This is a genomic window from Legionella gresilensis (assembly GCF_900639865.1).
Lineage (GTDB): Bacteria > Pseudomonadota > Gammaproteobacteria > Legionellales > Legionellaceae > Legionella_C > Legionella_C gresilensis.
Genome location: NZ_CAAAHX010000006.1, coordinates 57,672 through 115,342 on the forward strand (window position 1 = coordinate 57,672; position 57,671 = coordinate 115,342).

A 57,671-nucleotide genomic window follows, 5' to 3' on the forward strand; every position below is an offset into this window, starting at 1 on the left:
AATTCAAATATTTCTTTGTTGTTTTTATTTGTACCATTGATCCAATCATTTGCATCCTCTTTATCTTTATCCTCTTTTTTAGGGGGCACGGTTGGATTTGTTGGTTTAGGTTCAGGCTTTGGCGTAGAAATCTTTTTTGCTTCAGGGCCATTTGCTGCGTTATCATCATTTTTAGCACTTTGCGCAGAAGGAAGACTACCCGAATTGCCCATAGGAGTCATGGCTGGAGCCGTAGTAGTATCATTTGCCGTAGTAGTATCATTTGCCGTAGTAGTATCATTTTTAGAACCATTAGTAGGCATAACATTAATTCCTAAAATAAAGTCATTAAATCTTTACTAAATCATAGCATAATTCGTCTTTTTAAGCTTTTTAGTATGCAATCTTTACAATTTCTAAACATTTCGAGTTAAGATTTAAATTTTATGAAGATGAGTTAATTAGGATAATGGATAATATTATGAAAAATTACTGATTCTTGATTAAGATTACGATAACCGTGAGCAATATCAGCGTTAAAGCGTATACTGTCACCCGCTTTTAAAGTTTGCCAATTTTCCCGAATAAGTACATCCATTTCGCCACTAACCACAATGACATGCTCAATTACACCTTTAGCATGAGCAGATGATAATTGCCTACAATCTGGTAATAATTCAATTTCAAATACTTCAAAACTTAGCTGTTCATCAAATGGAATAAGTGGCGTTAAAGAAAGTTTTTCTTCATGATGATTAATTAAACGGGGCTTGTTGTGTATATAGCTAAGATTTTTGGTATCTAAATTTTCTTTTAGAAAGGAAGAGAATGATACCCGAAAACCACTAGCGATCTTCCATAAAGTAGCTACTGTTGGTGATGATTCAAAACGTTCTATTTGCCCTAGCATGGCTTTGCTGACAGTTGTTACTTGAGCAGTTTTATCTAAGCTCCAGCCCTTTTGTTGTCTTAAAAAGCGCAAGCGTGAACCAATAAAGCGCGTTAAATGATCCATTTATTCTCCTATTAACCATTGTGCGTTATAGCGCACAATGGTATGCTTAACACTAATGTGCGTTATAACGCATAGAGAGCATATAGTAGTAGCACTAAGTTAAGAAAGAAAGCTTTAAAGGCCTTATTAATTCTAAATTGTTATTCTTGCTGGCCAGATAAAAGAGAAAGCAGGTAGCAACTGTCTTGAATCAAAAACTCAAAACAGTTACCACACTTGCTCTATAACTACCTTCCGCGACTTGTTCGCGGAATCTAGGAATCAGCCACATCACTGGATCCTGCGGACAAGCCGCAGGACGTAGGCTGGGTAAAGGGGGCTGCATACATAGAAGTGTCATAGGTTGAGCTAAACAAAATGCAGCCCAACAATTGTGAATAGTCAAATGCCTTAAATTGTTGTGCTGCGCTATGCTTAGCCCAACCTACCTGTACTTTAATCGGACGGTAGTGCGCTTTTCGTAGGAAGGACAGGACTTATATAAGAATAAATTCTTGCCTTTGCGAGAAAGTGACAAGATCTTTTAACTCAGCGCGTTTCAGCATACAGGAATTCCACCATGGCAAGCAATTGTTCTTTAAGTCAAATGATGGCTGGATTTATGTCAGTCATGATTGGCTTTAGTAGTACGGCTGTTATTATTTTACAAGCTGCCGCTGCTGCTGGTACATCTACAGCAGAATTAAACTCGTGGATTTTTAGTCTTTGTGTAGGCGTTGCCTGCACTTGTATTGGTTTATCTCTTTACTACCGCATTCCTATCTTAACTGCCTGGTCAACACCAGGCGCGGCTTTTCTAATTGCAAGTTTGCCAGGTATTCCACTTAATCAAGCCATTGGAGCATTCATTTTTTCAGCATTGCTAACTATATTAGCTGGTGTAAGTGGCTCGGTGACAAAAATCATGCGCTTCATTCCTACGTCGCTAGCAAGTGCTATGTTAGCGGGTATATTGTTGCATTTTGGTATTGGCTTATTTATGGCTGTACAAGGGCAAGCATTATTAGTGTTAGGTATGATTTTTATTTATTTGCTTGGAAAACAATTCTTTCCACGTGTAGTAATCCTAATAGTTATGGCCGCAGGTATGATTATCGCTGCCGGCGAAGGGCTAATTAACACGGCTGCTCTTCATTTAGAATTTGCTTATCCGATTTTCATTAAGCCAGAGTTTTCTTGGGCCGTCCTAGCGAGTATTGGTTTTCCTCTTGCTATTGTCACCATGACTTCACAAAATCTACCAGGCTTTTCAGTCTTGAAAGTAGCAGGGTATCAACCACCTATTTCAGCGATAATAAGTTGGGTCGGTGTTGCTAATTTATTAGTGGCCCCCTTTGGCGGCTTTTCTGTAAATTTAGCTGCATTAACAGCCGCTATGTGTGCTAATGAAGAAGCGCATAAAGATCCAGCTCTTCGCTATTACTCTACAATTTGGGCCGGCTTTTTTTATTTATTAATTGCGCTTTGTGGCGCCACTTTATTAGCTCTACTTGCAGCGCTTCCTAAAGAATTAATGGCAGCCCTTGCAGGCCTTGCTTTACTTAGTACCTTAGGCTCTAATCTTAAAGCGGCTGTTGAAGATGATAAGCACCGAGATTCTGCTTTAATTACTTTTCTTGTTGCGGCCTCAGGCATTAGTTTATTGGGAATTAATGCTGCTTTTTGGAGCTTATTAGCCGGTTTGATAGCATCTCACTTGCCTGGCTCATTTGCAAAATTGCTAAATAAGTTACAACATAATTAATAGAAGCTCTAAAAATTACTAGGTAAGGTGTGGGTTTAAAACGTAATACTTTTTATTTAAAGGAAAATTGCTCACCAACTTATTTTAATTTAAGCCTTTATTTAAAAGAATTAGGATGGAAAAAAAGTAGTTGGCGCAGTCTCGCTAAATTTAGTAGTGATAATTTAGCGTTTAACGAGGCTGCTGCTCAATGCCTTGAATATAAACACTTATTAGCCGATTTAGTTAATCAAAACTGTCCAAGGGTCATGCCAGTAACTTATGGTATTAATGATCATAATTGGCCGATAATATTAAATCAAATTGCCCAAAAATTTTATTTAAGAAATAATCAATTACTCAATGAAGTAGACAATTTAATTTGGATTTTAAAACCAGCTTTATTAAATAATGGGCAATCTATTAAATTATTTAATAAGTTAAGTGATTTAGAGCAACACTTCTTAAGTACAAATCGTTTAGGTGGTGAACATGTGTTGCAGTATTACATCCCTAATCCGCAGTTACTTAGAGATCAACGTAAATACAGTATCCGGCAATTTATGGTACTTACTAACTATGCTGGGGCTTATCTTTATCCACATGGCTATTTTAATGTGGCTATGCAACCTTACACTCCAAACGATATTGTTAATCTTAACGCTCATCTAACAAATGAACATTTGCATGGTAATGATCCCAATGTTATTCAGATTCCAACCGATCAGTTTACTTTTTTTCCCGACTTATATTCTCAAATAAAGGTCATTTTGGAAGAGGTAATTTTGGGACTACAAAGAAACTATCCGAACGCTTTTAAGCTTCATAAAAAACCTACATTTGCTTTGTTTGGTGTTGATTTTATGGTTGATGATCAAAATAAAGTTTGGTTACTTGAGGCCAATCATGGTCCATGTTTTCCTTCCACTGATGATCATCCTCTGCAGCAGCATTTATATCAGCCTTTTTGGCGTGCTATAGTCAGAAATTTCGTCTTACCTATAAGTAATCAAGAGTTATTACACGCAATAGAAGCTAGAGATTTCACTAAGCTTATAAACAGATAGTTAATCTTTATAAATGTCCTGGATTAAAGGCACAAAGATTTCTCTTTATCGGTTATTATGAAAACAATAATTAGCAAATTAAATTGTATATATTTTAATCTAACTTAATAATAACTTAACAATCGGATGATATAATGTCCTGAATTACTAATGTTTAGGAGTAACTCATGCTATTTCATCAAGAGAAGATTGCTGACTTAATTAAAAGTGCAATTAATACCTCAGTGCCGGGCCTTAATCACAATCCTGAACAAGGCTGGCAACATAGCAATACACCAATTTTTGGGTCAAACAGTAGTACTAAAGTCTTAAATAAATTTTTACAGGATATAAGCTCAAAGAGGCCTGATGCTTTATTTGATTGTATTGAAAAGTTAAATAAAAAAAGGGAGAGGTTAGTAGAAGATTACATACAATTTATTACTGCATTAGGACGATATAGGGACCATTATGAAAATATGGGTAGTCCAGTTTCTTGGCCCAAGCCAGACGATTTAGGTGAGAAGTATCGACAAGCCATTTCCCATTTAGAGAAAACTATTAAACAATTAAAAGTAATGGCATTACAGCCAGCCATGACATTTGCAGCTGTAACCCATCCAGAATACGTAGCTGATCCAGAAAATTCACATCCAGCTCAAAATATTTTCCAATCGTACGCTCAAGAAGATAATTTGCGACATATCATGGGATATGCTGGATTCTACACCTATAAGTTTCCCAAACTTCAAGAGAGCCAAGAAGCAGATAGTCAACAAGAAGCTGCTGACTCTGCTCCCTCATCTTCTGTACCTCGTTAATTTTAGGACAAAAATTAATTTTAATTACTGACCCGCTTTCTAAAAAGCGGGTTGCCTTTTAAACGCGAATCTTATCCTATCAATTTAATTAACTAAAGGAATTTTATCCAAATTAGCTCATATTGGTATGTTATTTGCTAAACTGTGTATAAGAAGTAAGAAAAGGAGTTAGTCATGGATAAGTTGATTCTACATCCTACTGAGACTAGTCAATGGTATGCCTTAGTTAATGAAGCTCAAGCATCTACTCGCTTAATTCTTAATGAAAATACTGAAAGTTATTTAGTTTTCTTGCTCATGCGCTTTTCACAAGGTCCTAGATTGATAGAATCAGTTATTGCGTTAGACTTTTTAGAATCAATGCAAACAACAGGCCGCAGGCAAGCCGATTTATTAAGGGACGTAGGGGATAAAAGCTTACTTTTTTGTGGCTTATTTCCTGGCATCGCTGAACGCCGTAAGCTTAATTTAAATTATTTTTCTAATATAGGGCAAATTGCTTATCTTAGTGTTGGGGAGCTACATACGCCTGAGACGGCAGAACTATTTTTCCAACTTAGCGCCCAATTTGCTACATTACAACAAGTATTACAGGCTATGCGTGGTGAATACTTAAAGTTTAGTGAAATAGATCCGGGAATTATTTCAGCAACTAAGCTGCCATTACAATAATGTAGTTAAAAAATTAATTGCCTTTATGAAATAGCATGGTAATGTCAATGGCGTCAAAGCTATAATGTTGATTACAAAAATCACAAGTAACATCAATTTTACCTTTCTCAGCCAATAACTCTTTAATATCCTTTTCACCTAAAACTGTTAATACTTGTCTCATCTTGTCAGGACTACAGCGGCACTTAAATGTGACCATTTTGTTGTCAAAAACTCGAATATCGGTTTCGTGATATAAACGATATAAAAGCGTTTCATTATCAAGATTAAGTAACTCTGGCTCACTTATCGTTTGGCCAATATGTACTGCATATTCCCAAAATTGTTCGCGCTGCTCGGAACTTTGTCCTGGCATTAATTGCAGTAAGAGACCGGCAACTTTTGTATCATCACTTGCCAGCCATACACGACTTGGTATTTGTTCAGATTGGGCATAATAATACATTAAATTTTCAGCCATAGAGGTACTTTGGATAGGTAGAATACTTTGATAAGACTGGGTCTGATTATAGGGATTGATGGTAAGCACCATTTTCCCCTCTAAAAAAGCAGCAGCATATTCTTCAGTTGTTAAATCAGGTTGAAACTTCGCAAATCCTCGTAAATGTAACTGATGATCGCATTGAATTAATAGAAGCGGTAAGCGTTTGTCGCCTTGGAATTGTAAGCTTAGTTCCCCTTCAAATTTGATGCTGCCTATCATTAACAAACAGGATACTAATGCTTCCCCTAAAACATTTTTCACCATGGGTGGATAAGTTCTTTGGTTAATAATAGTTGTGTAAGCATGATCTAAATGGGCAATTTCCCCACGAATACTAGCGTGTTCGAACATAAAGCGTTGTAGACTATCCATGGTTATTCCCCATTTAAGTAAAATCAAAATCAACTATTCTAACATATGCTTATTTAATGCTGAATGTGTATAATTTAGCAAATTTCTTTAATAACACGATGGCTTTAGACTGCAGTAAATTTACAAATTAGCCTTAAATTTTTCCTACTACTTATAGCGTTAGATCTTTTGTATTTCTATTAGAGTTTAGCTCGCTATAATAACTTGCAAAATATTTAGGCTTTTTAACTTAAAGTATTTAGTAAATAAAATTAAGTTTATCTAGGATGTATTAATGCTTAATCCTCACCAAATGGCAGCTGTGAAATATATTGATGGGCCCTTACTCGTTATAGCGGGTGCTGGGAGTGGTAAAACACGAGTTATTACTCAAAAGATTGCTTATTTAATAGAACAATGTGGTTACAGTGCGTCATCCATTTATGCCATTACTTTTACCAATAAAGCAGCTGAAGAAATGCGTAGTCGAATTGCGGCAACTATTAATGCGCCTAAGCGTCGTGGCTTAAATATAGCAACTTTTCATACTCTTGGTTTAAAAATCATCAAAAAGCACTTGGAACGGTGTAATTTACGTACCGGTTTTTCTATCTTTGATAGTGAAGACAGTCAACAGTTATTAAAAAATTACTTACCTATTGGGCGCGCTCAAGATCGAGATTATCTAGCTCAAGTGCAACACCAAATTTCTAGATGGAAAAATGACTTATTAACGCCTAAAGATTGCTATAAGCAACCAAAGACGAGTCCAATTTTTGACGATGCCCTATTAGTCTATGAGCAATATCAAGAAGCACTTAAGGCCTATAATGCGGTTGATTTTGATGATTTAATCAAAATTCCTGTTCATCTTCTTAATCAAGATGCCAAAATTCGTGAATTTTGGCAAAATAAAGTCCGTCACTTATTAGTTGATGAATACCAGGACTCAAATACCAGTCAGTATTTATTTATTAAATTATTAACAGGCATTCGCGCTCGCTTTACTGTGGTGGGTGATGATGATCAATCAATCTATGCTTGGCGCGGAGCAAGACCTGAAAATTTGGCACAGTTGAAAAAAGACTATCCGCAATTAAAAGTTATTATGTTAGAGCAAAATTATCGTTCAACAAGTCAGATCCTGCATGTCGCGAATACTTTAATTGCCAATAATACTCATTTATTTGAAAAAAAATTATGGAGCCAACTAGGTCAAGGCGAATTATTGCGTGTTCTATGCTGCAAAGATGAACAAGATGAGGCTGAACAAGTGGTTATGGATATGATTAGCCATAAATTGCGTTTAGGAAAAAAATATGGAGAGTATGCGATCTTATATCGCGGCAATCACCAATCTCGTATTTTTGAAAAAGTTTTGCGCCATCATAGTATTGCTTATCGGATTAGTGGTGGCCAATCTTGGTTTGCCCGTGCAGAAGTGAAGGATGTTTTCGCTTATTTAAGGCTAATATGCAATGAAGCAGATGATGCTGGATTTTTAAGAGCTGTTAATACGCCTAAGCGAGGTATTGGTGATGCGAGTCTAACGGCTTTGGGCCAATATGCACAATTAAGGCAACTTAGTTTATTTCAATGTGCTGATCACATGGCTTTGGCTGAGCGGATTGCTGAGAAGCCACGTTTAGCATTAGAAAGCTTTAAGCGATGGGTATTAGGAATTAAAGAGCGTCTAGCTAATCATGCTAATCCTGTCGAGATATTACGCGAAATGGTCGAGGAAAGCGGTTATGAAGCTTACCTTTACGAACAGTGCAATTCACCAGCCAGAGCGCAACGTGGTATGGAAAATATCTGGGAATTGCTCGATTGGGTAGGACGCTTATTAGAAAAGGATGCTACGCAAACTTTAAGTGATGTAATTAATAAACTTATCTTAATTGATATTTTAGAACAATCCGGCGAAGCTAATGAAGACAGTGTACAGCTTATGACGTTACATGCAGCAAAAGGACTAGAATTTCCTTTCGTTTATTTAGTCGGTATGGAAGAGGATTTATTACCGCATCGGGTGAGTATTGATGAAGATCAAATTGAAGAAGAAAGACGTTTAGCTTATGTAGGTATTACACGTGCGCAGAAGGGGCTTTGTTTAACGTTGGCTAAGCAGCGACGTCGCGGCGGTGAAATACAAGATTGCCTACCGAGTCGCTTTCTAGATGAATTACCAAAGGATAGTTTAGAATGGTTTGGTAAAGGTGAACGCAACGAAGAGCGGTCTAAAGCCTTGGCTAAATCCCATTTAACTAGCTTAAAAAGTTTACTTAATTAACGTTTGTTTGACATAAAAGAGACAAAGGCTCTTTTGTGTCGCTAAACAAACGTTAATTAGTGTGGATTTCATTAAGCTAACTAAAGCAATCAATCTATCTGATTGACTGCTCTAACTATTAGGAATAAAGCCTTTTATGCTGCTGGTGAGACACGGTTAGAAAGATCTTCTAAAAATTCAGTGGTTGTAGTTTTCTTAGTAAAGAAACGAGGTTTTTGGTAAGTAGCATCGTGAGCTGCTTCTTTAACTTGGGCAGCAGGATTGAGCTGAGCGCCAGTTTTTCTAATTTCATCTTGTAATGCACTAAGTTTAGCTTCTTTTTCTTCTGCAACCTTAGAATTAACCAATACACCTTTTAAATGTTTGTTTTTAAAACTTTCAATTCGATAATCAGCTTGTTCAACACGCCAGTCTGAAGATACTTTTTGTTCTTCCGATGTAACTTGCACATTTTCAACAGGTTGTTGTCCTGTTTGTTTATTCCAAGCTTCCTTGAAACTTAAAGCATGCTTTGAGCTATCTTTATTACGTTGGCTTGTCGCATAATCCCAAAGCGCTGCTAATAAATATAAGGGTGAAAAAACAACTTTTAAAAATCTAGTTGGCAAATCAACTTCATGAGTATGTCCTTCATCTGCCTGTAATTGTTCTTTTAGTAAATCCTTTGTTTGATGATAATGATCTGTGTGTTTATGATTATGCACATGCTCTTGTTCAAAAAAGTAATGTGCATCTTCAAAACCTTCACTGATGATCCCTAAAAGGGCTGAAACAATTTCGGGGACACCTGGCACTCTGTCGGAAGTAACTCCAATGCTAACTAAATGTCCTAAGAAGAGAAGTATTCTTAATGGCGTAAGGGTTAATTTAAGAAGGATTCGGGCAGGGTTAAATAGCTGCAGCCAATTTTCATGCTCTTTAAGTTTTTGAAAAGCATTTTGGATTGATGTAGAGGCCTTAGTAAAAATATTTCCCTTCGTACGTGTCAAACCATCAATCATTTCTAATGATTCACTCGTATTTTGCAAATTGAAAATAAGGGTTGAAGTACCGGTAATAATAGGATTAATGATTCCCATAATGAATGCTGGCATTTTACCCATCCAAGTAAATAGAGGTTGGGCAGTTTTGGCAACGGTCCACCAGGTTCCAGCTGTACAAATGGTGAGTGCTACAGTAAGTGTTAATAAGCTAACTGCAGTAATTGCTAAAAAGACATTACGTATTTTGTGCTCGGAGGCGTTTTCTTTAGTGAAATTATTTTTAATTTTAAAAAACCATTTACGTAAAGTGTCATTATTAATCATGTCTGTTACGGCATTATAAGTAAGAAAGCCATAAGCAGCGCCGGCAATAATTGCCATAGGGACAATAGCAAGAGGTAAAATGGTAAAAGGAAGGCTTGCAAGTAGCGGAATAGTTGCAAATCCGCCCACTAAAAGATAGGTTGTCCCTAATCCCATAAATACACCTGCTAAAGCGCTAAAAACTCGCACTCCTTTAAACGTGGTTGTACGGTATACTAATTTTTCTATTGCTTCTTTTTGCCCATGGGTAGCAAGCCAAAATTGTAATTGAATTTTATACTTACTATAAGTATTAAGTTCATCTTCATTAGGCTTTTTATAAAGTTGGAGGGCAAACCATTTGCGCATATCAGACATGGTTTTTTCTATTTTCTTTTTACGCGCGAGACTCTCTTTATCTAAATTTTTATGACTAAATTTGTTTAATAATTTTAATTGAGCTTCATAATCTTTAAAAAATTGTGGGCAATCTTTATCGTCTGTATCTGGAAAATGATGCAATAAAAACTCATCTGCTAAATAGCGAGGTAAGTAATCGCCTTTAAAAAGTTTTTTGAAAGCACCTTTGATATTTTGTAAATAAATTTCACCTTCATAAGCCACTGATAGACCAAACGAAGCAAAGGCTAAGGGTAATAATGGCAATATGGCATACATACCACCAAAACTTAAAAAACCGATAATTAAACTTGCACCTAAGGTTAAGAGAGTTAGTAGTAAATAATAAGGGATCTTTTTTGTTTTCATTGTTCACCAAGTAAACATTTTACGAAGGCGTAACTTTATAACAAATGAAAATGATTATCAATACCATTTAGGTTAAAATAGAATCAACAGGTTTAGAAAACATAATTTCGATTTAAAAATTGTTATTTTTGCAGCAAACATTTCCATTCATAATTCAGTTAATAATCACTTTGTAGGCTAAGTAACTTAAAAATCAATTTCCATATTTACAGTGATGAGGTACCATCAAAATGATTTTAACAGTTAAAGGAGCAATAATGCGTTCTTACTCATGGATGACTCTGTTTTCAGCAAGTTTTTTGTTAGCTAACCCAGTAATAGCAAACACTAGCGCGAAAACAGAGCAACTAAAGGTTCCTCAGTGTTTAGCAGCACATTTACCCTCAGACTATACCGTCATTGCGGAGAATAATTCTTTTAGAATTATAGACATACCGGCCACTGATTTAGAAAAAATTGTTCATATTGCTGATAAAGTAAAATGTGGTCGTTTTACTAATATTACCCATCGTATGCAAAGTACGAATAGACAGGCTCGTCAAAAACAGGCACAGCAGTTATTAGTTAAATCGCCTAAAAAAACGTTATTAGCTCGTCAAAGTGCTTATCCTATTCAACATCAAGTTGAAGTCTCGGAAGCCATTGGCAAAGTTAATGTTGAAACTATTATGGCAACGTTAACTCATTTAACCTCCTACGAGAATCGTTCAGCAACTAAAGATACAGGTGTTCAAACAGCTAAATGGTTACAGGCTAGATTTGAAGAGTTGGCAAAAGGTGCAAAACGCAGTGATACTGAGACTTACTTTGTAAAAACAGGTAGCTATTATAAGCAGCCATCATTGGTAACTGTATTGGGCAAAGATATTAAAGCGCCTGCTATTGTAATCGGTGCTCATATGGATACGTTAGATGGTAGAATGCCAGGCGCTGGTGATGATGGTAGTGGTTCATCTAGTTTAATGGAAGTTGCCCGTGTTTTACTAGAATCATCTTATGAATTCAAAAGGCCTATTTATTTTATTTGGTATGCTGCAGAAGAGCGTGGTTTAGTTGGCTCTCAATATGTTGTAGAACATTTTTTAGATGAGTCCATTCCAGTTAAGGCTGTAATGCAACTTGATATGACAGGCTTCCGTAATGATCGTAATGACCCAACTATGTGGGTTTTTAAAGATTATACTGATCGTGCTCTAACAAATTTCGTTAGTGACTTAATTCAGACTTATCTTGGTGTTCCAGTTGCAGAATCCTATTGCGGTTATGGCTGTAGCGATCATGCTTCTTGGGATGATGAAGGAATTCCCGCAGCTTTCCCTTGTGAAACAAGCTTTGAAGATCATAACCCCTATATTCATTCATCTAAAGATACAATGGATCGTTTAACGCCTGAGCATATGGCTAATTTTAGTAAACTAGGATTAGCATTTGCGATTGAATTAGCAAGTGAGTAGTATCTTTTTAATTTTTTTGATAATCCTATAGATTTGGTGGTCATTCTGTTAAGAGTGACCACTTTTAAATTATTAGTTAATTTTAACCTTATTTTCTTCTAAAACTGATAAAACATGTGCTTTTACAGTATTCCAATCAGCCATACCATTTTCATCCGCATATAATACCGGATCAACACGATTTAATTGTATGAAAGCTGCGATTCGTTGCACAGATGAAGCAGATTTATAATCGGAAATCCCATCTGTATTTGGCTTATATGAGGTAATAGTTCTCTTATAAATTTCGTTAAAGTCTAAATTTAATTGCTTACAAGCGTCTTCTCCATCTTTTAAAATGCCATATTTATCACTATGTAAGTAGGGCATATAATTAATGACTTTGTGAGCATCCCAATTACCTGCTTGAAAAGCTTGATAATCGGCATTAACGAATTCAGGACGACAATCAGGATATACAGCATGGTCTTCTGAATGAATACCTAAGGCTACACAGATGGTGGTATTTTCCTCAATAGCTCGTGAGAGCGCTGCTGCTTGCAAGATGGAAATAAAAATCTTGTTACGATTTGGCACAACAGTAGCCGCCATATTTTCGCCATCATATAAACCTTCAGGAACAACATCCCCACCATCAACAAGGGCTGAAAATAATAGCTCACTTAGCCCATTTAAATGCACTAAATGATGATTAATTTTATATCCTTTTTCAGCTAAATATTGAACTAAATTTATTGCATAATCAATTTCAACTCTGTGTTTCTGGCCATATAAAAATGAAATTGCATTAACTTGATAATCTCTTGCTAATAAATGGAGTAATAATGTACTTGAATCCATTCCGCCGCTAAGTGCTAAATAGGCAGATTTCTTTAAATTTGGCATGTTATTTTCTCTTTAACAAAAATTATGATATATAAGTAAAAGATATCAGTGCGCAGTATAAAAGAAGTTGGCTTTTTTCTCTATATGGTGAATTAAAAAACATTGATGATTTTACGAATAAGATAATTTATAATTTAACAATTAACTTTTAAAATCAGATTAAAAAATTAATGACTTTCAAACTGATTTATAGTAAAAAATAGGTGCCCTCCCAGGGTGCTGTTCAAAATTTACAAATATGAATATATTTTAAATCATTTTAATAACTATTTATTGAAGAGGAATGTAATGGCTCTCATATCGAAAGCACGCTTTAATCAGAAGGAAAAAGTTAAAGTAGAATTAAGTAGTGAGGTTTTAAGGAAAATAGAAGCTTACTGCCAATGGTCACAAATTGATGATATTAGTTTTTTTATTGAAGAAGCAGCTTGTTATGTTTTCGCAAAGGATAAAGAGTGGAAAGCATACCAAAAACAAGCAAAAAAAGCTGAAAACAGCGAACGATAATTACTTTTTTAGTAAGATTTATTGATGTTTAAGGCTTTATTATTTGTTTAAGGCCTTAACATAAAAAGCATATACAATGCTGATAGCTAAAATTAATTGGCTATATTGAGCTCTATAAAATTGCCTCTTCTTTTAAACAAATCTAATTATTAAATTATTTAAAGATACTTCAAAGGTTAATATGAAAAAATTTATTATTTTAATGCTTTTATCTCCTCTGGCTTCATTTGCTACGTCTCCAACAGGAAATACAGCTTTGGCAACTTATCAAGAATTATGCGCTAAAGAACATGATCCAATAAAACGGCAAAATTATTGCGTATTATTTGAAAAGAGCGGCCAGGCCCATCCAGCTTTTAATGTCTTTAAAAAAGACACAGCAATCGTTTGATTGAGGCTATTATTAGTTAATAAAATAGGAATAATATATTTGTTATTTTATTAACTTGATAGGCTCATACTCCTTAGAATGGTGAGTGCTGAGTAAAGCTGAAAATCTGCATAGAGTAAATTTGCTACATCACTTGAAGATGAGACATTTTTTTCTAAATTATTTTTTTCATTTTTTAAATGCTTACTTAAGTTGAGTTCAGAAAAGTGTAATAACTTTTTTTGCGCTGCATTTTTAGGAATAGCAATCTCATCAATTTGAATATCAGGTATAATACCTTTTGCCTGAATTGAAATGCCAGACGGCGTATAGTAAAGAGCCGTTGTTAATTTAATAGCGTGTTTGTCATCTAATGGTAATACTGTTTGTACAGAGCCTTTGCCAAAACTTTTTGTGCCAACAATAACTGCTCTTTTATGATCTTTTAATGCGCCTGCCACAATTTCTGAAGCAGATGCCGAGCCATTATTTATCAACACAATTAGAGGAGCCCTTTGTAAAATATCACCAGGTGTAGCAATGGCGGTAAATTTACTTTCAGGTAATCTCCCTTTTGTATAAACAATAATCCCTTTATCTGCTTGTTGATTATCAATAAACGCATCAGCAACCTCTACCGCGCTATCTAACAATCCGCCCGGGTTATTACGTAAATCCAGCACTAAGCCTTTTAGTTTATTTTTCGTTTGTTCCTGTAATTTAGTAATGGCGTTACGCATATCTTTTCCTGTCAATTCTTGGAATTGTGATAAGCGAATATAACCAAATTGATTATCAATTAATTTACTTTGCACGCTTTGTATTTGAATTTTTTGACGGGTCATAGAAAAAGTTAATGGTTTATTAACTCCCTTACGAAGGATAACAAGATCGATAGGAGAGCCTTCTTCACCTCGCATGATATTGACTGCCTCAGTTAAACTTAAGCCCTGGGCAGTTTTTGCGCCTAATTTAACAATATAATCACCTGCTTTAATGCCAGCTTTATAGGCAGGCGTATCAATTAAGGGAGTTACAACCTTAAGTAATCCCTCTTCTTGGGTAATTTCTATACCAATACCGGCAAAGTTTCCACGCGTATTTAACTCTAATTCCTTAAAGTCATTTTCATCTAAAAAAGCTGAATGCGGATCAAGACCATTTAACATGCCGCGGATAGCATTATTAAATAAAGCATCATCATTAACTGACTTTACGTAATTTTGTTTTATTTGATAAAGTGCTTGTGAGAAGCGCTGAACTTCTTCGTCAGCAATCTGGGAAGTATCATTCTCAGCGGCAAATGATGGTAAAGAAAAAAGAATTTGAAACAGTAAAACCAGCTGAATACGGCTACAAAACCGTCCCTTCAACATAGCTTCTCCTTATTTAATCCGTTTTTCAACTAATCCTATCCATAGAGAATTAACTTAATGCAATATAGATGCCAGCAGGTAAAAGGGTAATTTTTTCTAAAGCATTATTGGGCTAACCATCTATATTATTAATAATTTGTTGATTAATTATAATTCAAAGAGTATAATATTTGTAAAATTAGTGTATTTGATTAATTTACAGATTTATATAGCTAAATTAAATAAGCTCCTAAGATAAATAATAGTTAATAAATTTAGTTAAATAGTAAGATATAGCTAATGTAATTATCAAAATTTTATCAATAAAATAGTAGGTTAGGATTAAAGTGTTTTACATTAGGTTAAAATATAAATTTTTAGAAAAAAATTTATTTATTTTTTGTAGTCATGGTCATGGCCAAAGTGAGGCTAATTTATCTAGTACTATTCTCTTTTTTAAAATTAAAAAAATACCTTTAGAAGAGATGAAAACAATGGAGATAGAAAATTATACTACCTGCGCATTAGATAAACTTCATAAAGAAACAGAAAAATGGTTAAGTGAACAACTTGAATCTTTAAAAAATAATCCTAATTTTAAAAATATCGATCATATAATTTTTATGGCTGATGTAAATTTAGGCCGGCCGGGTTATAACATATATCCCGATTTTTTATTAAGTAATTTTATTCAGATGCAATTTACTCCTTTTGACCCTAAGGCTGTTGAAATAATACTTTTTTCTTCTAGCTTAGGGATAATAGACAATGCGAGGTCAAAAATACCAGCAAGTACGAAGCTTTTGAATGCCTGTGATTTATTAACAGCAGTGAAGTCTAAGTTGCCGCCTGATTTTAAAGTGCAACATGCTGCTCCCATGCAAGAAGAAATTAAAACAAGCAGCCAGCCTGACGCAGTTGTAAAGGAAGATCTCGATAAAAATAAAGAGAGTAGTACAAAGGGACTTAAGCCTGATAATATCCCATTAGAAGTTAGCGCTAAGGTTAAGGTTGAGTTAGAGTTTCAAAATTGCTCTGCTCAGCAAGAAGAGCCTGAAGATAAATTAAGCTCTATTTTAGGGCCTAGATTATTTTCAGGGGAAATAAATACAGAGTCTAAAGAAGCTGTTATTCATCAACAAAAAAAGCAGGCCACTCGTACGAATCACATTAACTCAAAGTTTGGGTTGTTTTCAGATAAAGAAGAAGCAGACAAAACAGATCTAACTTCAGATATAAAATCCACTCGCTTGTAAAGTAAAATAAGTAACTAAATATTTATAAATATCTTAAATTTTATTAAATAATTATCTATCTAAATAACTAAGATAATGAAGTTATTAATTACAACTTTTAGTAAAAAAACTTTTTATCTAGTTAACAATTCCTTAATTAAATTACCTTATAATGATTATAAAATAGGTTTTAAATTTATTTAATCGATTGCAATTTAGGTGTCATTGAATATATATAATTTATTGATTTTTTTTAAATTAATCTATTTAAATAAATTTTAATTTTTAAAGTAAAAATCATCTAATAAATGAGTTCATAAAATGAAGATAGATATAGTTTATGCTATTGAAGATAATATATTAGTCGTTCTTTGCGCACATGGGTCCCTAGGCGCTAAGGTAGTAAGTCCCTCAATAGGATCAAAAGGTTGGGAAAGTATATGGGATCGTAAAGCATGGCCCGAATCGAGTGATGAGGCTTCAATTGAAGATATTCTGAAGAGTGCTTTTGATAAAATAAAGGCACACGGTAATTATCAATCAGTGCAGGCGGTTATCTTCGCTTCTGACGTTAATTTAGGCTACTCCGGACAAGAAAAGTTCCCTCCCAGCTTACATAAAGACTTTATTGAGAGTCAATTTCCTCACCCTATTAAAAGAGTTCTTTTTTCATCGACTCAAAGCATAGTGGAGGCAGCAGCTCTACAAATAGGAAGCGCAAATATTGCTTGCGTAAAATCGACTACCCGGAATCCGAATCAAGTGCAGGTGAGAATGGCGGGATTTAAACAAGAATTAGTGGCACAATTAAAATCCGCACAGAGTGTTTCTGCAGTGAGAGTTCCTATAGTGAGTGCTCCTATAGAGCCGGGTGATTTAGCGACTAAATTATCAGATTTAAGTATTGAACCTGCAGCTACTTCATTTCAGGGTGATAACTCGGCTAATATATCTGGTGATGAGACTGAGAGGGTCGAAACATCAAATTCAGATCCAAATGTAGCCGATCTCGCTGACGAATCAGATGATGTGCTTGATAATCCGGAAAAAAATTATGATTCTGTAGTTATGCCAGGTCAAAAATATGGTTTTTTTAATAACCATCAGAGTTTAGAAGCGGATGAAAGTTCTGTTAGTGTTAAACCTACTACATGTTTAATAAATCAATAACATAGTAATCAGTATTTATTAAGCGTTAAGCATTTGTTTAAAGCTTAATAAAATTTTAAGGTTATTTGTGCTACTAATGTTTATACTATTATTATTTATTTATTAAAGTGAATTATGAAACGTAATTGGGATATGATTCGCTCAATCCTACTAAAAGTGGAAGAACTTGAGCCTAATGCTCTTTTGAATTTAGATGTCTTTCCAGTAGAAATACATAATGAAATTTCTTACCATTTAGAGATACTCGAAGAAGCAGGTGTGTTGATAGGAAAAATTCATAAAACGCCAGGCGGTTCTCCTCATGGTTTTCATTTAATTCGGCTTACCTGGCTTGGCCATGATTTACTTGAATCTATTCGTTCAGAACTACGTTGGGTAGAAATAAAAAAGCAAATTCATGCTAAACATATTGAATTGAATTTAGAAAATATTATATCTATTGCTCAGGCGCTTACAAGAAAATCGTTAAATTAATAAAAATTCATTAGTTTTTGTCTAGATTAGTTGCTCTGTAGTAAGCTGCAAAGAAATTATAGTCAATTAAGGCTATCTTTAGTTTATGATTTCATAAACTGTGCATTTTAATAAAGCACAAATAAATGAATAAAAATTTTATCCATTTGCTACTGACTATAGTCTATGGCCTCATTATTTTTATGGCATTTACCCCTTATCGCATAGGGTTTTTAATTCCCCTTGCTCTAGGCGGATTTTATGTTATTTTGCTTAAAAGTAGCTTTAAGAAAGCTTTCTTCTTAGGGCTTATTTTAGGTACAATTATTGCCGGCAGCGCTAATTCTTGGTTATTTATTTCCCTTTATACGGCCCATAACTTTGGCTTTTGAATAACTTTCTTGATTATTGCTCTATTCAATACTTATTGTGCTCTGTATTTTGCCTTATGTTCGTGCCTTTTTGTTAAAACAAGAAAAGAAAAGCTAACTACGATTAACGCCCTAATCTTTTCGCTTTATTGGATAATATTTGAATGGTTAAAATCTAATTTTTTACAGGATTTCCGTGGGCGTTAATTGGTTATAGCCAAGTTGATCTGCCAATTGCTTACCTTGCTCCTATTGTAGGTGTTTATGAGGTTGGATTTGCAACAATTTTTATAGGTTGCTTGTTAGCAAACGGATTTCTTCAATACTGTCTAGGCAAGCAGAGAGCTCTAGCTGATTTTATACTAGCCTTCACACTTTACTTTGGCCCTTATTTATTATCTTACGTGCATTGGACTAAGCAAGATAAAGCACATGAATTGCAAGTTAGTATTTTGCAGGCAAATGCAGATGTTAGACAAAGAAGCAACGTTCTCTATTTTATTAAAATTTTAAATTTTTACATTCATAATACTTATCAGTCTAATAGCTCACTAATTATTTGGCCAGAATTCTCTATAGCTCAATTACAAGAGGGCGGAAAATTTTTTTTAAAAATGATTGATAGGTTAAAGTCAAAAAAACAAGGAGTGATTTTAGGTACAACAATAAAAGCGCCCGAAAAGAAAAGATATAATGTTATTCTAACGCTAGGTCTTGCCCAAGGCCGGTATTTAAAAAAACATCTTGTTCCTTTTGGAGAATATATTCCTTGGGAATCGGTAAATGGTTTGTTTTTTAAATTTCCCTTAGAGGAATATAATTTAATTTCAGGACCCATGCAGCAAAATTTCATTGAATTTAAGGGGATTAAAATTACCGCTTATGATTGTTATGAAGTGGCCTTTTTTAATTTAATTCATACCCAATTAAAGGGCACAAATTTAATATTAGGTATTAGTAATTATGGCTGGCTTGGGCGATCGTTTGCTATTCAGCAACACATAGAAATAGCTCGAATGCTGTCATTACAATCAGGAAAACATCAGATTGTTGCTAATAACAATGGTTACTCTGCGATTATAAATAATCAAGGCCGAGTTACAAACTTACTTCCTAATAATCACCAAGGTATTTTAAACGCTAAAATCATTCCAACTATAGGAGCTACGCCGTGGACTTTGCTTGGTGATGAGATGATCATCCTTATTTTTTAATCATTTTACTTTCGCTTAAAAAATAATTAACTATAAAATGTCATAAAAAGTATAAAATCATAGAATGACGGTTAAAGTTAGGTTGTATTTAGGGTTCGAGTTAAAGGGTAATAACAAGTTGGGTATTATAACCCCACTTGTTCCTTATTTATTATTGGCAAGGTTCTTGGAATACCATACCACTTACTTGTCCTGAATTGATGTAACCAGCAAAAGGACCATCTAAGAATTTCACACCAATTAATTTTGCATTAGCATCATAACAGATGCAGAGTTGTCCATCTGCTGCGCCATCATTTTGCTCACCTTGTACACGATAGGAGGATTTGAAGTGTCTAACAGATGCGCCATTTCCACAGGAAAGATCAGTGCCGCAAGAGGGTACAAGTTGAAAATCTTTCAAAATTGATTTTGCTTTTAAAACTTTAGTGTAAACATTATTAGGATCTTTCCAAGATCTATCATGATAAACAACATTACCATTGACATTGGTAACATCACAAGCATCTACTTCAAAGCCAACATTTGCTTTTTTTCCACCAGCATTAATAGGGCCTAGTGTTCCTCCAGCATGAGCTCTAGCTGATTGTAAAACAGGAATATCCTTAGCTAAAATCACTGTTCCTGGATCGGCAACACCATCTGCATTGGCGTCATTTCCAATTGTTACTTGTCCTGCCTCGTTATACGCTAATACAGGCGCTTGATAATTACCAGCAGCTTGCGCTAATTGTTCTGGAGTAGATGTTGTTTGCGTTTAAGTTACATCAGCTGCAGTTGTGGTTGTTGTTACAGAACCATCATTATTTAAGGTTGCGCTACTGGTAGAGTCTGGTTCACTACAAGCGATGATTAATGAAGAGCTGAGACCAAACAGGACGCCTTTACCTATTAAAGAGACTTTCAACATAATGACCTCCAAAACTAAAAAAACATTGTACTTCCTGAAAGTCATCCATTTCTTGTAGGAGCGCTATAAATTTAAGTGTAGTTTGAAAATAAAAGTTGATTAATTTGTAGGCAAGAATAAGCAATAAAATGCCGGCCACTAACATAGGCAGCGATAAAATCATCCCTATAGTAAGATAACCAAATAATAAAATATTATTATCAGGCACTCTAAATAATTCACAAAAGATCCTTAAAATTGCATAACTTATTAAAAATACGCTAGTTACACTGCCGCGTGGGCGAGGTTTACTGGCAAATAACCAAACAATAATAAAAAGCAATATACCTTCTAAAAAATTCATAAAGCTGGGATGGATGACGAGGCAAATCATCGACATGAGGATAGATCAAAGCCCAAGGAACGTTCGTAACTCGCCCCCAAAGTTCGCCATTAATGAAGTTACCTAGACGTCCCATTGCTAAGGCTGTGGGTATGAGTGTAACTGTTAAGTCTAAGGTTTCTAAAATACTTCGCTTAGTATATCTCACATAGATTATGCCTGTAATTAACCCGCCAATAAATCCACCATGGAAGGACAGACCACCTTGCCAAATTTTAAAAAACAATAAGGGATTTTTTAAAAAATTAATTGGATCAAAAAAAAGCATTTGACCCAGTCTAGCGCCTAAAATGACACCAATAGCTACATAAAATACATAATCACTTAACTCTTCATAGGTCCAATTAAGATGATATTTCTTAATCCAATAACAACCTAACAGCCATGCTAAGACAAAGCCTAACATATATAATAGGCCATACCAGCTTATGGAAAGAGCCTATCGAAATAGCAATTGGATTAATTTTAGGATAAATAAACATAATTATTAAAATAAATTAGAGTGTTTTCCTTTCTATATTGCATAAATTTAAAAAAGTTACTATAACTTCTCTCAACTGGGTAACTAGTAAAATTCTCAAACTAAATTAAATGAACGTTATTAAATAAGTGCTTTTAATTTAATCACTTACGCTTAGTTAACTAATTATAAAACAAAACAACATTAAGAAATTTTATTTTTTATTATGCTAGGTTTTTCTAATGTTTCATTAAGCATAATATTAACTATTTCCTTACTTAATAGCTCACGCAATTCCGGTAATAAATTAGCTGAAACAACTAGGTAAGGTGTATTGTTATAATCACTTAAAAAGCAAACATCTAAAAAGTAATCAATATTTAATAAATCATATTGTATAGTTTCAATGCTTTTATTTTTTAAGCTAAAAAGAGGTAGCTTCTTTTTGTATTTATGGCTATGAAAAAAATTATCTAACACATTTAGGTTAATAATAAATTTATTGCGTTTTTTCATAGCAGCAAGATTCGCTACTTGACTTAACACGTTGGGATTTAATTTAAGAGAAGGAAATAGCTTAGCATACAAAGACATAACTATTTTTGTTATAAAATGGATTACTCGACTATGAGAAACGGTTTTAAAATTAACACAAGCAAGTTTAAGTAAGGCTGGGGACTGTTGATAAGGCGCTGTCTTAATAATTGATTTTTGTACCTGGCGAGCTAAATTAAATAATGAAGAATTTTGATTTAAAGCTAGTTTAATTGGCTCAAGTTTTAAAAAGCAGCCAATCGTTTTATCATATAAAGGATTATCCCGCGCTGATTTGACAATATTAATAAAAATCGTTTCTTTCTTGGTTTGGCAAATTTTAATTAAGGCTTTTCCTAAGATAGCGCTCAGTGCTTCATTTAACCCAAAATGATAATGAGCGCAAAACTGAATTAAACGGTTAATAGCTTTTTGAGGTAACTCTAAATAAGTAGAATAAGGAATCTGAGCTTTAGCCATATTTTTTACTATATATTGCGGAGGAAAGTTAACAAAGCCAGCATTTTTTAAATAATTTAGCCAAAACTGATGATCTTTAGCTGAATACCCATCTAATATAAGTTCATTTTCTAAATAGTGTCGATAGGATTTATCATTACCTATATTATTAATAGATTCTAACTTATTAAAAGCAAGATAATATTTAGATAATTCAGACCAAAGTACATTTATGGAGGCGCCATCTGAGATTATATGAGGCAAACATGCTTGGAGTTCAATGGTATTATTTTTTAAATAGAATATTTTTACTCTAAGAAGAGGTTTACCTTTTGGCCATAGATGGTAATTAAGTAGTTCAAAAACTGAATTAGTTAAAGCCAGATTACTTTGTTTCTCCTCACATTTTTGCAGGTCAATTTCTTCAGGTATAAGGGCTAAATTATGCTGTAAATACTGGCCAGATTTAAATTTACAAATGTGATAAGAAAGTACTTCATGTCTTTTTAATAAAATAGTTAATGCATAATTGAATGCCTCTTTATTAAAAGCGCCTTGCAAACGTTTGCGTGAAATAATATTTAATTTTTTTGCTTTTGGTTCAAAAGTATTAGAAAGCCAAAGTAATAATTGAAAATGACTTAGAGGTATAATATTAGCTGTTGCAAGAGAATTCTTTATATGGCTTTTCTGACTAATAGATTTTATCTTACTAACTATTACTGCTAATTCAGCAATGGTTGGGGCTTGATATAACTCTTTGATTGTTAAATTTTTTCCTAGCATTTGATTTATCTTAGTCAGAATACGGGCACCAATAAGCGAATGTCCGCCTAGCTCAAAAAAATTATCATGAATTCCAATTGGCTTTAAATTAAATTCTTCAGCCCATATTTCAGTTAAAGCCGCTTCTAACTCATTTGTTGGTGCTAAGTAGCGGCGATTAGGATGAAATTCAGGTATAGGCAACGCTTCTCTATCTAATTTACCATTTGCATTTAGTGGAAACGCATCTATCATTATGAAAGCCACTGGAATCATGTAATCAGTTAAATATCTTTTAAGATATTGCTTAATCTGATAAGTTCCAGGATTTATCTGCTTATCTTTCAAAGTGAAATAAGCAATTAACTGCTTCTCATTTAAGTGATCAGGTCGCGCAATAACAACAGCTTCACAAATAGCAGGATGACTTGCTATGCACCGTTCTATTTCTCCCAGTTCAACTCTGAAGCCGCGGATTTTAATTTGGTGATCAATGCGACCTAAAAGTTCATAATTACCATCTGTTAAACGACGGCATAGATCACCTGTTTTATATAGACGAGAATTAGAGTCTTGTTTAAAAGGGCTATTAATAAATTTTTCATGCGTTATTTGTGGCTGATTAAAATAACCTCGTGCTAGACAAAGACCTCCAATATAAAGCTCACCTACTTCACCAGTCGGAACAGGATTTAAATCTTTATCTAGAAGATAAAAATCAATGTTGTTTCCAGGCTTGCCAATAGGAACATCCGGACGTAAAGAATGAAGGCCTGAGTTACTTACTCTAAATAAAGAAACGCCAACAGTTGCCTCGGTTGGGCCATACTCATTAATTAATTTATGATGTGGATAACGCGCAAGCCAAGAGGAGCATTCAAGCGTATGTAAAAGCTCGCCACCTAAGACGATAAGCTTTAAATCAGGTAATGCAATGAAATTACTTTGAACCTCAAACAATAATACCCGAAAAAAACTTGGTGTTAACTTAATGACACTAATACGATTAGCTTTAATAAATTCTAGATAGGAAGTTGGGCTTTTTTTAATATCATCATCACAAATAACAATTGTCATACCTAGCATAAGGGGCACAAGGGTATTAGCGATTGCCATGTCGAACGCATGACTAGATGAAAAATCAATACGCTGACTGGCTTGGCAATGACAAAAGTCACCGAACCAAAGGCAAAAATTAACCACACTTTGGTGCTCAATTAAAACCCCTTTAGGCTTACCGGTAGAGCCTGATGTATAAATAATATAAGCTAAATTTTCAATTTGACTGGTAGTATTTAAATTTGCTGAGGGATAAGTATTTAATTCACCGAAGTCAAGGGCAATAGTCTGACCTTGATAGGAGCGAAATTTTTCATTTAAATCTTTTGTAAGTAGTAAGAAGGGGACTTGGTTATCATTTAGCGTGCTACTTATACGTTCTTCAGGGTGGCTGGGATCAAGCGGAATGTAAGCGCCCCCCGCTTTTAGAATGGCAAACATGGCAATTAAAAGTTCTATTGAACGTTCCATGCATAAACCTACAGGCGTTTCTGCTTTTACACCTTGTTTTTGTAAAAAGTGTGCCAGTTGGTTACATTTTTCATTAAAATGTTTGTAATTTAATGATTCATTATTATAAATAACAGCTAAATTATCTGGATGTAGATTAACTTGCGATTCAAAAAGCTCATGAATAGTCATCTTGGAATTACGAATGTTCATATTCTATAATCCCCCTTGTTAATAAATTTCAGTCTAAAAATTAGACAATATTATTAATAATGTATTCATTAATCGTGCCATAATTAGCTGATAGAGTTATTTCGAACTAATTGCATTAATAATTATGTATAAAAGATTTAAATAAGATAAAAGATTAATTAAGTGATTATTTGATATTAATCCTAATAATATATTACTTTACAGATTATTAAATTTAATCTGTAAAGTAATATATAATCTGATTTGAGATTTGATAAATAGTATATGAGTAACAAATAATAAGAATATTAGGGTATAAAGGATTGACGCGTATTATCATCCTTATAAGAATTTATTTCTGGTTCTTGTGAGGTAAATAATGGCTTATATTGTTGTACTTCTAGAGAGGCATCATTTGACTTAGTGTTAACAAAATTATTTTCATCTTTTTGCAGAAGTTCATTAACATACTCTAAATCCTCATCTAAGTATAAATTATGATCAATTTCTTTTAATTCAAATTCCAATTTGTATCGATCGTCTGCTTGCTTCGCACGATGAAAATGCATATAGGCTCCGGCTGCTGCGAGTATTAAACTACTTAAGCTAGATACAGCTACTGGTATAATATAAGCCAATAAAGGAGCAACTATGAGCGCTGGCGGCAGAAATACACTCACGCTGCTTAGTACTATTAGGCTAACTAAGCCCACTAGGCCAATAATAGGTACCTTTGTAAAACCAAATAAATTGCGGTCTGAATTAGCATACCAGGCTGCATGTTCTTTAATCGTAGGGCTCATATAACTAAGCCCTTCTTCCTGATACTCATTAGAGCCGACAAATCTTACCTCGTCTGGATGTTCCAAGTAGTATCGTGTTTTTCTGCGAGCATAAAACTCTGCGCCAACAGCAATAAGTGGCATAGCGGCCATTAATATCGGCATAACAAACATGGCCATAGGTACAAAAAAAGCAGTGATGGTGGCTGCAATAGTAAATAATACTGTGGCAATCAATACTGGCCCAAAAGTAGCAGCAATTCCCCAAGCTATTCCTTGGGCAATTTTATTATTAGTACGAAGTAAGCTTGTTTGATCAGACTGATGGCCGAGGAGGAAATAAGGCAAATTTGCATGCGTGGCAAATATGTCATTGACTATGCCATATAGTAGGCCACTTAGATAGGTAGAAGCGCCTATAAATAACCCGCTAGCAATAGCTGCAAGCCAAAAGGGGGCAGCGAAATAGGCAGTTAATGCAAAGAAAACAATGCAAAGCGCGGCTATTCCTATTCCTATAAGTCCATTGTTTAGTAACCTGCGTAAAATATCGTTTTCTGGTAGATCTTTTCCTAATAACTTAGGTCTGTGATAAAGTATTCGATATAGACCTTGTTGTTTAATATAAGAAAGGATATCTTTAGCATCGAGTGCTTCTAATTTAATAAGACATTTATTGATGCATTTAATTGCATTAGGCAGCCCTTGTATTTTTGCCAGTTTAATCTGATATCGTTCAATTAATTGATAAGCAGTTGCATTTTGCTTAGATTTTTCTTTAGCATCTTTTAATATTAAAAGTAGTATCTTAATTTGTTTCTGTTGACTAAAGTGATTTTTACCATAATGAAGCATGACTTCTTGTAAATGATTTTCTGGTACTGCCATATGAGTTATGCCTCTGCAAAAAGCTTGTATTTTACACAAAAAAAGGCAATGATCAACTTTTATACACAGTAATTTTTTACAGTTAAAAGTGGTTAATTTAATACTAAAACTATTGATTTTTTAGGTTAAGGCAACTTAAAAAATCAATAGGGTAGAAAAAAAGATAGAATTACAGTTTATTGAAATTTTGGTGTTTCTATAAGAGCGTCATTATTGACTTTTTCTTTTGTAGTATACTTTATAAGGCAATCTACTAATACATTACTATTTTGAGACCAAAATTGCTTTATTTCTTTTTCTAAGTTGGCATCACTATTATTAGCAAGATCAGCAATATCTTGTTTAAGTTTATCTGCTAGGTTAGTTAACATAGTACGCCGCCTGCCCCAAGTTAAAGAAGCATTTGCACGACTTCCAGTACTAAAACTCATAGTCATGATAGTCTGAATATGTGCTGAAATTAAATCAATTAAACTATTATTTATGTCCTGATTTGGTGAATGAATTTTTAACTCCTGTAAAGAATCTAAAATTATTTTTTGCTTATCAGCACATTCTTGACTAAGTTGGTATCGCTTATAAATTAAAGGTGCAATCACAATTAGGTGGGAAACTACAAAGCCTACAAAACAGCCAGACATGCTGTATAAACCAGACATAAAGCTAGAGCTTTGGTTACTATAATTATAACCTGCATAACCACCAGCACCTATACTTACCAGAATGACACCTCGCTGTATTAATTCATGCCAACTATAGCGGTGAGTACCTTGACGTAATAATTCGCCAACACGAGACCAATCAATAAGATAGTTAGAACTTTCAGTCAGTGTTTGAGCCGACTTTACAGAAAAAAAACCAGGCATTTTAATCCTCTATTAAAAAGAATTGTATTTTACAGAAAAAACCATTCTGATCAATTTTTAGGTGGATTTGTTATAAGAAGAGACAGCGCCCAATAAATAATTATTCTTATTTATTATCTTTAGCCGGTTTAATTAAAGGCATAGGCGGGCAATGATACTCAGCGGTAACTTTACCATCGGAGTCAATAGATTGTAACTTAATAGGAAATTTCCATAGAGTATAGAGATGCTTTAATACTTCCTGAGCGGTTGCAGCAAGTGGAACATTATTACGTTGAACATGTTGTAAGGTTAAAGATCGATCACCTTCAGTGTCAACTGAATAAATTTGAATATCTGGCTCTAAATAACCTAAATTATATTGCCTAGATAAAGCCTCACGAACCGACTGATAACCCAACTCATCATGAATAGCATTAACAACAATATCGGTATTTTCATCATTATCAATGATATGGAAAAGCTTTAATTCTCGAATTAAATGAGGTGATAAGTACTGCGCAATAAAACTTTCATCTTTGAAATTACGCATAGCTGTATCTAGTCCTGTCAGCCAATCAGTATTGGCTAAATAAGGAAACCAACGCTTATCTTCTTCAGTTGGATTTTCACAGATGCGTTTAATGTCTTGCATCATATGATAGCCTAGCGTGTAAGGATTGATACCACTGTAGTAAGGGCTACTGAAAGAGGGTTGTCTAATAACATTAGTATGATTTTGTAAAATTTCTAACATAAATTCGTCAGCAATCAAGCCTTCATCATAAAGAGCATTAATTAACGTATAATGCCAGAAGGTAGCCCACCCTTCATTCATGACTTTAGTTTGCCCTTGTGGATAAAAATATTGGGCAATTTTACGTACAATGCGAATAATCTCACGCTGCCAAGATTGTAATAGTGGCGCATTTTTTTCTAAAAAATAAAGTATATTTTCCTGCGGCTCAGGCGGAAATCGCTTCTCTTGTTTAGAGGATTGGGTTTGTTTGCTTTGAGGAATGGTTCGCCATAATTCATTAACTTGTGATTGTAAGTAAATTTCTCTATTCTGTTGACGAATTTTTTCTTCTTGAATAGATAGTGCAGGGGGATGCTTGTAGCGATCGACACCATAGTTCATTAAAGCATGGCAAGCGTCTAATATACTTTCTACCTCATCAATACCATAGCGCTCTTCACATTCACTAATATAATTTCTAGCAAAAACTAAATAATCAATAATAGCATCTGCTGAAGTCCACATTTTAAATAAATAGTTATTTTTAAAAAAAGAATTATGACCATAACAAGCATGTGCAATAACTAAAGCCTGCATTGCCATCGTATTTTCTTCCATTAAATAAGCAATACAAGGATTAGAATTAATGACTAGTTCATAGGCTAAACCCATCTCGCCGCGCTGATAACTCTTTTCTACACCAACAAAATGTTTCCCAAATGACCAGTGGTGATACCCAATAGGCATGCCAACAGACGCATAAGCATCCATCATTTGTTCAGCCGTAATTATCTCAATTTGGTTTGGATAAGTTTCGAGTTTAAAATCACGAGCAAGCCGGCTAATTTCTCGATCGTAAGCTTGAATGAGTTCAAAAGTCCAATCAGCACCAATTGATAAAGGCTTCTTTTTCTTTCTCATACTGTTTTCCTCTTAAACAGCTCACGAAATACAGGATAAATATCAGCAACCGTATCAATATTCTCCATTGCAAAATTAGCATATTTTTCCTGAATCTGCTGATAAACTTCCCATAAGCTTTGATGATGCCTTGGCATAATTTCTATATAAGCAAAGTATTGTAAAAGTGGCATGATTTTTTCTTGTAATAACTCTTGGCAGTAAGGCGAATCTGCATTCCAATTATCACCGTCTGAGGCTTGAGCCACATAAATATTCCATGAAGCAGCAGGATAGCGAACTTCAATAAGCGTACTTAAAAGTTCCAATGCACTAGAAACAACTGTTCCACCTGTTTCACGTGAGTAAAAAAATTCCTCTTCACTGACTTCTTTCGCTGATGTGTGATGGCGAATAAAAACTAAGTCAATTTTTTCATAATTCTTTGTTAAAAAAAGATATAAAAGAATAAAGAAACGCTTAGCAATATCTTTTTTAGCTTCATCCATTGAGCCTGAAACATCCATAATACAAAACATCACAGCTTGTGTTGTGGGTGTGGGAATGCGAATTCGATTATTATAACGCAAATCTATTGTGTCTATAAAAGGGACGGCTTTTATTTTCTTTTTGTAAAATTCAATATCTCGTTGTAAACGCAAGACTTCTAAACGATCTGGATTTGCCTGCGCTTCCAAGCGATTTAATTCTTCTTGCGCTGCACGCAACTTCCTTTTATAAGGGGCTGCAAGCGCCATACGTCGACTAGTGGCTTGGCGCATTGAACGTACAATGTTTATATTAGTCGGTACACCACTGGTCGTAACCCCTGCTCGAACAACTTTAAAATTCCTAACTTTGGCTAAATCTTTCTTAATTAAGTCAGGTAGTTCCAAATCTTCAAAATATAATTCTAAAAATTCTTCTCGGGATAACTGAAATACAAATTCATCTTCGCCTTCGCCATCTTTACTGGCTTGACTTCCTCCGGATCCTTGTCCACCTTGATTCGGCCGTTTTATTCGGTCACCTGCAATAAATTGATCATTGCCTGGCAAAACTCGCTCGACCTGGCCGCCATGTCCGTTTCTGAAGGTTGGCTCGGAAATATCGCGGGCAGGAATACTAATTTGCTCACCTTGATCAATTTCAGTAATACTACGACGGCCTACAGCGTCTGACACAGCACGTTTGATCTGATTTTTATAACGCCTTAAAAAGCGCTGCCTATTTACAGTGCTTTTTTTACCAGCATTTTCTCGACGATCAATAAATTGTGACATGGCTTAGTATTTCTCCTCACCCGATTCTCTCGTTTAAGGCAAGTAATCTCAAGTAATCTTACGATTACTTAACTATTATTGCGATTTCCGTACACGCAAATACCATTCACAAAGTAGTCGTACTTGCTTGCGGGTGTAACCTTTTTCTACCATTCGAGCTATAAATTCCTCATGCTTCTTTTTATCGTCTTCAGATGCTTTAGCATTAAAAGAAATAACGGGTAATAAATCTTCTGTATTGGTAAACATTTTTTTCTCAATAACAGTTCGAAGTTTTTCATAACTGTTCCACATTGGATTCTTACCATGATAATTAGCACGAGCGCGAAGCACAAAATTCACAACTTCATTACGAAAATCTTTTGGATTAGAAATACCAGCTGGTTTTTCAATTTTTTCTAATTCAGCATTTAATGCGCTCCGATCAAAAATTTCGCCCGTATCGGGATCCCGATAATCTTGATCTTGAATCCAAAAATCAGCATATGTAATATATCTGTCAAAAATATTTTGGCCATACTCTGAATACGATTCTAAGTAAGCTGTTTGAATCTCTTTACCAATAAATTCAACGTATTTCGGTGATAAATACTCTTTGATAAAGGTTAAATACTTTTCATGTAATTCTTGTGAAAACTGTTCTTGTTCAATTTGCCTTTCAAGTACATAGAGTAAATGCACGGGGTTAGCTGCAACTTCACTATGATCAAAGTTAAAAACTTTCGATAAAATTTTGAAAGCAAAGCGGGTAGAAATACCACTCATGCCTTCATCTACCCCAGCAAAATCTCGGTATTCTTGATAAGATTTTGCTTTAGGGTCTGTATCTTTTAAACTTTCACCATTATAAACACGCATTTTTGAGTAAATACTTGAATTTTGTGGCTCTTTTAGACGAGTTAAAACCGAAAACTGTGCCAACATATCTAATGTTCCTGGGGAACAATGGGCATTTATCAATGAGCTGTTATCAATTAATTTCTCGTAGATCTTTATTTCTTCTGAAACGCGTAAACAATAAGGAACTTTAACAATATTGATTCGGTCAATAAACGCTTCATTATTTTTATTGTTACGAAATGCCTGCCATTCAGATTCATTAGAATGAGCAAGGATAATACCTTCAAAAGGAATAGCGGATAATCCTTCAGTAGCATTATAATTACCTTCTTGTGTAGCAGTTAGGAGTGGATGTAATACTTTAATGGGCGCTTTAAACATTTCCACAAATTCAAGTAAACCACGGTTAGCACGGCATAATCCCCCGGAGTAACTATAAGCATCCGGATCGTCTTGTGAGAACTCCTCAAGCTTGCGGATATCGACTTTACCTACCAAAGCTGAAATATCTTGATTGTTATCATCACCTGGCTCAGTTTTAGCGATCGCAATTTGTTTTAATCGTGAAGGTTTTAGTTTGATAACTTTAAATTGATTAATATCGCCATTATATTCATGTAAACGTTTTACCGCCCAAGGAGACATGACATAGCGTAAATAACGTCTTGGAATACCGAAGCGTTCTTCTAGAAGTTCAGCATCTTCCTCTGGATTAAATAATGATAAGGGAGTATCAAAAACAGGGGAACCTTTAATGGCATAAAATGGTACCTTCTGCATTAAATCTTTTAATTTTTCAGCTAAGGAAGATTTTCCTCCGCCAACAGGACCAAGTAGATAAAGCACTTGTTTAGTTTCTTCTAATCCTTGAGCCGCATGCTTAAGAAAGCCTACAATCTGCTCAATAGGCTCTTCCATGCCAAAAAATTCTCTGAAAACGGGATATCGATGAATCACTTTATTAGAAAAAATACGAGATAAAACGGGGTCATGGCGAGTATCAATCACCTCGGGCTCGCCAATAGCCATTAATAGTCGCTCTGCAGGATTAGCATAGGCAGAAGGATCTTGGCGGCATAGTTCTAAGTATTCGCCTAAGCTTAACTCTTCTTCCTTGTTGTCAACAAAGCGTTTGGTGTAGCTGGTTAGGAAATCATGCGTATTCATTTTGCTATCCTCTATGACGTTTCCTTGGAGGAGGAAAACGCTAATTCTTCTTTTATTAATTCAGTGGTAAATTTGTTAAACTGGTTATAATTTAGTATAGAACTAATTAGCTAAAAAGTTTAAAAAATTACGAAGAATCAATTCATTATTTATTAGCGTCCAATTTTATTTTTTGTCACCGGAGTATTCATCATGCCAGACACAACTATTTTTTTGAAGGACTATATGCCACCAAATTTTACAGTAGAAGATATCTATCTAAATTTTGATCTGTATGATGATTATGTGTTAGTCGAAAATAAAATGTCGCTTAAGCGTGTACATCCAGGATTACTACATTTATATGGTGATGAATTAGAATTAGTAAGTATTACTTTAAATAATGAGATTCTCACTGAAAAAGATTATAGTCATAAAAATGATGATTTGCTGCTTAATGATTGTCCCGAGCAGTTTACGCTGACCATTGTCACTCGTATTTATCCACAAAAAAATTCAAAGCTTTCAGGACTTTACCGCTCAAATCAATTATTTTGTACACAATGTGAAGCAGAAGGCTTTCGCCGTATAACGTTTTATCCGGATCGTCCTGATATCCTTTCCACATTTACTACTCGTATTACCGCTGATAAAGAAAGTTATCCAACTTTGCTTTCTAATGGCAATTTAATTGAAGCAGGTGAGGCAGAAGATGGGCGACATTGGGTCATTTGGCAAGATCCATTTAAAAAGCCTTCTTATTTATTTGCATTAGTTGCAGGAAATTTAGCTTGTGTATCTGATGAATTTACAACTTGCTCAGGTAAAAAAGTTGATTTAAGAATTTATGTTGAGCCTGGCAATGAAGATAAATGTGCCCATGCCATGGCTTCTTTACATAAATGTATGCGTTGGGATGAGGAAGTTTATGGTCGCGAATATGACTTATCAATCTTCATGATAGTGGCGGTTAGTGATTTTAATATGGGTGCTATGGAGAATAAAGGTCTAAATATTTTTAATTCTAAATATATTTTAGCTAGACCAGACACGGCAACAGATCAGGATTTTGCTGATGTGGAAGGGGTCGTTGCTCATGAATACTTTCATAATTGGACTGGAAATCGAGTAACGTGTCGAGATTGGTTCCAATTGAGCTTAAAAGAAGGTTTAACAGTATTTCGCGATCAAGAATTCTCACGTGACATGAATTCACGTGACGTTAATCGTATTTTAGATGTAAAAGTGTTAAAAACAACTCAATTTCCCGAAGATGCCGGTGCAATGGCACACCCCGTTAGGCCCGAATCTTATCAAGAAATAAATAATTTCTATACTTCGACTGTTTATAACAAAGGGTCTGAAGTTATTCGTATGCAGCATACCTTATTAGGTAAAGAAGGGTTTCGCCGTGGTATGGATTTGTACTTTAATCGCCACGACGGTCAAGCAGTGACTATTGATGATTTTGTAGCTGCAATGGAAGACGCTAACAATGTCGATTTTACACAATTTAAGCGTTGGTATAGCCAGGCTGGTACGCCTACTGTTGCAGTAATAAATGACTATACAGATGATACATTAACTCTAACTTTAACACAGAGTTGCCCTCCAACAGCAGAATGCCTTGAAAAACAACCTTTTCATATTCCTATTCGAGTAGCTTTATTTGATCAAAATGGCAAATCATTTTCGTTAGAGCAAGATTTATTAGAATTACGTGAGCGGCAACAAACTTTTACCTTTAAAAATATTACATCGAGGCCAGTGATTTCTCTATTACGAGAATTTTCAGCACCAATTAAAATACAAAGGGAGCTTAGCCAAGATGATTTATTAGCTTTATTGCGCTTTGAAACGGATGGATTTGCTAAGTGGGATGCGGCACAATGTTTGGCACTTTCGTGTCTTGCCAGTTTTTGTAAAACATCACGAAATGAGTGGCAAATTCCACCTAGGTTAACTGCTGCTTTTGCCCATGTTTTACAAGATGAATCCTTAGATTTAGCATTACGTGCTGAGTTAATAATGCCACCTGAGTTTGAAGAAGTAGCTACTTTTGTTGAAATTGCCGATGTGGATGTCATTGAGTCAGCGCGTGATTTTTATCGCACCGAATTAGGAAAAGCACTCTATAAGCAAGCACAAGCGATGTATGACTTATTATGGTCGCGTGAAGAGCATGCTATGAATGCTAATGCTTATGGGCAAAGAAAGCTCCGCAACGCTTGTCTTTGGCTTATGATGAAAGCAAATGAACAAGCTACATTAAATGTATGTCAAAACCAATTTAATGAATCTCGTACGATGTCTGATCAAATGGCAAGTTTTGCCCTATTAAATAACTGTTCGATTGATAAAGTACAAGAAAAGGTGGTTGCTGAGTTCTATGCGCAATGGGCCCAGGATGAATTAGTGTTAGATAAATGGTTTGCAGTTCAAGCAACAAGCGAATTACCTAATACGCTAATTAAAGTAAAAGAATTATTAGGTCATCCAGCTTTCTCTTTTACCAATCCAAATAAAGTAAGAGCAGTTATAGGTGCTTTTGTACAAGTTAACCCTCGACACTTTCATGCTTTAGACGGTAGTGGTTATGAATTTCTAGCAGATATGCTAATTAAGCTTGATGCAATCAATCCTCAAGTTACAGCGCGTTTAGCAACGCCTTTTACTCGCTGGCGGCGCTATGATGAAAAAAGACAATTACTGATGTTTGAGCAATTAAAACGCTTAGAAACCCATCCTTTATCGCGCGATTTAAGCGAGATTGTTTCAAAAAGCTTACAGGTATAGAGATTAAGAAGGCTATAGTTTAAAAAGCTTTGCCTTTTGAACTATAGCAAAATCTAAAATAGCTTATTTAAGCGTAAAAGAAGCCAATTCTTGTATGATTTGTCCTTGTTCATCTGCAATGCCAATCGCAACAGCACTAACGGTAGCTTCGATAGCAGTAGGGTGCTTTTGATTAAATTGAGCTATAGAGTTTATTAGACGCTGGTTTAACTGATTTTCTTCTTGTACTGAATAGGTTTTATTAGGCGCTAAAAAGGTAAAGTGAGGCGCATAATTGGTGAAAACATTAGGACTCCCATATTGCTTAAAACTACTTATTTTTTGTGGATTATGGGCTGCCCAACAAGGGACATTTGCTAGAGGATCCCTTAAGTGATTTACCGAGCGGACAACAGTATCACTTAAGTGTTGTAAGTATGGTTGTGGCTTAATTTGCAGCATAACATAGCCACTAGGCGTTGCTGTTAAGTATTGCGCTTTAATAGTAAAGGCATGAAACTGTTGGCTTAATTTCTTAATATAGTTGATAAGATGCTTTGTATTTTTAAGAGAATACTGGGTTAAATAAAGCGTAATATGTAAAGGATGATTGTCAAAAATAGGTTTTAAATTATAATCTGCTAACTCTTTATCATGAGTGAGTATTTTCTTAAACTGATTGCCATAGTTTTGCACATCATTTCTAGGTGATAGCTTTAAGTAAATATTAATCAAAGGGGATGTGTTAGCACTCGCCCAACTAGAGGGTATGTTCAACATTAAAATTAATAAGATTAAATAAAGGCATAAAATATGATTAGTCGTTGTGCTGTTGTAGGCAATCCCATTGCGCATAGCTTATCTCCTTTAATTCATCAAAATTTCGCTAAACAAGCGGGAAAAGAATTAATTTATGAAAAAATTCTAGGCAATGATACAAATTTTGAAGAGCAAGTTATAGACTTTTTTGAATCAGGCGGTACAGGATTAAATATTACCCTACCTTTCAAAGAACGTGCTTTTAAAATGGCCAATCAGGTGACTTCTCGTTGTTTAAAAGCAAAAGCAGCTAACACCTTGTGGATGCAGGAGAATCAGCTATGGGCAGATAACACAGATGGTATAGGTCTTATAAAAGATTTAGAGCGTTATATTGATATAGCCGCTAAAGATATACTCCTTTTAGGTGCCGGCGGCGCAGCGCGAGGTATAATTGGGCCATTATTAGAGGCTTCAGTTAAGCGTTTAACTATTGTAAATCGTACAAAAGAGAAACTTCTAGCAGTTGCTGATGATTTTCCCTCTATAACGTTAGCAGAGTTTGGCGAACTTTCTGGTGCATTCGATGTAATTATTAATGCAACTTCGGCAAGTTTAAGTGAGAGTCCATTTACTTTACTACCTATAGATATGCTAGCTAGCAAACCTTTTTGCTATGATTTAGCTTATAACCGGGAAAAAGATACACCATTTATTAATTTTGCTAAAGAAAATGGCTGTAAAGCATACGATGGTTTAGGTATGTTAGTTGAGCAGGCAGCAGAAGCGTTTTATATATGGCATAACTTTAAACCTGATACTACATCAGTATTAGGAGCATTAAAAAACAATTCCTACTAATTAATTTAACTAAATTAAAACGCTTTATTTCTAAATACCCATAATTAAAGGTTTTTATCTATTAAAATTAATTCAAAAGATATATGATTAATCATATTTGATAAATAATATACATTTTATGGTTAAAGCTAAGTATCGATCCAACCAAGCTAACCAGTGAACATTCAGCCGTGCTTGGCAAGCTATTAAGTGAAGCAGAGTTAGGAAGATATTTTTCCACATCCAACGTCTATGCTGTAACAGTTAATGGCATTGCATATCGTGTAAAGTTGAAATATCCAATCTATAAAGAAAATGAAAAAACCAGTCGGGTCTTAATTAAGGAAATAGGTAGTGGTGGCGAAGCAAAGGTTTATTTTGCAGAAACGGTCACTATTGATGCAAAAGAAATGGCTACTTTTAAAAGTGATCCTCAACATCCTCGGGTAGTTAAGGTTCATCGCTCCGAAAAAGTAGTTGTTTTTCTCGGTTGGGAGTCAGAAGAAAGCGTCAGAAAAGAGATTGCTGATAGGAAATATGAAAGCATTGCTGCTATTAGTGAAATCTATAACCCACTACATACTAAAGGGAGCGTTGTCTATGAACTGCGATCAGGAGGTAAAGAATATTTTTATAATAATATTATGCACCAGGTTGCTGGAAAAACATTAGCAGAAATTCTAAGCAATGAAAGTAAATTAACGCCAGAGATGCGCTTTGCTATTTCAAGGAAATTATTAGAAGCAATTAGAGCACTGCATAGTTATGGTATTATTCACACCGATATCAAGCCACAAAATATCATTGTTGATTTAGATTTTCAGACTAATACAGTAAGAGCGTTGAAGCTTATAGACCTTGATACTGCCGAGAGTAAAAATAGGAAAGAATATATCAGTATTTCTGGGAAACACCTCAATATGAAAGTCCTCGAAAGATAGCTAAAGCCCATCCTGAGAAAATGGATCTCTATGCAGCAGCGATAACTTTATTACAGGTTTGGGGCGTTCCTAGAGATAAGGTACAGACACCCCAAATTTATGGTAAAGAAAGAGAACACTTTAAAGCTCAAACCAAAATAAACAATTTAGAATTACCAGAAGAAATACGTAAAGGTTTGGAGAGTATATTTGAATGGATGACTCATAATGAGGCAAAAGAACCCATTGATAAGGCTCTATCTAGTATGCTTGAACTGGAGCTGACTTACCAAAGTCAGAAATTAGAATTATCTAGCAAGATAGAGTCTTCAATAACAGAAGCCAGAAAAGCAGGCGAGACAATCAAGGCCCAATTTAAAAAATTTACGCTTTCATTACCTAATGAAATTGACTCACTCAAGCAAGAAATTCAGGAAAATTTAAGAGGCATAGAAGATAATGCTTTTAGTGTTTATGAATTTAGCTACACTATAGATAGCCAAGCTTTACAACAATGCTTAACGCTTGATGAGGCTAAAATTTTTATAACGCAACAATTAGATTTGTTAGTATCTCATATAAAAAAACTAGATAGCTTTGAACCTTCTGAAAAAACTAAATTTTTAAAAAAATTAGCAAAATGTCATACTTTAGGAGGTAGTGGCGTTTAATTTCAAATATACTGATAGGTTTCAAGATAAAGAACTTTATTTGCCGCATGATAAGGAACTATTTAAGAGTACTATCTTTGAACGACTTAAAAGTATAAATAATTATCAGGGTCTGCAAAAATTATTTCACAGTATTAAAAATAATGAAAATTTTTTAAAAGCAGAACGCGGGGGCTTAATGCAAGCATTTGGTCAATATGGAGCTACAACAACCTGGGTGAATATTATACAGGCGTTTGAGTCAAAAGCATTCGAAATTGCAGCGCAAGGATTAAGATGGGAAATGGAAAAATATCAAGGATTAAGTAATCCTGAACAGTTCTCATTTGTGAAGGATCAATTTCGCAGGCGATATATGCCATTTTTTTATGAACAGACTGGTCGTGTTTCCCAACAAAGTGGGATGATTGAGAAATTTAATAGAATGTTAGATGATAGCTTGAAAAAAGATAAAGATTTTGACTTCGGTCCGCTAACTACGTTACAACAAAAAAATTAAAAAGAAATATAAAAGTAATATATTGTTGATAGTAATAACTCATCAATTTATAACCGGCACTTAGTAATTATTGCATTATACTAACTTATATTGAGTAAATAGTAGCTTATAAAAGCTATCTAGACTCGAAAAATTCAAGCACAACGTCACGAGCTAATAGGGTATCATCAAAACCTAATTTGAATAATTCCCGAGTAAATTCTTTTTCAAATAATAAAAAACTTAGTAAATCACCCGAGTGACTTTTGGCTCCTAATAAATTGAGGAGAAATCGAAGTAATCCTGGCATATTTTTATAATGGGCTTGTGCAATTGGTGCTATGGCCTCACTAGGTCTTAAATGAATTGTTTGTACAGGACGCCAAGGAGAGCGACGTTTTTTCCATAGAGATAATAAGCGCGCAATTTCATTCATGCGGTTTACCATTTCAATATCGCGGTCTAAATTATCCATAAATAAACTATTTAACATGCCACCTAAAATCCGGGCAAAACCAATATTGCCATTTTGGGTGCCTTCATAGAAGAACGAAGTAGGTAATTGCCGAGTACCTAAAATTAAAATTTTATCAACTTTAAAGCGGATGGCGCCTCTTAAAGGTGCCACTAATCCCATACTACCATCACCATAATGAGAACCATCAATTTTTGCTGCTGGAAAAAACAAAGGTAGGGCACTTGAAGCTAAAATATGTTCCATTTGCAGCTCGGTGCGAAGACTTAAATGCCTTGGATAATTCCAATCTTCAAATTCAGGATTAGCATGTTGATAAAAAGAAATAGTTTGTTGGGTTTCATAGCAGTGGCTCAGTACTTCCATGGTTGTTAAATAATTGTTTTTAATATTTTCATTTAATTGGGTAAAGTTAATGTTTTTGTTAATAAAATCACGTAGTGGCGAAGTATCTAGTAGATGCCCAGATTGACTACGTCTTATAAGCATAGGAATTAAATTTCGTAAAACTGATTTACTAACTTCATAATTACTTGCATTAAAAATCTGCTGGCAATAAATATCACACCAGAGCATTTCAAGTTTTTCGGTGGCTGCAGGAAAATCAGGCGCGTTTTCAGCTAATATGGCTGCGTTTATACAACCTACACTAACGCCACTAACCATATCAAAAGGAATTTTCTTCACATTAAGGATAGTACTAATCGCTTTAAGAACGCCAGCTTGATAAGCACCTCGAGCGCCACCACCTGCTAAGTAAAGTGCCTTTTTTGTCATTAATTATTTTTTTTATTAAAAATAACAATATAGCGCTCTTCTCCCCTAAGTATCAAGTGTGAATTAGTTTAATTTTGGATACCAATTTTTATTTAGATATTAAAGGGATAAAACGACAAATTTCTGTTACAAACTGCATCATTTGGTTGTATAATAAACAATAAGATTTGTATTAAATCATAAAGAAGCTTATTGTAACCTACTTGTAGGTTAGTTTTAAGTCGTTAAATGAGATACTCGTGAGTAAATATCATGCCTACCGAAGGAATGTATGAAGCTGATTTAGAGCCTGAATATAATAAAACGCTTGTTGAATTAGATGCAATGGCTAGACCTATCAATTTTAAGCCTCGCTCTGTTTCTAGAAAGTCTAAAATATTAGATTTATTTAAGTTAATACCTGGCCTAGATGAAATATTCGATCGCATTAATGATACAGGGGAGAATTTTAGTGCTTTAATGCAATTAAAAGAAAGTTTGGCAGCAGGCGCTAGTATTGCTCAATCTTCTTTCCATGGTTTAAGGTTAGGTCTAGCTATTATTGATTTTGTTAGGATTCCAGCAATTTTTTTGGCAGCCGCACTGCTTGGGCAAAAAGTTCCTGTTACCCTATCAAAAGCAGGAAAATGGGCCTATGCCGGAGCAATGGTGGCATTGGCTGCTTTAATGGTAGCTATACCTGGTGCAGTACCAATATTGGCTGTTCTTATTGCAGGCTTTATTCTGGGAAACTCTATTTTTACCTTAGGCCGACTTTTATATCAGCGTTATCAACTCAAAAATGACTTAAAAAATGTTGCTAAACAGATTCATGAAGAAACACAAGATTTAAATAAATTACAATTAGAAGCACAATCACTTAAAACACAGTTAGAGCAAACAAATGAATATGAAAGAACCGTTCTATTGAAAGCGTATATCGTTTTAAAAGAAGAGTATGCTAATCGCTGTAAATCTCTGCAAGCTCTATATGATAAAAAAGAAGTTTATACTTATAAATTAGCTAAGCGTGACAATTTAGCTGTTTTAGATAAAACAGCGGCTGTTTTGTTATCAGCTGGTATATTGCTAGGTGTTGCTATTGCCATTGCTTTTCCCCCGGTAGGTTTTGCCGTAGCTGCAGCTTGTGCTGCAGTAGGCGTTCTTTATCTTATTAGTCGAATAGCAATACCTTTCTTAGCTAAGAAAATTGGGTTTAACACAAAAGAAGGTATCGAAAGAGGAATAGCTAAAGATGATCTTAATGAAGATGATTTTAAAGCGTATCAAGAGGATTTGGAGTTAGAAGAATTAAATAACCAATCGCACCTAGGTAGAAGTAATAATATAGTGTTAAAAGAAAATTCTGAAATAGAAGTAAACAACCCTATAGAAATATCGTCGCAAGTTAGCCATAAATCTGAAACTATTATGGAATTAGCACTTGGTATTATGCCAGGAACTGTACATCATAATGGTTCTTTAAATGAAGATACTGTTGATGACTCTACTTTGATTTCTCCGAACTTTAGTAAAGCAGATACTCAAAGTAATCCCCAAACGCCAATCCCTTTAAAAATAGAAAATGAAGTAGAGGATGACGAGGGAGAAGGTGAGAGCGAAAGTAGGCCTGATGATGTACACCTTTCCTAATTGCTTACAGGTTGCAATCTCCTTTAAAGTAATATAGGTTAGCTTTAAGGCTAGGACAGAGCAAAGGGATGATATGCGACTTTTTAATAATCAACCGCGTGCTTTTAGCATGATTTTTATGCTAGAAGTTTGGGAACGCTTTGGTTTTTACACTGTGCAGGGCATTCTTACCTTATATTTTATTCGAGCATTAGGCTTTAATGAAGTACAAGCCTATTATACTTTTGGCGCTTTTTCTGCCCTAGTATATGGAATGATCGCTTTTGGTGGTTATTTAGGTGATAAAATTTTAGGTACAAAACGTACCATTGTTTTAGGTTTAATTGTACTTGCCTTAGGGTACTTATCACTCGCTATCACAGACACTCAACATGTATTTTTAGCATTAGGTCTTATCTGTGTAGGTAATGGTTTATTTAAAGCCAACCCTTCTAGCCTTCTGGCTAAATGTTATGAAGAAAATGATCCTAGATTACATAGTGGTTTTACTCTGTATTATATGGCGATTAATTTAGGCTCTACATTTGCTTTATTTATGGGACCTGCGATTGCTGATCAGCTTGGCTACTCCTATGCTTACTTCCTTAGTTTTATTGGCTTAATTTTAGGTATAGTCAATTATGCTTTTCAGCATCAACATGTCAAAGACATCAACACCCCTGCTGATCTAAAAAGGATTAGCTTGTGGCATGGTATTTTAATTATAGTGAGCATTATTGCTACTACTTATTTTTCCGCTTATTTATTACAACATGTTATGCTTGCCAAGCACTTAGTTTGGCTGGTTACAATTGCTATTACAGCAGTTTATTTCTTCTACATGTACCAGGAAGAGCGGCAATCTGTTATACGTATGCTTGTGGCCTTAGTTTTAATGATTGAGGCTGTCGTTTTCTTTACACTGTATCAGCAGATGCCAACCTCATTAAATTTATTCGCTGTTAATAATGTTACACCCACTTTATTAGGCATTTCTTTAGATCCACAAAGTTTCCAAGCTCTAAACCCAATCTGGATTATAGTAATGAGCCCGATTTTAGCTTTTATCTACAATAAACTTAATAAACATGGTATTGCATTTTCTATCCCCTACAAATTTGCAGCGGGAATGATATTCTGTGGATTAAGTTTTAGCTTGCTATATTTCGCTCGTTTTATGCATGATGAAGCAGGTATGGTTTCATCGTGGTGGTTAATTGTTAGTTATTTTTTCCAAAGTACGGGTGAATTATTAGTATCAGCTCTAGGTGTTGCTATGGTTGCAGAATTAGTTCCCACACATATTGCAGGTTTTGTCATGGGGATGTGGTTTTTAACTTCTTCTATTGCTGGTTTTGTTGGCGCAACAGTAGCATCAATGACTGCTTTACCAGAACATATTAAACCTGGGATTGAATCTTTATTCGTTTATACGGATGTTTTTGCTTACATAGGTTTAGCCACATTGGCTATTGGTATTTTAATGTGGTTAGTCTCATCTAAATTGACTCACTTTATTAAAGAGGCGCCTGCTTTAACCTTGTCTGCTGCTCTTTAAGAAAAAATATCCATTAATCACGATAAAGAAAAATTAATAATTATCGTGGTCAATTTTGCTTATTTAGTAATAATATTAGAATTTTATTATTAATTTAATCTCAAATTAACTTAATTTACATACATTTGTAAATTTTATTACATAAGTGTAAAAATAAATTTATTTGATTGGTAAAAAATCAAATTGATCATTTGGTGATCTAAGAGAAGCAAGTTCTTAATGTTTAGTTAAGGAAAAATCACTAAAATACGCTCTAGTCAGAACACTTCGCTAAGCATAATACTTAGTTAGGAGCATGTGATGGAAGGGATCATTGTATTAAGTGATAATACCCTCGATCATCTAAGTAAATTACCTTTAACAATTAATTTTCCTGTGTTCAAAGGTAACTGCATAACAACAAGTGATTTATTTCAGTGGCTCAGACAAACACAAAAGGTAGACGCTAAGCATCGACTTTTATTAGAATCATTTTATGTAGCAATTCTTGAAGATTTAAATAAAGAGTTGAACAAAACAAAGGAAGAGAAAGCTAGCAAAAAGACACCCTGGACAGCGAAAGCAAAATTTATTTTATTAGCTATTGCTGGTACGATTTTTTGTGGTTGTGAAGGTTTTGATGGGGTTAGTGCCGTATTAGGTGCGACCTCTTTACCCTCAATCGCAATTTTTGCAATAGGACTCGTTTTTTCTTTGCTTTCTATTGCTGTCTTCTACGCTTTTGATCTTTTAGAGGTTTCAAAAAACCTGGGCGTTAATCTTAAAAGCGCGCCTAAGTTAATTGATGATTATCTTAAAAAAGTACAATATATAAAATCTATTAGTGCTAATTTACGCAATAATATCCTTCATAGAAAAACACTTGATGATATTAGCTCCGATATTCAACTCATTCAGCTGTTAATCCAATTATATAATGAGCTAGATAAAGAGCGAGATGCGCTTACTATGGCTTTAAAAAGACCAGCACTTCAAGCTGCAAAAGTAATCGCTTCTATTATTACAGGAATTATTTTTTTTAGTGGCGGATTCTTTGCAGGACAGACCGTAGCTTTGGCGATCGCTGGACTCATTACAACAGCTGTTGCTTCTACTTTTTGGCCTATTCTTGTAGCAAGTGTATTTGTTGGTTTATCGGCTTTTGCCCTCTATTGGTTTGTGCAGCGCCCAGGTGTTGAAAATTTAATTGGTAAATGGTTAGGATTAGATAAAGAGAAGATAGAGGAGCTATGTGATCCTGATGAGGTTAAAAAAGATAAAGCAAAATTAAAAAATGTGGAAGGAATGCTGTTAGAAAGAAGGGAAGAGCTAGGAAAAATCCAAGAAACTCAGCAAGCGCTTAAAGATTTGGAAGTGCGTTATTTTGATTTGGAGAAAAGTTTTGCTGAAATTCAAAAACAGAGAAGGCTTGCTGAATTTAGGGAAGAAAAAGAAGGTTATGATTTAACCGAAAGTTTTGAGTTAAGTTGTATCTACCCAGAAAATTTAGATTCCACTCCGACAAGCAGCTTACTTTTGTCAGATTCATCAATTCAAGATAACTTTGATTTAGAATCTAATCCAAAGCAATCAGCACCTTATTCTGACGGGGCAACACGTTATTCATTGTTTTCGACCACTCCAAGTTCATTTATTAAACATAAAACAAGCGATTTAGCCCATTTAAACTTTGTTAAGCACAGCGAATCTAGTTTTTTTACAACAGAACCTAGTAATTAAAGATTTAGAACTGATTTAATAAAGGGCACAGTAATCTTCCTTTGGGCAGCAAGAGAGGCTTCATCAAGTTGATCAAGTATTTTATAAAGAGAATGCATATTACGAGTACAGCGGTTTATTAAAAATAGAGCTACGCTATTAGATAAATAAATCCCCCGTTGTTGTGCATGCTGCTGTAAAGTAGTGATTTTTAATTCATCAGATAATTCTTGTATCTGAACAACAAGGCCCCAGCCCAAACGAGAACGTAAATCAGGTAATTGTAATCCTAAGTGAACAGGTGATTTTTTACCCGCTATTAAGAGAATTGTTTGCTCATTTTCGCGTACCCGATTATATAAATGAAAAAGCGCTTCTTCCCAAAGTTTATTAGCCACGATACCGTCTATATCATCAATAGCAATGAGCCTTTGCTCATCCATTCCTTCAATACTAACAGGACCCCATTCTTTAAGTAGATTTAAAGGTAAGTAGGCAGATTCTTGTGCTATAGCATGGCAACATGCTTGTAAAAGATGAGATTTCCCACAACCATTATCTCCCCAAAGATAAAGGAAACGCTCACCGCGACCAGCTACTAGATAAGCAATTTGCTGTTGTAAGAATAAATTATTACCCCAACAAAAGTTATTAAGGGTTGCCTGATGATTTAACTGAATAGTTAATGCCAATTGAGAGTTTATTTGCATATTAAGTATGCTTTTCTGCCCCATGTCCAAACATAATCAAAATAAGTTATGGCAGTTGTTACTGCAGTTAATAGAATTAAACTATTAAAAACTTGTGTAGGTATAAATTTAACAAAGGCTAATTCAAATAAACATAAGGTTACTAAAATAAGTTGTAGCATGGTATTAAATTTACTTAGAAGTGTAGGTTGAAAATAAATTTTTGTAGGCACAAATAAATGCCAAGCTATAACACCTATTGAAATTGTTAAATCGCGCAGAAAAACTAAAATAACTAACCACCAAGGTAAGGAACCAATTAAGGCAAGGGATATAAAACTACTAGCAATTAATAGCTTATCTGCTAAAGGGTCTAAAAAAGAGCCCCAAAGGCTTTGCCAATTATAATGTCTAGCTAACCAACCATCTAAATTATCAGTAAGACCAGCTATTATATATATATAAAATGCAGCCGCATAATAACGATAATATAAAAATAGTAGAAAAGGTGCTATTAGTATTAAGCGAAAAATAGTAAGTGCATTGGGTATATATTTTAGCATCATGTGTCTGAATACATTTATTTAAAATTTCAATTTTATGATTTACATTGTTGTAAGTCATAAAAGTGAGCTAAAATGCTTTATCTAACGTTTGTATTAACAATACTCGGTAGAAATCATTTAAGTGTATACAATACTGTTGAGGCTGTCACCTGATTGAATTAATTATAGCGCCATCCAATAAGTTTAATACTGCATCGTAAGCACATTCGGCGAAGTACAATATGCCTATGTACACTCCTTCACCCCACTTTACTTGCGCCTTGACTAAAACTTACTGGGAAGCATTTAGGTTAAATTAGCTTTTCTTTAAGTGGTTAATATTACTTTTAATGGAGCAGGACGTTGATACCAAATTAGTAAGGCTAAAATGCTAATAGCTGAAATTAAAATCATAAAGGGTTTCACGCTTTCAATAGCGATTAGGCTGCTTAATAAACTAAATAAGGCAGAAATATTAAATTGACAAAATAAGGAGAAAGCTAAAGCAATAGCCATATGCTTAGGAAAAGGCCGAACGGAAGCTGCAGTCGCTGAAGCTACAATAAATCCGGTGCCAAAATAATAAATCATCATAGGAAGAACAAAAGTTACTTCTACAGTATAATTATAAGAATAAAGAAGCCACATTAAGCAAGCGGTGACTATAAAGAGACGAATGCCGATGCTGACTAAAAAATCACTACGGCAATATTTTATTAGAAAACCACATACTAAAGTGCCTATGACATATAAAATAGACATAATTGTTTTTATATTACTAAAGGTTATAATACTGTAATGTGCATTTTTAATTAAAATAAAAGATGCACTTGTATTAAAAGCAGATTCTCCTGCCATCATCAAAGCAGAAATTAAAAGATAGCTTACGAAAAGTCTATTTTTGAAAACTAGCAACATACTGTCTAATAAGGTAATGCTATCTAAATTTTTCGGCTTAGTTTCACTTATCCCATGACAGTAAATAAATAATATGGCGCTGTAAATGGCCATAATGGCAAATGCAATTGGCCAATTATAATAAGTAGTAATATAACCACCAATTAGGGGTATAAAACAGATAAATAAGCCACTTAAAGAGAAGAAAAAAGCAAATTTTTTAATTGCTTGCTGTTCGTTTTGGGTGTCATTTACCATGGCTCGCCCCATAAGAATTGTTGCACCTACACCAACACCTTGAAGAAAACGGCCAATTAGTAGTAAAGAAATACTATTACATAAAGATGTAAAAAGATTTGCTAGGGAAAAAATTAATAGACCAAAAATAAAGACAGGCTTTCTTCCTAATTTTTCTGAAATAATGCCCCAGGGAATAATACTTATTGCTTTACCTAGCAAAAATAGACTAATTGTAAGTTGAGCAAGCCGAGCACTGATATGAAAATCTATTGCTAATTTAGGTAGAGCGGGCATGATCAATAGGATACTAAAGTTACCTAAAGTCCATGCTAGTAAAATAATGATATAAGACCTTTTATTCATGTATCCCCTAAATTTACTGGATAAGTTTTCCTAACTAAGTTACTGATACAGCTTGCTGATTCCTATAATCAGATGCTATGGAAGTAGTATTAATACATAGACTAATGAACGCTATTAACCCATAGATACCAGCTAGTAAGATAAATAAGTAAGTCATCGTAATATAACTACCTAAAAATCCACCCAAGCTAATACCAATTAAATTGCCTATTTTAGCAAAAGTATTTGCCCACCCTATAGCAAGGCCTTGATGTTGAAATTTATCACTCATTAAACAAAATAGGGCAGGCAGAAGAGCGGCAAGAACAATTCCCCATAGAAGACGAATGAACATAATTAAAAGAGTATGCTCGGAAAAAAATGCGTGACCTAACATAATTAGAATGCCTAAAGAGCTATAAAATATTAAATAAGTTTTAATTTTTTTAGGCATCTTACGGCACTGATCAAATTGTTTGCCACAGTAGTTTGAACTTAAAAAAAGTCCAATAGCAGGCATAGAATATAATAAGCCTAGGGTAATCGTATTCTGGGTAATAGAGGTACTAAGAGTTAAGATAAAAATTGGCTCGGGAAGAAATTTAACAATTTGTGTAAGTGTAATTAGTAAACCTAAATTCATAAGGTAGAAAAAAGAATGAAGTGAAAAAAGTTGCTTTCCTTTTTGAATAGGAATAATAGCCTTTTCTGTGGTTGGTAATTTTTTATAAATCATAAGGGTAGCGGTCAAACATAAAATCATCGCTACAAAAAATAAGCCTTTAAAATTAAGTAAGTTTAATAAGCTACCGCCGATAAGGCCTGCCATACTTGTTGCTAGTGCTTTACTAAACTGTAAGTGCCCTAACTGTTGCGTTTTATTATTAGTTATATTAAGCGATAGCACATACATTTGCATGGCAGCAATAAAGCCAGCAAAACTGCCCTGAATAAATCGAATAATTAATACAGTCGTAATACTGGTAGCAAGCATCATTAACCCCTGCGTAATAACAAGTGTCAAAGCAGCTCGCACTAACATTGTTTTATAACCAACCCGACTTGCTACTATGCCCCATACAGGGCCCATAAGAATATTAGCAATCATAGGAAGAGTGAATGCTAACGCGCTATAAAAGGCTGCCTTATCAAGTGAAATAGTTTGCTTGGCGATAAATAAAGGTAAAAAGGGATTGCTCATATCTAGTGCAAGTAGCATAAGAAATTGGCTGATAAGAATTGTTCGCATTAATGATTTAGGCATTAAATTGGCTCAATGGATTGGATGTTAAGCTAGCTTGATTATGTTTTTTGTTAAGTGACAAACGCATAAGTAGCAGGCTTTTATGTGGCCAAGCGCCTTTTAATAGGCGTTGCTGGTGCCAAGTCAAGATTCCTGGTTTTATTTCTCCCGCCATTTGTTGTAACTCGCTCTTTAGAGCATTAAATACAATTTTCCATAAATGGGTTTCAGAAAGATGACTAAAGCGACAGAGATAATTAACCCAATAAGCTAAGTTGCTTTGTAAATTACCATGAATAAATTTGTTACAGGTATCAACTAAATTGTCAGTAACAATGGTTGAGTCTGGATGTAATATTGGACTTTCAAGGTCTTGAAAATCAGTATTTTGATAAACGTAAATTCCTCCCAAATCACGAATAATAAGAGATTGCGGTTGATGATTTTCAAAAACAACAAGCGTATTTTGCTGGTGTGCCTCAAGAGCAATGCCATAACGCATTAGTAAGTGTAGTTGTCCTTTAAGGACACAATGACAATAGTGATTAAAGTAGTTTTCTAGGGCAATACCACTAGCCTTAATTATGTCAAGTAATAAAGGTTGATTAGAGAGCGGCGAATTTACAAATAGTGCAGCAAGCGGAATAACTTGTTGATTATCTTTAATTAACTGCAATGGGCTTTCTCTTAAAATAAAACCAAATTGTTTGTATATAGAAGAAAAATGAGGATCTTGTAAGCGAGCGCCAGCGATATCACGTGCAACAAAAAGTGTGTTTTCATAGTGATGCTCTAATGCCAATATGTGAGTTAACCACTTAGAAAGGATAGGACCATTTTCAATAGATGCTGGTGAAACTGTACGAATAGCTGAAGTTGTATGGACTGCTAAAGCCAATTTTAAATGATTGGCATGCGAAGAAATAGGCATCATTGTTCTTAATGACATTGAAGGGTGAGTTACTTGATGATGAGGCGTCAAAATAAGTTGTTTTTTATCAATTAAAGGCGCTAGAGACGCTTGCAATTGATTGCGCCATTGCCAAGGATGGACAGGGATGGGATAAAAATTATCAGGATTTACTTGTTGACATCGAAGCTTATGTTGCCAAATAGCGAAGTCTTTAGGAAAACAATTCGCCATTAATTCTAAGTAAGATTTATCGATAAAAGTAGTATGTGCTTTTTGCTGGTGTAGTGCGCACCAGTGAACGCTAACTTCGGCATTAAATTCAGGTGAATACTGTAATACTTCGCGCCGACTAAAGCCCATTTTAGCACGAAAATTAGGGTGATAAGGATGTCCAACACAGCCCCATTGTTCAAGAAAGGATAAAGTATATTTACTTTCTTGTTTAGTCAACCAAGCCCAAAAAGAGCGCTCGCCTTGCATTTGTTTAATTAATTCTGCTTGCCACCGTTTACGGTAAATTATAGCCATTGCTTCATTGGCGATTGATTCATTTAATTCTTTTTCTAATAATTCCCAGCGATAAAAACGACTCTCTGGCTTGAGTATACTTAAGTTTAACTGTAACTGTTGTGTAAAATCAGAGACATGATAACTATAGAAGTTTTTATCAATTAGTTTCTCCTTTATAGCAGCGTATTGTAAGCGAGCTAAACATGATTTATGAGTGTCATCAATGACTGCTTTAATTGCTTGTTGCGGCAAGCCTATACCTATTTCAAAAAGGAGAAAACGTAGCTGATGAATTAATTCTTGAAAGTGATTATAAGCTAAGGCCATATTTGTCGCTCCATGCAAATAATTAAATATAAATGATAATCATTCTCATTTGCAAGCGAAAATTAGCTTATGTTTGATAAGCACCAAAAAATAAATTTAATGCATCGATTGGATCGGATAATTAAAGATATGTTTTATTATTTGTATTAAAAATTAATATTAGCAGCCTTGGCTATTCATCAATTTTTTGTCGATATATAATGACAGTATTGCCAATTAGTTGAATAAGCTCTGCATTTAACTGCTGACAAAGGTCATTGGCCATTTTCTGCCGATCTTCTTTTTCTGCGCCATTAATTTTAACTTTAATTAATTCGTGCGCATTTAAAGCAACATTTGTTTCTTCAACAATAGCCGTGGTTAAACCTTTGGCGCCGAGTAAAACAACAGGTCTTAAGTGATGGGCTTTAGCTTTAAGAGTTTGTCTAAATGTACTATCCACAACGAAATCTCATTTAAATGTTAAATTATTGCACGTTTTGCTGGGAAACGGTAGTAAATTTGAGTATTATAATAATAAGTTAATATTTTCTGTTCCGTATGCCTCGTTCAAAAAGCAGTAACCGCTGGTTAAAGGAGCACTTTGATGATGTTTTTGTCAAGCAGGCGCAGGCAGAAGGCTATCGTAGCCGTGCTGTTTACAAATTAAAAGAAATTGATGAAAAAGAAAATATTATTAAACCCGGAATGACTATTGTAGATTTAGGGGCAGCTCCAGGTGGCTGGACCCAATTTATTACCCAAAAATTAAATGGAAATGGAACAATTGTTGCTTTAGATTTATTGCCTATGGCTGAATTACCCGGGGTCAATTTTATTCAAGGTGACTTCAGAGAAGAAAATATCTTTCAACAATTAATAAATTTGATACCCAAAAGGGGTTTAGACTTGCTTTTATCAGATATGGCCCCAAATATGAGTGGATCAAGGATCGTTGATATTCCCAGAGCAATGTATTTAGCTGAGTTAGCTTTTGATTTTGGGGATATAATGCTTAAACCAGGTGGGGCTATGTTAATAAAGATTTTTCATGGTGCTGGGTTTGATAACCTTATTAAATTAGCTCGTCAACAATTTAGTAAGGTAGTTATTCGTAAACCTTTAGCATCTCGCTCACGCTCGCATGAAACCTATATGCTGGCGAAGGGCTATAATTTATAGTAACTTTATTGCTTAGCGTAGAAATTCGCACATATCGAGGTTAATGTTTTGAACGACATGGTAAAAAATTTATTTTTGTGGCTTGTTATAGCTATTGTGCTAGTGTCCGTGTTTAGTAATTTTGGACCTCGCCATGGTACAACAGAAAAAATTCCTTATAGTCAATTTTTAACAGAAATTGATCAAGGCATGATTAATTCTGTGACTGTTGAAGATAATAAGGTTATCCGGGGAACGACAAAAAATAACCAACGTTTTGTAACCTATATGCCCATGCAAGATAATGCATTATTAGGCCAATTATTACAAAATAAGGTTGAAGTAAGTGGACAAGAAAAACCGCAAGAAAGTTTCTTATTACATTTATTTGTAAATTGGTTTCCAATGCTTTTGCTTATTGGCGTTTGGATCTTTTTCATGCGACAAATGCAAGGTGGCGGGGGCCGTGGCGCCATGTCTTTTGGTCGTTCGCGAGCACGTTTATTAGGCGAAGATCAAGTTAAAGTTACTTTTGCTGATGTAGCAGGCGTTGATGAAGCGAAAGAAGAAGTTAAAGAATTAGTTGATTTTTTACGTGATCCAAGCAAATTTCAAAACTTAGGTGGTCGTATTCCTCGTGGTGTTTTATTGGTAGGACCGCCAGGTACGGGTAAAACGCTTTTAGCTAAAGCAGTAGCGGGTGAGGCAAAGGTTCCTTTCTTTACAATTTCTGGCTCAGACTTTGTGGAAATGTTTGTGGGTGTAGGTGCATCGCGCGTACGCGATATGTTTGAACAAGCAAAAAAACAAGCGCCTTGTATCATTTTTATTGACGAAATTGACGCAGTAGGAAGGCATCGGGGTGCCGGCCTTGGGGGCGGTCATGATGAACGCGAGCAGACGCTTAATCAGTTACTTGTAGAAATGGACGGCTTTGAAGGTAATGACGGCGTTATTGTCGTAGCTGCAACCAATAGACCAGATGTACTTGATCCTGCTCTTCTACGCCCAGGCCGCTTTGATCGTCAAGTAGTTGTACCATTACCTGACATACGTGGTCGAGAGCAAATTCTTAAAGTCCATTTAGGCAAAGTACCTATTGATAAGCAAGTTGAAGTATTACCTATAGCACGAGGTACGCCAGGTTTTTCAGGTGCTGATTTAGCTAATCTAGTTAATGAAGCAGCTTTATTTGCAGCTCGTTCTAATAAGCGTAAAGTAGGTATGTTAGAACTGGATAAAGCTAAAGATAAAATCATGATGGGTGCTGAACGTCGATCAATGGTCATGGATGAAAACGAGAAGAAATTAACAGCCTATCATGAAGCAGGCCATGCTATTGTCGGCTTGTCAGTTCCAGAACATGATCCTGTTTATAAAGTGACTATTATTCCGCGTGGGCGGGCATTGGGCGTTACCATGTTTTTACCTGAGCAAGATCGCTATAGCCATAGTAAACGTCGTTTAGAGAGTCAATTATCTAGTTTATTTGGTGGTCGTATTGCAGAAGAGCTCATTTTTGGTGCGGAAAATGTTACTACAGGCGCATCAAATGATATTATGCGTTCTACAGAAATTGCTCGTAAGATGGTAACCAGTTGGGGGTTATCAGACTTAGGTCCATTGACCTTTGGTGAAGAAGAAGGTGAAGTCTTCCTAGGTCGTAGTGTAAATCATAACAAAGAGATTTCTGATAAAACTGCGCAGTTAATTGATGAAGAAGTTAATAAAATTATTACTAGAAATTATCAGCGTGCCAAAGACATTCTGGTGGCTAAAATGGATATTTTACATTTAATGGCAGATGCACTCATTAAATATGAAACAATCGATACCAAGCAAATTAATGAAATTATGGCAGGTAAACCACCCTCTCCTCCTGATGATTGGGAATCATTAAAGTCTTTTGATTCAGATAATACACCTAAATCTGATACTAAAGTCATTAATGGTAAGCCCGTAGATCGTCCAGCTGAGGAACATTGATCTTTCTTTAAGATTTTCTCCGCCCTTAGGCGGAGATTTACCCTTAATTAAATTTATAAAAATACTTCTGAGGTTGTAAAAGTTTTTAGTAGTAATTCTAATACTTTTTAAAACTTCATTTATATTAATTTGGCTTTTATCTTTTTAAATTCTATTTTTAAATAAAGGTTATCAATGAATAATCAGCAATTTAGTAGCTGGCGTCAGCAATTAAATTTAAAAACTAACCAGTATCAATCGCCTTTGATTATGGGGATCATTAATGTAACGCCTGATTCCTTTTCTGATGGTGGACGCTATTTAAATTTGGAGCATGCCTTCGTACACGCGCAGAAATTATTGGCTGAAGGCGCTGATATTTTGGATATTGGAGGCGAATCATCAAGGCCTGGTGCAAAACCTATTAGTGTTGATGAAGAAATAGCTCGCGTCGTTCCTCTTATTAAGCGATTACGATATCAAACAGACTGTTGTATTTCTGTAGATACAACAAAGGCTGCTGTCATGCAAGCGGCTATAGAAGTAGGTGCTGATTTAGTTAACGACATAACAGCGTTAAGAGATAAAGAAGCACTTAATCTAATAGCTAAATTACAAGTTCCTGTATGTTTAATGCATATGAAAGGAATACCACAAACTATGCAAGCCTTACCAATAAGTTATAAAGATATTATTGCTGAAGTTAATTTATTTTTTCAAAAAGAAATTGAGCGTTGTCTAGAAGCAGGTATTCAACGCAGCAATATCATCATTGATCCCGGTTTTGGCTTTGGCAAAGCTATTGAGCATAACTTATGCCTAGTTAAAGATTTAACTCAATTTAAACGACATAACTTACCTATCATGTTAGGTGTGTCGCGAAAAAGTACGATAGGAGCTATTTTAAATAAAAATGTTGATGAGCGATTAATTGGTAGCACCACTTTAAATATAGTTGCTAGTTTAAATGGGGTAAATATAATCAGGACGCATGATGTAACTGAAACAAAACAAGCATTAGTTATGTTAGATGCAATTATGCAGGTTAATAATAATTTAAAAGGTAAGCAGGAATGAGCCAACGTAAATATTTTGGTACCGATGGTATTCGTGGGCAAGTAGGGATATCAAATATTAATCCTGAATTCGTATTAAAACTAGGCTGGGCTGTAGGCCGTATACTTTCCAATGGTTATCGTAATAAAATCATTATTGGTAAAGATACGCGTATTTCAGGCTATATGCTGGAATCAGCTTTAGAAGCTGGTTTATCAGCTGCCGGAGTAGATGTTAATTTATTAGGCCCTATGCCTACGCCAGCTGTGGCTTATTTGACTCAAACTTTACGAGCTGATGCAGGCATTGTTATTAGTGCATCACATAACTTATATGAAGATAATGGTATTAAATTTTTCTCAGCTGATGGCAGTAAATTACCTGATCATATTGAGCAGGCTATTGAAGAAGAAATAGATAAGCCATTAGAAATTGTTTCTTCTGGCCATTTAGGTAAAGCAAAACGCATTAGTGACGCGCCGGGACGTTATATTGAATTTTGTAAATCGTCAATATCTTCACTAACGCGCTTAACCGGAATTAAGCTCGTAGTCGATTGCGCTAATGGGGCCACTTATCATATTGCACCTAATGTTTTTAATGAATTGGGCGCGGAGGTCATTGCGATTTATAATGAACCTGACGGGCTTAATATTAATCAGGATTGTGGTTCAACCGCACCAGCTGAATTAAGAAAACAAGTTTTACACCATGGTGCTGATTTAGGTATTGCGCTTGATGGTGACGGGGATAGGGTCATTTTAATAGATGCTGTAGGAAACGTGGTTGATGGCGATCAAATTTTATATATCCTAGCCCGTGATAGACAACAGCGAGGCATACTACAAGGCGGTGTAGTTGGCACACTAATGAGTAATTACGGCTTAGAAAGAGCGATATCTGCTTTAGATATTCCTTTCAAGCGTGTTAAAGTCGGTGATCGTTATGTTTTAGAAACACTTAGAGATATGAAGTGGCAGATCGGCGGTGAATCTTCAGGTCACATTGTATGCTTGGATAAAACGACGACAGGAGATGGTATTATTGCTGCATTACAAGTTTTAGCTTGTATGATCATGCATGGTAAAACATTAGAAGAACTCACCCAGGGAATTGAATTATACCCACAAGTGCTATTAAACATTAAAACGCCAAACGCATTAACGCTGGTAAAAAATCAACAGGTGTCTGATTTAGTTGATACATTAACGAAGAAATTAGATCAAAAAGGCAGAGTACTCTTACGTCCCTCTGGCACAGAACCCTTACTAAGAGTCATGGTTGAAGGTGAAGATAAAGAAATGGTAACTAATTATGCTGAGCAATTAAGAGATAATATTATGCAAATTGATTTAGACTATTAGTGAAAATTTTACCTTGCTTTATCCGGAAGAGTGCGAAGTGAATAACATTCATAATGTAAAATTCAATGATTGACGTTTACTTAATCTTTAAGGTATATTTGCGGCCGTTTATTATGGAGACTACATGAGGAAAAAAATTGTAGCTGGTAATTGGAAAATGAATGGCCAATTAGCGTCAATTGAGTCGCTACTATGTGACTTAGTAGAGCTATTACCCAATCCATTGGCTACAGAGTGTATTGTTATGCCTCCGGCTATTTATTTACCTGTAATAAGTAGTACTTTAAATAAAAGTAATATTAAATGGGGTGCACAAAATGTATACCCTAAAGACGCAGGAGCCTATACAGGTGAGTTATCCGGGCCAATGTTGAAAGACTATGCTTGTAAGTATGTTTTAGTAGGGCATTCTGAACGGCGAGTTTTATTTGGTGAAGATGAAAAATTTATTGCAGATAAATTCCACCATGTTAAAGATCATGGTATGATACCGGTCTTGTGTGTAGGAGAAACGCTAAAAGAGCGTGACGAGGGTAAGACAGAGCAAATATTAGCTACCCAGTTACAAGCAATAGCAATAAATAATAGACATGCTTTTAGCAATTGTGTTGTCGCGTATGAACCTGTTTGGGCCATAGGCACAGGCCATACTGCTTCTCCTGAACAAGTTCAAATGGCACATTTGACTATCAGGTCCATTATTGCTGAATTTAGCGAAGATGATGCAAATACAGTTCCTCTTTTATACGGTGGAAGTGTTAATGAAAAAAATGCAAAAGCATTATTTGCAATGCCTGATGTTGATGGTGGATTGATTGGCGGTGCATCCCTTAATGCACAGCAGTTTGTGGAAATTATTAAATGTATCAGCTAATTTTAATGATTCACGTATTAGTAGCAATTGCTTTAATTGGCCTTGTACTTATACAACATGGTAAAGGTGCCGATATAGGTGCGGCTTTTGGGTCAGGGGCCTCAAATACTGTTTTTGGAAGCCAAGGAACTGGTAGCTTTTTGTTTAAATTAACAGGTGGATTAGCGCTAACTTTTTTCATAACAAGTTTGACTTTATCTTACCTTGTTTCAACGCAATATCAAAAAGCGTCGCAACAAGTGATACCTCAACAAACCAGTGTACCGGAAACTAAGATTCCAGTACCGGTGGATAGCAGCAAAGGAAAACAATAATTACTTGCCGAAGTGGTGGAATTGGTAGACACGCCGTCTTGAGGGGGCGGTGGCGTAAAGCTGTGCCGGTTCGAGTCCGGCCTTCGGCACCAATCTTAAGCGAAATAAAACTATGCTATCACAATATTTGCCAGTACTTGTTTTTATTGTTATCGCCATAGGTCTAGGCGTAGCTTTATTTTCAGCTGGAGCTTTGCTTTCTAAGCATGCTCCAGATTCAGCTAAAAATGCCCCTTATGAATGCGGATTTAATGCTTTTGAGAGTTCTCACATTCCTTTTGATGTAAGATTTTATTTAGTTGCTATACTATTTATTATATTTGACTTAGAAACAGCTTTCTTTTTTCCCTGGGCTTTGGTCTTAAGAAAGATTGGCTGGTTTGGTTTTGCGGCAATGATGATTTTCTTAGGCTTATTGGTAATAGGCTTTATATATGAATGGAAGCGGGGTGCTCTTGAATGGGAATAGACACCTTTCGAAACCGTTTCTTTGGCTTTATACTTAGTTAACTGTATTTGCATCCTCTTTTAATTGCTTATAAACTGCAACATTTATGCAAGTAAGGCATAGTTTAAAACTAAATGAGCTGGTTTCGAAACCCAT

50 protein-coding genes, 1 tRNA gene and 2 pseudogenes (1 of these 53 only partly in view) are annotated in these 57,671 nt (G+C 34.9%); 29 read left to right on the plus strand and 24 right to left on the minus strand.

Annotated elements, in window-relative coordinates; genetic code table 11:
• The 3 genes from E1P04_RS08780 to E1P04_RS17635 form a co-directional block, all read right to left on the minus strand.
• Positions 1-302: the 5' portion of a hypothetical protein gene (locus E1P04_RS08780; protein ID WP_131782544.1), read on the minus strand. The gene continues 385 nt to the left of window position 1, outside the view; only the first 302 of its 687 coding nucleotides appear in the window; its start codon is at positions 300-302; the stop codon falls past the left edge of the window.
• Between the two features lie 134 nt (positions 303-436).
• Positions 437-994, minus strand: a complete 558-nt coding sequence (locus E1P04_RS08785; protein WP_131782545.1) for a helix-turn-helix domain-containing protein — start codon at positions 992-994, stop codon at positions 437-439.
• A 190-nt stretch (positions 995-1,184) separates the two neighbouring features.
• Positions 1,185-1,379 (minus strand): hypothetical protein, encoded by a 195-nt coding sequence (locus E1P04_RS17635; protein WP_165482721.1) that lies wholly within the window; start codon positions 1,377-1,379, stop codon positions 1,185-1,187.
• Positions 1,380-1,553: 174 nt separating this feature from the next.
• Between E1P04_RS17635 and E1P04_RS08790 the strand changes: the two genes are divergently transcribed.
• From E1P04_RS08790 to E1P04_RS08805, 4 genes are all read left to right on the plus strand, one after another.
• Complete coding sequence (locus E1P04_RS08790) at positions 1,554-2,738, plus strand: benzoate/H(+) symporter BenE family transporter (RefSeq protein ID WP_131782546.1); 1,185 nt, start codon at positions 1,554-1,556, stop codon at positions 2,736-2,738.
• 29 nt (positions 2,739-2,767) lie between these two features.
• Positions 2,768-3,784: an ATP-grasp domain-containing protein gene (locus E1P04_RS08795; RefSeq protein WP_131782547.1), complete on the plus strand. Its 1,017-nt coding sequence runs from the start codon at positions 2,768-2,770 to the stop codon at positions 3,782-3,784.
• 167 nt (positions 3,785-3,951) lie between these two features.
• A complete protein-coding gene (locus tag E1P04_RS08800) occupies positions 3,952-4,584 on the plus strand; it encodes a hypothetical protein (RefSeq protein ID WP_131782548.1) in 633 nt (210 codons plus the stop codon).
• Between the two features lie 174 nt (positions 4,585-4,758).
• Positions 4,759-5,256, plus strand: a complete 498-nt coding sequence (locus tag E1P04_RS08805; RefSeq protein ID WP_131782549.1) for a hypothetical protein — start codon at positions 4,759-4,761, stop codon at positions 5,254-5,256.
• A 13-nt stretch (positions 5,257-5,269) separates the two neighbouring features.
• On the opposite strand, the gene hslO is transcribed toward E1P04_RS08805, so the two are convergent.
• The gene (gene hslO / locus E1P04_RS08810; protein WP_131782550.1) at positions 5,270-6,112 is read right to left on the minus strand and encodes an Hsp33 family molecular chaperone HslO; all 843 of its coding nucleotides are present in this window, start codon (positions 6,110-6,112) and stop codon (positions 5,270-5,272) included.
• Positions 6,113-6,386: 274 nt separating this feature from the next.
• Here hslO and E1P04_RS08815 point away from each other — a divergent pair, with 274 nt between their 5' ends.
• Complete coding sequence (locus tag E1P04_RS08815) at positions 6,387-8,384, plus strand: UvrD-helicase domain-containing protein (protein ID WP_131782551.1); 1,998 nt, start codon at positions 6,387-6,389, stop codon at positions 8,382-8,384.
• Between the two features lie 134 nt (positions 8,385-8,518).
• On the opposite strand, the gene E1P04_RS08820 is transcribed toward E1P04_RS08815, so the two are convergent.
• Positions 8,519-10,438: a hypothetical protein gene (locus tag E1P04_RS08820; RefSeq protein ID WP_131782552.1), complete on the minus strand. Its 1,920-nt coding sequence runs from the start codon at positions 10,436-10,438 to the stop codon at positions 8,519-8,521.
• Positions 10,439-10,695: 257 nt separating this feature from the next.
• Here E1P04_RS08820 and lapA point away from each other — a divergent pair, with 257 nt between their 5' ends.
• Positions 10,696-11,892: an aminopeptidase LapA gene (gene lapA / locus E1P04_RS08825; protein ID WP_131782553.1), complete on the plus strand. Its 1,197-nt coding sequence runs from the start codon at positions 10,696-10,698 to the stop codon at positions 11,890-11,892.
• Between the two features lie 72 nt (positions 11,893-11,964).
• On the opposite strand, the gene E1P04_RS08830 is transcribed toward lapA, so the two are convergent.
• Positions 11,965-12,777 (minus strand): 7-cyano-7-deazaguanine synthase, encoded by an 813-nt coding sequence (locus E1P04_RS08830; RefSeq protein ID WP_131782554.1) that lies wholly within the window; start codon positions 12,775-12,777, stop codon positions 11,965-11,967.
• Between the two features lie 288 nt (positions 12,778-13,065).
• Between E1P04_RS08830 and E1P04_RS08835 the strand changes: the two genes are divergently transcribed.
• Together E1P04_RS08835 and E1P04_RS08840 are read left to right on the plus strand one after the other, a co-directional pair.
• A complete protein-coding gene (locus E1P04_RS08835; protein WP_131782555.1) occupies positions 13,066-13,284 on the plus strand; it encodes a hypothetical protein in 219 nt (72 codons plus the stop codon).
• 181 nt (positions 13,285-13,465) lie between these two features.
• On the plus strand, positions 13,466-13,675 hold the full coding sequence (locus tag E1P04_RS08840) for a hypothetical protein (RefSeq protein ID WP_131782556.1): 210 nt from the start codon (positions 13,466-13,468) through the stop codon (positions 13,673-13,675).
• A 50-nt stretch (positions 13,676-13,725) separates the two neighbouring features.
• Here E1P04_RS08840 and E1P04_RS08845 read toward each other — a convergent pair whose 3' ends face one another.
• Positions 13,726-15,030 carry a S41 family peptidase gene (locus tag E1P04_RS08845; protein WP_131782557.1) on the minus strand — a complete coding sequence of 435 codons (1,305 nt, stop codon included), beginning with the start codon at positions 15,028-15,030 and terminating at the stop codon, positions 13,726-13,728.
• Between the two features lie 326 nt (positions 15,031-15,356).
• Between E1P04_RS08845 and E1P04_RS08850 the strand changes: the two genes are divergently transcribed.
• The 5 genes and pseudogenes from E1P04_RS08850 to lnt all read left to right on the plus strand — a co-directional run.
• A complete protein-coding gene (locus tag E1P04_RS08850) occupies positions 15,357-16,265 on the plus strand; it encodes a hypothetical protein (RefSeq protein ID WP_131782558.1) in 909 nt (302 codons plus the stop codon).
• Between the two features lie 300 nt (positions 16,266-16,565).
• On the plus strand, positions 16,566-17,414 hold the full coding sequence (locus tag E1P04_RS08855; protein WP_131782559.1) for a hypothetical protein: 849 nt from the start codon (positions 16,566-16,568) through the stop codon (positions 17,412-17,414).
• A gap of 114 nt (positions 17,415-17,528) precedes the next feature.
• On the plus strand, positions 17,529-17,888 hold the full coding sequence (locus E1P04_RS08860) for a DUF2513 domain-containing protein (RefSeq protein WP_131782560.1): 360 nt from the start codon (positions 17,529-17,531) through the stop codon (positions 17,886-17,888).
• Between the two features lie 125 nt (positions 17,889-18,013).
• A complete protein-coding gene (locus tag E1P04_RS08865; RefSeq protein WP_131782561.1) occupies positions 18,014-18,259 on the plus strand; it encodes a hypothetical protein in 246 nt (81 codons plus the stop codon).
• Positions 18,260-18,429: 170 nt separating this feature from the next.
• Positions 18,430-19,452: pseudogene (gene lnt, locus E1P04_RS08870) on the plus strand (apolipoprotein N-acyltransferase); the annotation flags it as partial.
• Positions 19,453-19,603: 151 nt separating this feature from the next.
• On the opposite strand, the gene E1P04_RS08875 reads toward lnt, so the two are convergent.
• The 9 genes and pseudogenes from E1P04_RS08875 to E1P04_RS08910 all read right to left on the minus strand — a co-directional run bounded on the left by E1P04_RS08875 (position 19,604) and on the right by E1P04_RS08910 (position 32,107).
• Entirely contained in the window at positions 19,604-20,071 is a 468-nt protein-coding gene (locus tag E1P04_RS08875; protein WP_131782563.1) for a hypothetical protein, read from the minus strand.
• 138 nt (positions 20,072-20,209) lie between these two features.
• Positions 20,210-20,362, minus strand: a complete 153-nt coding sequence (locus E1P04_RS17640) for a hypothetical protein (RefSeq protein ID WP_165482722.1) — start codon at positions 20,360-20,362, stop codon at positions 20,210-20,212.
• Positions 20,363-20,483: 121 nt separating this feature from the next.
• A pseudogene (lgt, locus tag E1P04_RS08880) lies at positions 20,484-21,226 on the minus strand (prolipoprotein diacylglyceryl transferase); the annotation flags it as partial.
• A 182-nt stretch (positions 21,227-21,408) separates the two neighbouring features.
• Positions 21,409-24,684 carry an amino acid adenylation domain-containing protein gene (locus E1P04_RS08885; RefSeq protein WP_131782564.1) on the minus strand — a complete coding sequence of 1,092 codons (3,276 nt, stop codon included), beginning with the start codon at positions 24,682-24,684 and terminating at the stop codon, positions 21,409-21,411.
• Between the two features lie 287 nt (positions 24,685-24,971).
• Positions 24,972-26,333 (minus strand): ABC transporter permease, encoded by a 1,362-nt coding sequence (locus E1P04_RS08890; protein WP_131782565.1) that lies wholly within the window; start codon positions 26,331-26,333, stop codon positions 24,972-24,974.
• A gap of 176 nt (positions 26,334-26,509) precedes the next feature.
• Positions 26,510-27,199 carry a hypothetical protein gene (locus E1P04_RS08895; RefSeq protein ID WP_131782566.1) on the minus strand — a complete coding sequence of 230 codons (690 nt, stop codon included), beginning with the start codon at positions 27,197-27,199 and terminating at the stop codon, positions 26,510-26,512.
• Between the two features lie 106 nt (positions 27,200-27,305).
• Positions 27,306-28,838, minus strand: coding sequence for a SpoVR family protein (locus E1P04_RS08900; RefSeq protein ID WP_131782567.1), 1,533 nt, complete (start codon positions 28,836-28,838; stop codon positions 27,306-27,308).
• On the minus strand, positions 28,835-30,100 hold the full coding sequence (locus E1P04_RS08905; RefSeq protein ID WP_131782568.1) for a YeaH/YhbH family protein: 1,266 nt from the start codon (positions 30,098-30,100) through the stop codon (positions 28,835-28,837). The genes E1P04_RS08900 and E1P04_RS08905 overlap by 4 nt, the downstream gene beginning before the upstream one ends.
• 75 nt (positions 30,101-30,175) lie before the next feature.
• The gene (locus E1P04_RS08910) at positions 30,176-32,107 is read right to left on the minus strand and encodes a PrkA family serine protein kinase (protein ID WP_131782569.1); all 1,932 of its coding nucleotides are present in this window, start codon (positions 32,105-32,107) and stop codon (positions 30,176-30,178) included.
• Positions 32,108-32,299: 192 nt separating this feature from the next.
• Between E1P04_RS08910 and pepN the strand changes: the two genes are divergently transcribed.
• Positions 32,300-34,882, plus strand: coding sequence for an aminopeptidase N (gene pepN / locus E1P04_RS08915; protein WP_131782570.1), 2,583 nt, complete (start codon positions 32,300-32,302; stop codon positions 34,880-34,882).
• Positions 34,883-34,945: 63 nt separating this feature from the next.
• Here the strand turns inward: pepN and E1P04_RS08920 are convergent, their stop codons facing one another.
• Positions 34,946-35,716 carry a DUF1045 domain-containing protein gene (locus E1P04_RS08920; protein ID WP_131782571.1) on the minus strand — a complete coding sequence of 257 codons (771 nt, stop codon included), beginning with the start codon at positions 35,714-35,716 and terminating at the stop codon, positions 34,946-34,948.
• Here E1P04_RS08920 and aroE point away from each other — a divergent pair.
• The 4 genes from aroE to E1P04_RS08940 all read left to right on the plus strand — a co-directional run bounded on the left by aroE (position 35,675) and on the right by E1P04_RS08940 (position 38,550).
• The gene (gene aroE, locus E1P04_RS08925) at positions 35,675-36,481 is read left to right on the plus strand and encodes a shikimate dehydrogenase (RefSeq protein WP_131782572.1); all 807 of its coding nucleotides are present in this window, start codon (positions 35,675-35,677) and stop codon (positions 36,479-36,481) included. The two genes, E1P04_RS08920 and aroE, sit on opposite strands and share 42 nt — an antisense overlap.
• 170 nt (positions 36,482-36,651) lie before the next feature.
• Positions 36,652-37,401 carry a protein kinase domain-containing protein gene (locus E1P04_RS08930; protein ID WP_131782573.1) on the plus strand — a complete coding sequence of 250 codons (750 nt, stop codon included), beginning with the start codon at positions 36,652-36,654 and terminating at the stop codon, positions 37,399-37,401.
• A 20-nt stretch (positions 37,402-37,421) separates the two neighbouring features.
• Positions 37,422-38,051, plus strand: a complete 630-nt coding sequence (locus tag E1P04_RS08935; RefSeq protein ID WP_131782574.1) for a hypothetical protein — start codon at positions 37,422-37,424, stop codon at positions 38,049-38,051.
• A complete protein-coding gene (locus tag E1P04_RS08940) occupies positions 38,041-38,550 on the plus strand; it encodes a hypothetical protein (RefSeq protein WP_131782575.1) in 510 nt (169 codons plus the stop codon). Before E1P04_RS08935 ends, E1P04_RS08940 begins: the two co-directional genes overlap by 11 nt.
• 115 nt (positions 38,551-38,665) lie before the next feature.
• Here E1P04_RS08940 and E1P04_RS08945 read toward each other — a convergent pair whose 3' ends face one another.
• Complete coding sequence (locus E1P04_RS08945) at positions 38,666-39,781, minus strand: patatin-like phospholipase family protein (protein ID WP_131782576.1); 1,116 nt, start codon at positions 39,779-39,781, stop codon at positions 38,666-38,668.
• A gap of 252 nt (positions 39,782-40,033) precedes the next feature.
• Here E1P04_RS08945 and E1P04_RS08950 point away from each other — a divergent pair, with 252 nt between their 5' ends.
• From E1P04_RS08950 to E1P04_RS08960, 3 genes are all read left to right on the plus strand, one after another.
• A complete protein-coding gene (locus tag E1P04_RS08950; RefSeq protein WP_131782577.1) occupies positions 40,034-41,413 on the plus strand; it encodes an MFS transporter in 1,380 nt (459 codons plus the stop codon).
• Between the two features lie 73 nt (positions 41,414-41,486).
• Entirely contained in the window at positions 41,487-42,950 is a 1,464-nt protein-coding gene (locus tag E1P04_RS08955) for an oligopeptide:H+ symporter (RefSeq protein ID WP_131782578.1), read from the plus strand.
• Between the two features lie 300 nt (positions 42,951-43,250).
• Positions 43,251-44,669 (plus strand): ABC-2 transporter permease, encoded by a 1,419-nt coding sequence (locus E1P04_RS08960; RefSeq protein WP_131782579.1) that lies wholly within the window; start codon positions 43,251-43,253, stop codon positions 44,667-44,669.
• Here the strand turns inward: E1P04_RS08960 and hda are convergent.
• From hda to yhbY, 6 genes are all read right to left on the minus strand, one after another.
• The gene (hda, locus tag E1P04_RS08965; protein ID WP_165482736.1) at positions 44,666-45,352 is read right to left on the minus strand and encodes a DnaA regulatory inactivator Hda; all 687 of its coding nucleotides are present in this window, start codon (positions 45,350-45,352) and stop codon (positions 44,666-44,668) included. The genes E1P04_RS08960 and hda overlap by 4 nt on opposite strands.
• A complete protein-coding gene (locus E1P04_RS08970; protein ID WP_131782581.1) occupies positions 45,349-45,903 on the minus strand; it encodes a CDP-alcohol phosphatidyltransferase family protein in 555 nt (184 codons plus the stop codon). Before E1P04_RS08970 ends, hda begins: the two co-directional genes overlap by 4 nt.
• Before the next feature lie 306 nt (positions 45,904-46,209).
• Complete coding sequence (locus tag E1P04_RS08975) at positions 46,210-47,382, minus strand: MFS transporter (RefSeq protein WP_131782582.1); 1,173 nt, start codon at positions 47,380-47,382, stop codon at positions 46,210-46,212.
• A 34-nt stretch (positions 47,383-47,416) separates the two neighbouring features.
• Positions 47,417-48,625 carry an MFS transporter gene (locus tag E1P04_RS08980; RefSeq protein ID WP_131782583.1) on the minus strand — a complete coding sequence of 403 codons (1,209 nt, stop codon included), beginning with the start codon at positions 48,623-48,625 and terminating at the stop codon, positions 47,417-47,419.
• Positions 48,618-50,354, minus strand: coding sequence for an IucA/IucC family protein (locus E1P04_RS08985; RefSeq protein ID WP_131782584.1), 1,737 nt, complete (start codon positions 50,352-50,354; stop codon positions 48,618-48,620). The genes E1P04_RS08980 and E1P04_RS08985 overlap by 8 nt, the downstream gene beginning before the upstream one ends.
• 172 nt (positions 50,355-50,526) lie before the next feature.
• On the minus strand, positions 50,527-50,796 hold the full coding sequence (gene yhbY, locus E1P04_RS08990; RefSeq protein ID WP_131782585.1) for a ribosome assembly RNA-binding protein YhbY: 270 nt from the start codon (positions 50,794-50,796) through the stop codon (positions 50,527-50,529).
• Positions 50,797-50,894: 98 nt separating this feature from the next.
• Between yhbY and rlmE the strand changes: the two genes are divergently transcribed.
• From rlmE to E1P04_RS09030, 8 genes are all read left to right on the plus strand, one after another.
• Positions 50,895-51,515: a 23S rRNA (uridine(2552)-2'-O)-methyltransferase RlmE gene (rlmE, locus tag E1P04_RS08995; RefSeq protein WP_131782586.1), complete on the plus strand. Its 621-nt coding sequence runs from the start codon at positions 50,895-50,897 to the stop codon at positions 51,513-51,515.
• A 57-nt stretch (positions 51,516-51,572) separates the two neighbouring features.
• Positions 51,573-53,480, plus strand: a complete 1,908-nt coding sequence (gene ftsH / locus E1P04_RS09000; RefSeq protein WP_165482737.1) for an ATP-dependent zinc metalloprotease FtsH — start codon at positions 51,573-51,575, stop codon at positions 53,478-53,480.
• 174 nt (positions 53,481-53,654) lie between these two features.
• The gene (gene folP / locus E1P04_RS09005) at positions 53,655-54,536 is read left to right on the plus strand and encodes a dihydropteroate synthase (protein ID WP_131782588.1); all 882 of its coding nucleotides are present in this window, start codon (positions 53,655-53,657) and stop codon (positions 54,534-54,536) included.
• Positions 54,533-55,879, plus strand: a complete 1,347-nt coding sequence (glmM, locus tag E1P04_RS09010; RefSeq protein ID WP_131782589.1) for a phosphoglucosamine mutase — start codon at positions 54,533-54,535, stop codon at positions 55,877-55,879. Before folP ends, glmM begins: the two co-directional genes overlap by 4 nt.
• A 124-nt stretch (positions 55,880-56,003) precedes the next feature.
• Positions 56,004-56,753, plus strand: a complete 750-nt coding sequence (gene tpiA, locus E1P04_RS09015) for a triose-phosphate isomerase (protein ID WP_131782590.1) — start codon at positions 56,004-56,006, stop codon at positions 56,751-56,753.
• On the plus strand, positions 56,741-57,067 hold the full coding sequence (gene secG, locus E1P04_RS09020; RefSeq protein WP_131782591.1) for a preprotein translocase subunit SecG: 327 nt from the start codon (positions 56,741-56,743) through the stop codon (positions 57,065-57,067). The genes tpiA and secG overlap by 13 nt, the downstream gene beginning before the upstream one ends.
• Positions 57,068-57,073: 6 nt before the next feature.
• A tRNA-Leu gene (locus E1P04_RS09025) sits at positions 57,074-57,159 on the plus strand.
• A gap of 20 nt (positions 57,160-57,179) precedes the next feature.
• Complete coding sequence (locus E1P04_RS09030) at positions 57,180-57,536, plus strand: NADH-quinone oxidoreductase subunit A (RefSeq protein ID WP_115332293.1); 357 nt, start codon at positions 57,180-57,182, stop codon at positions 57,534-57,536.
• The last annotated feature ends 135 nt before the right edge of the window (positions 57,537-57,671 follow it).

Excerpts from the sequence above, each read along its gene's own strand:
- E1P04_RS08785 (WP_131782545.1), bottom strand. The coding sequence starts at position 994 with ATGGATCATTTAACGCGCTTTATTGGTTCACGCTTGCGCTTTTTAAGA.
- E1P04_RS08790 (WP_131782546.1), top strand. The coding sequence starts at position 1,554 with ATGGCAAGCAATTGTTCTTTAAGTCAAATGATGGCTGGATTTATGTCA.
- E1P04_RS08800 (WP_131782548.1), top strand. The coding sequence starts at position 3,952 with ATGCTATTTCATCAAGAGAAGATTGCTGACTTAATTAAAAGTGCAATT.
- E1P04_RS08805 (WP_131782549.1), top strand. The coding sequence starts at position 4,759 with ATGGATAAGTTGATTCTACATCCTACTGAGACTAGTCAATGGTATGCC.
- hslO (WP_131782550.1), bottom strand. The coding sequence starts at position 6,112 with ATGGATAGTCTACAACGCTTTATGTTCGAACACGCTAGTATTCGTGGG.
- E1P04_RS08815 (WP_131782551.1), top strand. The coding sequence starts at position 6,387 with ATGCTTAATCCTCACCAAATGGCAGCTGTGAAATATATTGATGGGCCC.
- E1P04_RS08820 (WP_131782552.1), bottom strand. The coding sequence starts at position 10,438 with ATGAAAACAAAAAAGATCCCTTATTATTTACTACTAACTCTCTTAACC.
- lapA (WP_131782553.1), top strand. The coding sequence starts at position 10,696 with ATGCGTTCTTACTCATGGATGACTCTGTTTTCAGCAAGTTTTTTGTTA.
- E1P04_RS08830 (WP_131782554.1), bottom strand. The coding sequence starts at position 12,777 with ATGCCAAATTTAAAGAAATCTGCCTATTTAGCACTTAGCGGCGGAATG.
- E1P04_RS08835 (WP_131782555.1), top strand. The coding sequence starts at position 13,066 with ATGGCTCTCATATCGAAAGCACGCTTTAATCAGAAGGAAAAAGTTAAA.
- E1P04_RS08840 (WP_131782556.1), top strand. The coding sequence starts at position 13,466 with ATGAAAAAATTTATTATTTTAATGCTTTTATCTCCTCTGGCTTCATTT.
- E1P04_RS08845 (WP_131782557.1), bottom strand. The coding sequence starts at position 15,030 with ATGTTGAAGGGACGGTTTTGTAGCCGTATTCAGCTGGTTTTACTGTTT.
- E1P04_RS08855 (WP_131782559.1), top strand. The coding sequence starts at position 16,566 with ATGAAGATAGATATAGTTTATGCTATTGAAGATAATATATTAGTCGTT.
- E1P04_RS08860 (WP_131782560.1), top strand. The coding sequence starts at position 17,529 with ATGAAACGTAATTGGGATATGATTCGCTCAATCCTACTAAAAGTGGAA.
- E1P04_RS08865 (WP_131782561.1), top strand. The coding sequence starts at position 18,014 with ATGAATAAAAATTTTATCCATTTGCTACTGACTATAGTCTATGGCCTC.
- E1P04_RS17640 (WP_165482722.1), bottom strand. The coding sequence starts at position 20,362 with ATGTTGAAAGTCTCTTTAATAGGTAAAGGCGTCCTGTTTGGTCTCAGC.
- E1P04_RS08885 (WP_131782564.1), bottom strand. The coding sequence starts at position 24,684 with ATGAACATTCGTAATTCCAAGATGACTATTCATGAGCTTTTTGAATCG.
- E1P04_RS08890 (WP_131782565.1), bottom strand. The coding sequence starts at position 26,333 with ATGGCAGTACCAGAAAATCATTTACAAGAAGTCATGCTTCATTATGGT.
- E1P04_RS08895 (WP_131782566.1), bottom strand. The coding sequence starts at position 27,199 with ATGCCTGGTTTTTTTTCTGTAAAGTCGGCTCAAACACTGACTGAAAGT.
- E1P04_RS08900 (WP_131782567.1), bottom strand. The coding sequence starts at position 28,838 with ATGAGAAAGAAAAAGAAGCCTTTATCAATTGGTGCTGATTGGACTTTT.
- E1P04_RS08905 (WP_131782568.1), bottom strand. The coding sequence starts at position 30,100 with ATGTCACAATTTATTGATCGTCGAGAAAATGCTGGTAAAAAAAGCACT.
- E1P04_RS08910 (WP_131782569.1), bottom strand. The coding sequence starts at position 32,107 with ATGAATACGCATGATTTCCTAACCAGCTACACCAAACGCTTTGTTGAC.
- pepN (WP_131782570.1), top strand. The coding sequence starts at position 32,300 with ATGCCAGACACAACTATTTTTTTGAAGGACTATATGCCACCAAATTTT.
- aroE (WP_131782572.1), top strand. The coding sequence starts at position 35,675 with ATGATTAGTCGTTGTGCTGTTGTAGGCAATCCCATTGCGCATAGCTTA.
- E1P04_RS08920 (WP_131782571.1), bottom strand. The coding sequence starts at position 35,716 with ATGCGCAATGGGATTGCCTACAACAGCACAACGACTAATCATATTTTA.
- E1P04_RS08935 (WP_131782574.1), top strand. The coding sequence starts at position 37,422 with ATGGATCTCTATGCAGCAGCGATAACTTTATTACAGGTTTGGGGCGTT.
- E1P04_RS08945 (WP_131782576.1), bottom strand. The coding sequence starts at position 39,781 with ATGACAAAAAAGGCACTTTACTTAGCAGGTGGTGGCGCTCGAGGTGCT.
- E1P04_RS08950 (WP_131782577.1), top strand. The coding sequence starts at position 40,034 with ATGCCTACCGAAGGAATGTATGAAGCTGATTTAGAGCCTGAATATAAT.
- E1P04_RS08955 (WP_131782578.1), top strand. The coding sequence starts at position 41,487 with ATGCGACTTTTTAATAATCAACCGCGTGCTTTTAGCATGATTTTTATG.
- E1P04_RS08960 (WP_131782579.1), top strand. The coding sequence starts at position 43,251 with ATGGAAGGGATCATTGTATTAAGTGATAATACCCTCGATCATCTAAGT.
- E1P04_RS08970 (WP_131782581.1), bottom strand. The coding sequence starts at position 45,903 with ATGATGCTAAAATATATACCCAATGCACTTACTATTTTTCGCTTAATA.
- E1P04_RS08975 (WP_131782582.1), bottom strand. The coding sequence starts at position 47,382 with ATGAATAAAAGGTCTTATATCATTATTTTACTAGCATGGACTTTAGGT.
- E1P04_RS08980 (WP_131782583.1), bottom strand. The coding sequence starts at position 48,625 with ATGCCTAAATCATTAATGCGAACAATTCTTATCAGCCAATTTCTTATG.
- E1P04_RS08985 (WP_131782584.1), bottom strand. The coding sequence starts at position 50,354 with ATGGCCTTAGCTTATAATCACTTTCAAGAATTAATTCATCAGCTACGT.
- rlmE (WP_131782586.1), top strand. The coding sequence starts at position 50,895 with ATGCCTCGTTCAAAAAGCAGTAACCGCTGGTTAAAGGAGCACTTTGAT.
- ftsH (WP_165482737.1), top strand. The coding sequence starts at position 51,573 with ATGGTAAAAAATTTATTTTTGTGGCTTGTTATAGCTATTGTGCTAGTG.
- folP (WP_131782588.1), top strand. The coding sequence starts at position 53,655 with ATGAATAATCAGCAATTTAGTAGCTGGCGTCAGCAATTAAATTTAAAA.
- glmM (WP_131782589.1), top strand. The coding sequence starts at position 54,533 with ATGAGCCAACGTAAATATTTTGGTACCGATGGTATTCGTGGGCAAGTA.
- tpiA (WP_131782590.1), top strand. The coding sequence starts at position 56,004 with ATGAGGAAAAAAATTGTAGCTGGTAATTGGAAAATGAATGGCCAATTA.
- secG (WP_131782591.1), top strand. The coding sequence starts at position 56,741 with ATGTATCAGCTAATTTTAATGATTCACGTATTAGTAGCAATTGCTTTA.
- E1P04_RS09030 (WP_115332293.1), top strand. The coding sequence starts at position 57,180 with ATGCTATCACAATATTTGCCAGTACTTGTTTTTATTGTTATCGCCATA.